This window comes from Kitasatospora sp. NPDC048545, assembly GCF_040651155.1.
Taxonomy (GTDB): domain Bacteria; phylum Actinomycetota; class Actinomycetes; order Streptomycetales; family Streptomycetaceae; genus Kitasatospora.
This window is the reverse complement of the sequence record NZ_JBEZIQ010000076.1, coordinates 1-41,022: the sequence shown is the minus strand read 5'-3', so window position 1 is coordinate 41,022 and position 41,022 is coordinate 1. Positions and strand designations below refer to the sequence as shown.

Sequence of the window (41,022 nt, the reverse complement as noted above, 5' to 3'; positions counted from 1 at the left end):
TCGTTCGGCGTCTTCTGCCGGGCGGCGCCCTCGACCAGGGCGATCATCCGGTCGATGAAGGACTTGCCGGGCTCCGAGGCGATCTTCACCACGATGCGGTCGGACAGCACCTTGGTACCGCCGGTGACGGCGGAGCGGTCGCCGCCGGACTCGCGGATGACCGGCGCGGACTCGCCGGTGATCGCCGACTCGTCGACGCTCGCGACGCCCTCGACGACGTCGCCGTCGCCGGGGATGATCTGGCCGGCCTCGACCACCACGTGGTTGCCGAGCTGGAGGGCGGTGCCCGGGACCTCCTCCTCGTCCTGGGTGGCCGGCCAGTTGGTGAGGCGACGCGCGACGCTCTCGGTCTTGGTCTTGCGCAGGGTGTCGGCCTGGGCCTTGCCGCGGCCCTCGGCCACGGCCTCGGCCAGGTTGGCGAAGATCGTGGTCAGCCAGAGCCACACGGTGATCGACCAGGCGAACACGGACGGGCCCGCGATCGCGGAGATCGTGGTGACGACCGAGCCGACCTCGACCACGAACATGACCGGGTTCTTGACCATCACCCGGGGGTCGAGCTTCTTCACCGCGTCGGGGAGCGACGTGAGGATGAGCTTGGGGTCGAGAAGGCCGCTCTGGACTCGGTGCGGGGTCGTGCTGTGGTCGACCGGTGCGGGGTTGTGGGTGGTGGACATCAGTGGAGACCTTCTGCGAGCGGCCCGAGGGCCAGGGCCGGGAAGTAGGTGAGGCCGACGACGATCAGCACGACACCGGAGAGCAGCCCGACGAACAGCGGCTTGTGGGTGGGCAGGGTGCCCGGGGTGGCCGGGACCGGCTGCTGCTGGGCGAGCGAACCGGCCAGCGCCAGGACGAACACCATGGGCAGGAAACGGCCGAACACCATGCACAGGCCCAGCGCGGTGTCGTACCAGTCGGTGTTGACGGTGATTCCGGCGAACGCCGAACCGTTGTTGTTGCTCGCGGAGGTGAAGGCGTACAGCACCTCGGAGAAGCCGTGCGCACCGTTGTTGAGCATCCCGGCCCGCTCGCCCGGCAGGGCCATCGCCACACCGGTGCCGACCAGCACCAGGATCGGGGTGGTGAGGATGTAGAGGGACGCGAACTTCATCTCCCGGCCGCCGAGCTTCTTGCCCAGGTACTCCGGCGTGCGCCCGACCATCAGGCCGGCGACGAACACCGCGACGACGGCGAGGATCAGCATGCCGTACAGGCCGGAGCCCACACCGCCGGGCGCGATCTCGCCGAGCATCATGTTGAAGATCGTGATCCCGCCGCCGAACGGCGTGAACGAGTCGTGGAAGGAGTTCACCGCACCGGTCGAGGTCAGCGTCGTAGAGGCGGCGAACAGCGAGCTGGCGGCGATGCCGAACCGCTGCTCCTTGCCCTCCATCGAGGCGCCCGCGGCCTGCAGGGCGGTGCCGTGGTGCTGCGACTCGGCGAAGGTGATCAGGGCGACCGAGGCGACCCAGAACAGGCCCATCACGGCGACGATCGCGTAGCCCTGGCGGTTGTCGCCGACCATCTTGCCGAAGGTGCGGGGCAGCGCGAATGGGATCACCAGCAGCAGGAAGATCTCCAGCCAGTTCGTGAACCCGGTCGGGTTCTCGAACGGGTGCGCCGAGTTGGCGTTGAAGAAACCGCCACCGTTGGTGCCCAGTTCCTTGATGACCTCCTGCGAGGCCACCGGACCGCCCGGGATCTTCTGCGGGTCGCCGGCCAGCGTCGCGATCTCGTGGAAGCCGTGGAAGTTCTGGATCACACCGTTCGCCACCAGCACGAGGGCGAACACGACCGACAGCGGCAGCAGCAGCCGCAGCGTGATCCGGACCAGGTCCACCCAGAAATTGCCGACCCTGTCGGTCCTGTTCCGCATGAAGCCGCGGATCAGCGTGGCCATGACGGCGATGCCGACAGCCGCGGAGACGAAGTTCTGCACCGCCAGGCCCGCCATCTGCACCAGGTGGCCCATCGCGGACTCACCCGAGTACGACTGCCAGTTGGTGTTGGTGACGAACGAGATCGCCGTGTTCCAGGCTTGGTGGCCCTCCATCTGCTGGACACCCAGGTTCAGCAGCAGGTAGCCCTGCAGGCGGATCAGGCCGTAGAGGAAGAGGACGGAGACGGCCGAGAAGGCCAGCACCGAACGCAGGTACACCGGCCAACGCTGATCGGCGTCGCCGTCGACGCCGATCAGCTTGTAGATGCCGCGCTCGACTCTGAGGTGCTTGGCGGAGGTGAGGAGCTTGGCGATGTAGTCGCCGAGCGGCCGGTAGCACAGGGCCAGCGCGCCGACGAGGGCGAGGGCCTGCAGCCAGCCCGCGAGAGTGGAGCTCATGATCAGAACTTCTCCGGGAAGATCAGCGCGACGACGAGGTAGCCGACGAGCGCGACGGCGACGATGAGACCTGCGAGGTTCTCGGCGCTCACAGCTTCTCGACCCCCTTCGCGACCAAGGCGATGACGGCGAACACGGCAACCGTGAGGCCGACGAACACAAGATCGAGCATGGGTTCCACCAGGTGGGGATGTGGGGGACGCCGCAGGCACTGCCCGGAGACGTGCGCGGCACCGGCAGACGAACCGGCAGAGGGCAGCAAACCAGCCAGACGGAACGCGTCATCGTTTCCTGACGCGTTCCATACGGGTGGTTCGGAACTTTGACGCGGCTTTGACGGCCGCGTCACGCGCACGAGACCAGCGGTTGTCCGAAACGTTTCCTGCCGGTGGCCCGTCTCGGCCGGAAAGGTCGTGGTCAACGCTTTTCGCTTGACCGGCGGCTGGGCAGGAACCGGCCATGCGCGGCTTCGGAGTGGGTGACGACGTAGACGTCGATGTCGTCGCCGGAGCCCTCGATGATCGCCTCGCCGGTGCCGCGGCCGAAGAGGTTTTTGAGGCGGCTACGGCGGGTGGCGCCGATGACGATCTGGGTGGCGTTGACCTGCCGGGCGAAGGCCAGCACCGCCTGTGCCGGGTCGTCTCCGTTCACCGCCTGCCAGCTGCCGCCGAGGCTCTCCACGAGGGCGCGCTGGCTGGCCAGCAGTTGCGGGGACGCGCCGGCCAGCCCGTCGTCGCGGGCGACGTGGACGGCCAGGAACTCGCCGCCGGCGCCGCGGGAGGCTGTGCGCTTGGCCCGGCGGATCAGCGTGTCGCCCTCGGGGCCGCCGGAGAGGGCGACCAGGACGCGCTCGCGGGTGCTCCACGGCTGCTGGATGCCGTGGTCGTGGCGGTAGCGCAGCAGTGCCTCCTCGACCCGGTCGGCCGCCCAGAGCAAGGCGATCTCGCGCAGGGCGGTCAGGTTGCCGGCGCGAAAGAAGTTCGCCAGCGCCGTGTCGATCTTCTCGGGTGGGTAGATGTTGCCGTGGACCATGCGCCGGCGCAGGGCCTCGGCGGACATGTCGACCAGCTCGATCTGGTCGGCGCGGCGCACCACGTCGTCGGGGACGGTCTCGTGCTGCCGGACGCCGGTGATCTGTGCCACGATGTCGTTGAGTGACTCCAGGTGCTGGATGTTGACCGTGGAGATGACGTCGATCCCGGCCTCCAGCAGTTCCTCGACGTCCTGCCATCGCTTCTCGTTCCGGCAGCCGGGGACGTTGGTGTGCGCCAGCTCGTCGACCAGGGCGACCCGGGGGTGACGGGTCAGCACCGCGTCCAGGTCCATCTCGGTGAAGGTGCAGGACCGGTACGCCACGGTCCGGCGGGGCACGGTCGCCAGGCCCTCGGCCATCCGGCGGGTCAGAGGTCGGCCGTAGTCCTCGACGTAGGCAATCACCACGTCCGTGCCGCGCGAGGCGCGGCGGTGGCCCTCGGCGAGCATGGCGTAGGTCTTGCCGACTCCGGGGGCGGCCCCGAGGTAGACCCGCAACCGACCACGAGGCATCACTGCCGTCCTTCCCCGCCGCCCGGTGAGACCTGGCGCGGCTCCGAGGCCTCCGTCACGGGTGGCCGCGGGCAGCGGACCACCGTCCTCTCCATGGTCGTCCTCGCAGGTACCGAGCCGCATCGGGGGACAGGCTGCGGTGCTCGCGCCCGGTGTGCGTCGACCGTGCTCCCGGTGACGTGTGCGCATGCCCTGCACTCCCGAATCCCTGCGGGAGATCACGGCTGACGAGTCCCTGCTGTTCGGGGAGGACCCCAGGAACTCCGTGGACTCCCGGACCTCCTGGGGGCGCGTCCGTGGCTGCTGTCGGGAACCGCCGCTGGCGTCGGCTGGTCCTGCCTCCGGCGGTTGCCGGGCCTGGTGCCCGCTCGCCCCTCGCCGTACGGGATGCGTTCACTCCCATCTCATTGCAACATCAGGCTCGACCGGCCATTGCGTTTGGCGTCACGGCCATTGCAACGAAAGCCAACATGCCGCTTCTGGCTTGGTATTTGGCGCCGGTATCGCGTTGACACATATCTGAACGCAATGTAGCTTCATCATTGTTCAGTGATTCGCGAACGATTTCACAGGGGGAGATCCATGATGGGACAGAGCAGCGGCGGCTTCTCCGAAGCAGGGCTGCGCAAGGTGCGCGACGTGCTGGCGCGCCACGTCGATTCCGGGCGGATCCCCGGACTCGTCGCGCTGGTCGGCCGGGGCGACGAGACGTATGTCGAAGCGATCGGGACGATGAGCCACGACGGTGGTTCGCCGATGCGCCGGGACACGATCTTCCGGATGGCCTCGACCTCCAAGCCGGTCACGATGGCTGCGGCGATGGTCCTGCTGGACGAGTGCGGGTTGCGGCTGGACGACCTGGTGGAGCAGTGGCTGCCGGAGCTCGCCGACCGTCGGGTGCTGAAGCGGATCGACGGCCCGCTGGACGACACCGTGCCGGCGCGCCGTCCGATCACCGTACGGGACGTGCTGACCTCGACGTTCGGACTCGGCATGGACATGACCTCGCTGGGCACCCCGATCATGAACGCCATCTTCGAGCAGGGGCTCACGCCCGATCTGCCGACGCCGATGCCCGAACCGGACGAGTGGATGCGCCGCCTCGGAACGCTTCCGCTGATGCACCAGCCCGGAGAGCAGTGGCAGTACCACATCGCCAGCGACCTGCTCGGTGTGCTCGTCGCCAGGGTTACGGGCCAGTCCTTCGAGACGTTCCTGCGCGAGCGCGTCTTCGGCCCGCTGGGCATGGAGGACACCGGTTTCCACGTGCCCGCCGACCGGATCGACCGACTGCCGCCCCTCTACGCCCCAGACCCGCAGACGGGGGAGTTCACCGTGTGGGACGAGCCGGCGAACGGACGCTGGAGCCGGCCGCCGGCGTTCCCGGGCGGCGGTGGCGGGCTGGTCTCCACCGTCGACGACTACCACGCCTACTTCCGCATGCTGCTGAACCGGGGCATGCACGGGAGTGAGCGGATCCTGTCCCGGCCCGCCGTCGAGCTGATGACCACCAACCGCCTCACTCCGGAACAGACCGCGGCCCGCGCGGCAATGGCCCGTGACAACGTTCACGTGTCGTACGGCCAGGGACAGCACGGCGGTTGGGGCTTCGGGACGGCGGTGCGCACCTACCGCGGCGACTATGCGCCCGTCGGTCAGTTCGGCTGGGACGGCGGAAGCGGCACCACGACCTACGCTGACCCGGAGAACCGGCTCGTCGGCATCCTGCTCACCCAGGTCGGGATGTCCGTCCCGCACGCGGCGCGGCTTGCTCAGGACTTCTGGACCACGGTCTACCAGGAGATCGTCGACTGACACGGACCCGCTGTCCGGGCAACGGCTGACGGCCTCGCAGCGGCGGTCGGACCTCGGTGCGCTCTCCCGACGGACGGCGGAAGACGCGCCTACACCTCGATGTGCGCGCCCATGATGACCGTGCGGTCGCGGGGGAGACCGAAGTACTCGGCGGCGTCGGCCGTGATGTACGAGGTCGCGATGAACAGCCGCTTGCGCCAGGGCGCCATGGTCGGGGTCTTTCCGCGTCGCAGCTCGATCTTGGACAGGAAGTAGGACGCCTGGTCGAGCTGCAGTGGCCCCTCGGTCCGGGCGGGGTCGAGCATCGAGAGCGCGCCCGGCACGTCCGGTGTCTCCATGTAGCCGAACCGGGCGGTGACGTGGATGATCCCGTCCTCGGCGTACCCGAGGTCGTCGACGGCGAGCCGCCGGTCGTCGGGGAGACGCGGCAGCGGCTCGGTCTCGATGGACAGGATGACGACGTGGTCGTGCCGGACGTGGTTGTGCTCGACGTTGGCCCGCATGGCCAGCGGCGCCGTCTGCTTTCCGCGGTTGAGGAAGACGGCGGTGCCGGGCACTCGCAGCGCCGGCACCGCTCCGCTGTGCAGGCGGTCGACGAACTCGCGCAAGGGGCCCTCGTGCCGTGCCCGCTCGGCAGTGACGACCTCGCGCCCGTGCTGCCAGGTCGTCATGACGGTGAACACGGTGACGCCGATCAGCAGCGGCAGCCACGCGCCGTGGACGAGCTTGGTCACGTTGGCCGCGACGAACAGGAGGTCCACGGTGAGCAGCACCGCCGCGCCGGAGACGAGCAGCCAGACCGGGGCGGTCCACCTCGCCCGCGCGACGTAGAAGAAGAGCAGGGTGGTGATGGTGATGGTTCCGGTGACCGCCATGCCGAACGCGAAGGCCAGCGCCGTGGAGCTGCGGAAGGCGAAGACCAGGGTGAGCACCGAGACCATCAACAGCCAGTTGACCCATGGGACGTAGATCTGGCCCACGGTGGACTCGGAGGTGTGTGCGATGCGCAGCCTCGGCAGGTAACCGAGCTGGGCGGCCTGGGAGGTGACCGAGTAGGCGCCGGTGATCACCGCCTGGGAGGCGATCACCGTCGCGGCCGTGGCCAGAACGACCATCGGCAGCCGTCCCCAGTGGGGAACGAGCAGGAAGAACGGGCTGCTGATGTTCTTCGGGTCGTCGAGGATCAGGGCGCCCTGGCCGAGGTAGCTCAGCACGCAGGCGGGGAAGACGAGGACCAGCCAGGCTCGGGTGATCGACCGGCGGCCGAAATGCCCCATGTCCGCGTAGAGCGCCTCGGCGCCGGTGACCGCGAGCACGACGGCGGCCAGCGCGAAGAACGCGGTGCCGAAGTGGCCGAACAGGAAGCCCAGGGCGTAACCCGGTGACAGCGCCCTGAGGATCTGCGGGTGGTCGGCGATGCCGGTCACGCCGCAGGCCCCGATGGTCACGAACCAGGCGATCATCACTGGTCCGAACAGCCGGCCCACCGCCGCGGACCCCCTGCGCTGCACCAGGAACAGCAGCACGATGATCACCGCGGTGAGTGGCACGACGGCGCTCTCCAGCGACGGCTCGACGACCTTGAGCCCCTCGATCGCCGACAGCACCGAGATCGCGGGGGTGATCATGCTGTCGCCGAAGAACAGCGAGGCGCCGAAGATGCCCAGCGCGGCCAGTACGGCCGTGGTCCGCCGGCCGCGCGGCGAACCGGACCGCCGCAGCAGGGTGATCAGGGCCATGATGCCGCCCTCGCCGTCGTTGTCGGCGCGCATCGCCAGGAACACGTAGGTGACCAGGACGATGATCACCACCGACCAGAACACCAACGACACCACCCCGTACACGTTCTCCGCCGTGACCGGGACCGGGTGCGGGTCGCTCGGGTTGAAGACGGTCTGGAGGGTGTAGATCGGGCTGGTCCCGATGTCGCCGAAGACCACCCCGAGCGCGGCGATCACCACCGCCGGACGCACGGAGTCGTGCACGCTCGGACCGGGAACGTCAGGCTGCCGCGCAGGGGAGCCGCTGTCGGCCATGGTGGACCTCCTCCGTGCGGGGCTGCCGGCTCGCAGACCAGGGGCATCCCGGCGGACGATACCGATCCGGCCGTCCGATCGCGGGGAGGTGCGCGCCGCCTGGCGGCGCATGTCGATGCCCTCGGCGTCAGCGGCCGAGGGCATCGGTGTCGGTGGCGGGAGCGCCTGCGTCGTCGGCCTGCCGTGCGCAGTCGGCCGATCGTCAGCGCGGACCGGCGGTCGGCGCGTACCGGCCGCCCGTGACGAGGTGGAGCGGCTCTCCGTCACGGGCGGCGACGTCCAGCTGCTGGAGCAGCTCTTCCGGGGAGACGGCGATGACCGGGCAGGTCGCGTAGGTACGGCAGTGGTGCAGGACGGAGCCGTGCAGCAGGTGGTCGAGGCGGCCGTGCCTCCCGGTGCCGACGACGAGCAGATCGGTCGGAGCGGTGACGGCGCGGACCAGGGCCGCCCCGGCGTGGCCCCTGACCACCAGCGGGTGGATGACCAGGTCGGCCGGGTAACCGCCGAACGCCTGCTCGAAGGCGGTGTCGACGCGCTTGCGGGCGGCGTGCTCCAGCTCGGACAGCGGGCGCAGGTGGTCGCGGTCGGTGCCGCCGGAAGGAACCCACGCGACGACCGGCACCAGCGTGGCCCCGCCTCGGGCCGCCTCGTCCACGGCACGTCCCAACGCGGCGAGACTGCTCAACGAGTCACTCAGCCCGACGATCACACGGGTAGTGCCGGTCATGGCCGTACGCCTCCGTCAGAGGACGGTTCACTGCGTCCAGTGAACGCGCCACGTGGGTCGGGCGGAGAGCCGCTGACGACATCATGACGCCCGGCCGCGGGTTCCTGACGGACCTCTGACGTGCGCGGTTCCCGGTGACGGCCGGCTCCCTCGCGGGGCGAGGGCGGGGCCGGCCCAGTACGCGCCGTGGCCGCCCCGGCGGGTGGTGGTGCTCACCGGCGGGCCCGAGGGTGAGACGCTGATCCGCCGGGGCCCGGATCGCTGTCCGGACCGGGGGAAGGGGGCCTCCTCGCCGTGCATGTGGTCACCCGCGAAGCCTCCGGCCGGCGGCAACCGCCGTGCCCGTTGGGCGGGTTCGGGCCGTCATGGGGGGCCGGGCCTCTTGCGTCCGGTGTCCGACCGCGTACATTCGGTAGCGGTGTGCCGGGAAGTCTGGTCGGCGTGAAGGTCGCGCGCGCCTCCGTGCGGTCGGGTGGCGCTGCCGACGTGGTCCCGATCACTGGAGCGCCCATGGACGTCGTCGTTCCGCTCGTGTTCTTCCTCGCCCTGGTCTCCCTGGTGCTCGTCGCGCCGCGCCTTGACGCGTTCCGCGGGCGACGCCGGGCCGGGGCGCTCGCCGGTGACCTGATGGCACATCACGGATTCAGTACCAGGCCGGAGTTCACGGTTTCCCGGCTCCCGGTGGCCGGTCCGCCCTGCCACTACGGCGCCGCGCAGCGGCTCGTCGACCAGGTCGGCGGCGTGGTCGACGGCCTGCCGCTCACCGCGGCCGGGTACAGCTGCCGGTACAACGGCGCGACCCATGTCTACGGGATCGCGGTGGTGTCGCTGCCGACCCCGGTCGACGGCATCGAGGTGCGGCACGAACGCGCCTTCCACTCCGTTCTCGTCGTCGAGCCGGTGCCCGAGGGCCGGATCAGCAGTGGGGAGACGGAGTTCGACCGCCGGCACCAGAGCTACGCGGCCGATCCGGAGCAGGCCAGGCGGGTGCTCTCGGCCCCGGGCGTGCGCGAACTGTCGTCCGCGCCGGAGCCGTTCAGCTGGCGCGTGGACGGGACGGACCTGTTGCTCTGGCGCTCCGGCGGGTGGGACTCGGCGGACACGCTGCTCGGCTGCGTACGCGCAGTGACCTCCGTGCTCCGGCCCGAGAACGGGTGACGGAGCCCGGAGCGCTCGGCCGGCCCCGTCCGCCCGCCGAGCGGGCGGGAAGTCTCGCAAATTCCTTAGCCGCGTCAGTGGTTCGCTGGCTGTGCCGAGAGCGGTCCGCGAACAGTGGCTGAAGGGGAACGGATGTCCAAACGTGCACTCATCACCGGGGTGACCGGCCAGGACGGGTCATACCTGGCCGAGCACCTGATCTCCATGGGGTACCAGGTGTGGGGCCTCACCAGGGGACAGGCGAATCCGCGGAAGGACCGGGTCAGCCGGCTGATCCCGGAGCTGCGCTTCGTCGACGGCGACCTGATGGACCAGAGCAGTCTGGTGTCGGCGGTCGACACGATCCAGCCCGACGAGGTGTACAACCTCGGGGCGATCTCCTTCGTGCCGATGTCCTGGCGTCAGCCGGAGCTGGTCACCGAGGTCAACGGCACCGGCGTGCTGCGGGTGCTGGAGGCGATTCGGATGGTCAGCGGGATCAACAAGCCCGCGGTGACGAACGGCGGAGCCGGCCAGATCCGGTTCTACCAGGCCTCCAGCTCCGAGATGTTCGGCATGGTCGCGGAGACCCCGCAGCACGAGGACACCCGGTTCCACCCGCGCAGTCCGTACGGCGTGGTGAAGACCTACGGGCACTACATCACCCGCAACTACCGCGAGTCGTACGGCATGTACGGCGTATCCGGGATCCTGTTCAACCACGAGTCCCCGCGCCGCGGCGCGGAGTTCGTGACCAGGAAGATCTCCCTCGCGGTCGCGCAGATCAAGCTCGGCCTGCAGGACCGGCTGCTGCTCGGCAACCTCGACGCCGTCCGCGACTGGGGCTTCGCCGGGGACTACGTCCGGGCGATGCACCTGATGCTCCAGCAGGACGAGCCGGGCGACTACGTCATCGGCACCGGCCGGATGCACTCGGTCCGCGACGCGGCCCGGATCGCCTTCGAGTCCGTGGGGCTGAACTGGGAGGAGCACGTCACCGTAGACCCCACGCTGGTGCGTCCCGCGGAAGTGGAGACGCTCTGCGCCGACGCGGACAACGCGCGCCGCACACTGGGCTGGGAGCCCACGGTGGACTTCCCCGAACTCATGCGGATGATGGTCGAGTCCGACCTCGAACAGGCCCGGATCGCCCGCGACTACGGAGAGGTGCTGGCGGGCGCGCGCTGGTGACGGCGCTCCCGGGGCGACGGGGCGGTGGGGGGCCGGGGTGACCCCGGCCCCCACCGCCCTACGGCTGTTCGGCGGTCGGTGCGGACGGCGGTCGGGAGAGTTCCAGGATCGCCAGTGCGATCCCGGCGCCCGGATCGCCGAGTCGGGCGACGTACTGGCGCAGCATCGCGTTCTCCTGGGCCAGGCTGGTCGTCGGCAGACCGGCGGCACGTCGGCTCAGCTGATGGCCGCGTCCCAGGCGGATCCGCCGGACCAGCTGGGCGATCAGCTGCTCGTCGAGTGCGCTGAGCTTCTCCGCCGCCTCGTCCGCGGCGCCCGCGGTGGGCCGCAGGGGTCTCGGCAGGTCGCCGTGCGGGACGGATTGGGGCATGGCGGTGATCCTCGTCGACGTCGGTGGCCCGTTGGCTCGCCCGACGGACCGCACCCAGGGCTCGCGCATCCGACGATCCCGCCTGGGCGCCCGGCAAATCCCTAGAGTCCGCGCGCCGCCCCCCGGCCGCCCCGAAGACCCTAGGGATTTCCCGTGCCGGACCGATCGAGACTGATCGCCGAAGTGCGGGAATGCGAGCGCCGCGCGTGCGGAGCACGCGGGCCGTCCACAGCGGACCCCTGCCGTTCGCCGGTCCTCCAGATGGGTTGCGTCGATGATGGACAAGGAACAGAAGCTCCGGGACTACCTCAAGCGGGCCAGCGCGGACCTCCAGCGCTCCCGGCAGCGGGTGGACGAGCTGGAGGCGGCCGCCCGCGAGCCGATCGCCATCGTGGGCATGAGCTGCCGCTTCCCCGGCGGGGTGGCGAGCCCGGAGGACCTCTGGGCGATGCTGGTCGCCGGCGAGGACGGCATCACCGGCCTGCCGGCCGACCGCGGTTGGGAACTCGACCCGGTCGACGGTCCCACTGATGTCCGGGGCGGCTTCCTCCGCGGCGCCGCCGACTTCGACCCCGGCTTCTTCGGCATCTCGCCCCGCGAGGCGCTGTCCATGGACCCGCAGCAGCGCGTCCTGCTGGAAACCTCCTGGGAGGCCTTCGAACGGGCCGGCATCGATCCCACGACCCTCCGCGGCACCCGCACCGGGGTCTTCGTCGGCGCGATGCCGCAGGACTACCGCACCGGCCCGGACGACGACGTCCAGGGCTTCGTACTGACCGGCAACGCCACCAGCGTGATCTCCGGTCGGCTCTCGTACGTGTTCGGCGCCGTCGGTCCGGCCGTCACCGTCGACACTGCCTGCTCCTCCTCGCTGGTCGCCCTGCACCTGGCCGCCCAGTCGCTGCGGGCCGGGGAATGCGGGCTGGCGCTCGCCGCGGGCGTCACCGTGATGTCCACCCCCACCACCTTCGTGGAGTTCGCCCGCCAAGGCGGGCTGGCCGCCGACGGCCACTGCCGCTCCTTCGCCGACTCCGCGGACGGCACCGGCTGGTCCGAGGGCGTCGGCGTGCTCGTCCTGGAGCGGCTGTCGGTGGCCCGGCGCAACGGCCACCGGGTGCTGGCCGTGGTGCGCGGCAGCGCGGTCAACCAGGACGGCGCCTCCAACGGCCTGACCGCCCCCAACGGCCCCTCCCAGCAGCGCGTGATCGAGCAGGCGCTGCGCAGCGCCCGGCTCTCGGCCGACCAGGTCGACGTGGTCGAGGCCCACGGCACCGGTACCGTGCTCGGTGACCCGGTGGAGGCCCAGGCACTCCTGGCCGCGTACGGACAGAACCGCGAGACGCCGCTGCTGCTCGGCTCGGTCAAGTCGAACCTCAGCCACACCCAGGCCGCGGCCGGTATGGCCGGGGTGATCAAGACGGTGCTGGCGCTGCGGCACGAGCTGCTGCCGCGCACCCTGCACGTGGATGAGCCGTCCTCGCACGTCGACTGGGAGTCCGGCGCCGTCCGGCTGCTCACCGAGGCCACGCCGTGGCCGCAGGGCGCCGAGCCGCGCCGGGCAGGCGTCTCCTCCTTCGGCCTCAGCGGCACCAACGCGCACGCCATCATCGAGGAGGCTCCGGCGCCCGAGGAGATCCCCGCGGCCGAGGCGGCCGAGCCGGGCGCGCTGCCGTGGCTGGTCTCCGGCCGCACCCCTGAGGCACTGCGCGCCCAGGCGCAGCGGCTGGTCGCCTTCCTGGGGACGGACGCCGAGGGCACCGACGCCGACCTCGCCCACGCGCTCGCCACCACCCGGGCGGCCCTGGAGCACCGCGCCGTGGTCACCGCCGCCGGCCGCGCCGAGGCCGCCGCCGCGCTGACCGCGCTCGCGGACGGGCAGGGCGACGGCCGGGCGGTGCTGGGCAGCACCCAGGGCCGGGGCAAGCTCGCCTTCCTGTTCGCCGGGCAGGGCTCGCAGCGCTTGGGCATGGGCCGTCAACTGGCCGCCCGCTTCCCGGTGTTCGCCACCGCGCTGGACGAGGTGCTCGGCGAGCTCGACGGGCGGCCGGACTCGCCGCTGCGCGGAGTGCTGTGGGGCGCCGACGAGGAACTGCTGAACCGCACCGGCCACGCCCAGCCCGCGCTGTTCGCCGTCGAGGTCGCCCTGTACCGGCTGCTGGAGTCCTGGGGCGTGCGGCCGGACTACCTGGCCGGCCACTCGGTCGGTGAGATCGCCGCCGCGCACGTCGCCGGGGTGTTCTCACTCGCCGACGCGTGCGCGCTGGTCGCCGCCCGGGCCCGGCTGATGCAGGCGCTGCCGACCGGTGGCGCCATGGTCGCGCTGCAGGCGAGCGAGGCCGAGGTCGTCCCGCTGCTCGGCGACCGCGTGTCGCTGGCCGCCGTCAACGGGCCGCAGGCCGTGGTCGTCGCGGGTGAGACCACGGCGGCCGAGGCCGTCGCCGCGCACTTCGCCGAACTCGGTCGCAAGGTGCGGTGGTTGCGAGTCTCGCACGCCTTCCACTCGCCCCTCATGGACCCGATGCTCGACGAGTTCCGCGCCGTCGTCGCCGGATTGAACCCGCAGGCGCCCACGATCCCGGTCGTCTCGACGCTCACCGGCACGCTCGCCACCGTCGAGCAGCTGACCTCCGCCGACTACTGGGCCGACCAGGCCCGCCGCGCCGTCCGCTTCGCCGACGCCGTCGCCTGGCTCGGCGGCCACGGCACCGGGCTGTTCCTCGAACTCGGCCCGGACGGCGCCCTCGCCGCACTCGCCCAGGGCAGCCCGGACGAGCCGGCCGGCGACGGCCGCAGCGCCCTCGCCGCGCTGCGCCCCGGCCGCGACGAGACCGAGGTGCTGACCGAGGCCCTGGCCGGCCTGCACGTGCGGGGCGTCCCGGTGCGCTGGGACGCCTACTTCGCGGGCACCGGTGCCCGCCCCGTCGACCTGCCCACCTACGCGTTCCAGCACCGGCGCTACTGGCCGAAGACCGCGCTGGCCCGCACCGGCGACGTCCGCGCCGCCGGGCTCGGCTCGGCCAACCACCCGCTGCTCGCCGCCGCAGTCTCGCTCGCCAACACCGACGGCCTGCTGCTGACCGGCCGGCTCTCGCTGCGCACCCACCCGTGGCTGGCCGACCACACCGTCGACGGCACCGTGCTGTTGCCCGGTACGGCCTTCCTGGAGCTCGCCGTGCGCGCGGGCGACGAGGTCGGCTGCGACCGCGTAGAGGAACTGACGCTCACCGCGCCGCTGGCGCTGCCCGAGCAAGGCGGCGTGCAGGTGCAGGTCTGGGCCGGGCAGGCCGACGCGAGCGGACGGCGCACCGTGGGCGTCTACGCCCGCCCCGAGGGCGACGAGGACGCCCCGTGGACGCAGCACGCCGACGGTGTCCTCACGGCAGGTGAACACCCGGACACCACCGAGGAGTTCACGGCGTGGCCGCCGGCCGGTGCCGAACCGCTGGACCTGGACGGCCTGGACGAGCGGCTGGCCGGGGCGGGCTTCCGCTACGGCCCGGCCTTCCGCGGGCTGCGCGCGGCCTGGCGGCGCGGCGAGGACGTGTTCGCCGAGGTCGCGCTGGACGAGGGCGTGAGCGGCGAGGCGGGCGCGTTCGGGATCCACCCGGCGCTCCTGGACGCCGCGCTGCACGCCACCGCGTTCCTGGGGCTCGGTGGGGTGCCGTTCTCCTGGCAGGACGTCAGCCTGCACGCCACCGGGGCGTCGGTGGTGCGGGTGCGGCTCTCCGTGACCGGTGACGACGCGGTGGCGGTCGAGGTCGCCGACGCGGCGGGCGGTCCGGTCGCCTCGGTCGGCTCGCTGTTGCTGCGGGCGCTCCCGGGCCTCCCTGCTACCACCCGGGGGCCGGTGCGGGACGCGATGTTCGAGCTGCGCTGGTCCCGGCCGCGCGGCGGCACATCGGCGCCCGCCTCGGTGACCGTCCAGGGCGAGGACCCGCTCGGCCTCGGCGCGCTGCCGACGGGCGAGGGACCTGCCGAGGTGGTGCTTGTGCCGCTCGCGGGCGACCCGGCCGACCCGGTCGGCTCGGCCCACGCCTTGACGGCCCGGGCCCTGGCCCGGCTCCAGGAGTGGCTCGCCGACGACACGCGCGACGGCAGGCTGGTCTTCGTGACCCGCGGCGCCGTCGCCACCGGCGCGGACGACGAGGTCACCGACCCGGCGGCGGCCGCCGTCTGGGGCCTGGTGCGCTCCGCACAGGCCGAGCACCCGGGCCGCTTCGGGCTCGTCGACCTGGACCCGGCCGGCGGCCCGCTGCCCGAGCGGGCGCTCGGCGGCGACGAGCCGCAGCTGGCCGTGCGCGGAGGCAACGTCCTCGCGGCCCGGCTGGCCCGGGCGGCTGCGGTGGAAGCCACCGACAGCGTGTGGGGCCGGGACGGGACCGTCCTGATCACCGGCGGCACCGGTGGGCTCGGCGCCGTCCTCGCCCGACACCTGGTCGCCGAACACGGCGTCCGGCGTCTGCTGCTCGCGAGCCGCCGGGGCGCCGAAGCCGAGGGCGCCGCCGACCTGGCGGCGCAGCTCTCCGGGTTGGGAGCCGCCGTCGCCGTCGAGGCCTGCGACCTCACCGACCGCGCCGCCGTGGAGCGCCTGATCGCGGGCGTGCCGGCCGAGCACCCCCTGACCGCCGTGGTGCACGCCGCCGGTGTGCTCGACGACGGCGTGATCGCGTCACTCACCCCCGAACGGCTCGCCGCCGTGCTGCGGCCCAAGGCCGACGGCCTGTGGCACCTGCACCAGGCCACCCGCGCGCTCGACCTCGCCGCCTTCGTCGTCTTCTCGTCCTTCTCCGGCACGGTCGGCGCGGCCGGCCAGGGCAACTACGCCGCCGGCAACGCCTTCGCGGACGCGCTCGTGCGCACCCGCCGCGCCGCCGGACTCCCCGGGCAGTCGCTCGGCTGGGGCCCGTGGGCACCGGTCGGCGGTATGACCGACGGTCTGACGGACGCGGACCTCGACCGGCTGGCCCGACTCGGCACTCCGGCGCTCTCCGAGGCCGCCGGCACCGCGCTGTTCGACGCCGCCCTCGCCCGCCCCGAGGCGGTCCTCCTCCCCGTCCGGCTCGACCTCCCGGCGCTGCGCGCCCGGGGCGAGGTGCCGCCACTGCTGCGCGGCCTGATCCGCACCCCCGCCCGGCGCGCCGCCGTGACGGCATCCGAGGCGTCGGGCGCCCTCGCCCGCCGACTGGCCGGGCTGGACGACCGCGGCCGCACCGAGGCCGTCGTCGAGCTGGTCCGCGGCCAGGTGGCCGCCGTGCTGCGGCACGCCGACCCGTCCGAGGTCGACACCCACCGCCCGTTCCAGGACCTCGGCTTCGATTCGCTCACCGCCGTCGAGCTGCGCAACCGGCTGAGCGCCGCCACCGGCCTGCGCACCTCGGCCACCGTCGTGTTCGACTACCCGACCGTCACCGCCCTGGCCGGGCACGTCCTGGAGGGGCTCACGGGCGCCCCGGCGCCCGCCGCCGCGGCCCCCGTGCGGGCCGCGGCCGACGACGACCCGATCGTCATCGTCGGCATGAGCTGCCGCTACCCCGGCGGCGTCGCCTCGCCCGAGGACCTGTGGCGCCTGGTGCGCGAGGGCACCGACGCGATCTCCGGCCTGCCCACCGACCGCGGCTGGGACGTCGACGCGCTCTACCACCCGGACCCGGACCACCTCGGCACCAGCTACACCCGCTTCGGTGGCTTCCTGCACGAGGCCGCCGACTTCGACCCGGGCTTCTTCGGCATGAGCCCGCGCGAGGCGCTGGCCACCGACGCCCAGCAGCGCCTGCTGCTGGAGGCCTGCTGGGAGGCGGTCGAGCGGGCCGGGATCGACCCGGTGTCGCTGCGCGGCAGCCGCACCGGCGTGTTCGCCGGCGTGATGTACAACGACTACTCCGCGCTGCTCGCCGGGGGCCGGTTCGAGGGCCACCAGGGCAGCGGGACCTCGCCCAGCATCGCCTCCGGCCGCGTGTCCTACACCCTCGGCCTGGAAGGCCCGGCCGTCACCGTCGACACCGCGTGCTCGTCGTCGCTCGTCGCCATGCACTGGGCCATGCAGGCGCTGCGCGCCGGCGAGTGCACGCTCGCGCTGGCCGGCGGTGTCACGGTGATGTCCACCCCGACCTCGCTGATCGAGTTCTCCCGCCAGCGCGGCCTCGCCCCGGACGGGCGGTGCAAGGCGTTCTCCGACCGGGCCGACGGGGTCGGCTGGTCCGAGGGCGTCGGCGTGATCGCCCTGGAGCGCCTGTCCGACGCACGTCGCAACGGGCACCCGGTGCTGGCCGTCGTGCGCGGCTCCGCCGTCAACCAGGACGGCGCCTCCAACGGGCTCACCGCCCCGAACGGGCCGTCCCAGCAGCGCGTCATTCGTCAGGCCCTGGCGACCGCCGGGCTCGCGACGGCCGACGTCGACGTGGTCGAGGCGCACGGCACCGGCACCTCCCTGGGCGACCCGATCGAGGCCCAGGCCCTGCTCGCCACCTACGGCCAGGACCGCGAACTCCCTCTGCTGCTCGGCTCGGTGAAGTCGAACCTCGGCCACACCCAGGCCGCCGCGGGCGTCGCGGGCGTGATCAAGACGGTGCTGGCGATGCGGCATGGCATCGTGCCCCGCACCCTGCACGCCGCCGAGCCCTCCTCCCACGTGGACTGGGACGCGGGCGCGGTGGAACTGCTGACCGAGGAGGCGGACTGGCCGGACACCGGCCGGCCGCGCCGGGCCGGCGTGTCGTCGTTCGGTTTCAGCGGCACCAACGCCCACGTCATCCTCGAACAGGCCCCCACAGCGGCGGTGCACGTCCGGACTCCGGCCGTAGCGGAGCCCGTCCTGCTCTGGCCGCTGGCCGGCCGCAGCCAGGCCGCCCTGCGCCACCAGGCCGCCCGCCTGCGCGCCTTCGCCACCGCGGACCCGGCCGCGAGCCCGGCCGACCTTGGCATATCGCTCGCCACGACCCGCTCCGGCTTCGATCACCGCGCCGTGGCCGTCGGCGGCGACCGTGACGAACTGCTCACGGCCCTGACCGCCCTCGCCGCGGGCGAGCCCGCTGCCGGCCTGGTCGCGGGCGAGACCGGCGCCGGCAAACTCGCCCTGCTGTTCGCCGGCCAGGGCGCCCAACGCCTCGGCGCCGGACGCGAACTCGCCGAGCGCTTCCCGGTGTTCGCCGAGGCTCTGGAGGAGGTGCTGCGCGAGTTCGGCACCCGTCTGGACCGCCCGCTGCGCGACGTGCTGTGGGGCGAGGACGAGGAGCTGCTGAACCGCACCGGCTGGGCGCAGCCCGCGATCTTCGCCGTCGAGGTCGCGCTGTTCCGCCTGGTCACCTCGCTCGGCGTGCGACCCGACGTGCTGCTCGGCCACTCCGTCGGCGAGATCGCCGCCGCGCACTGCGCCGGGGTGCTCTCGCTCGCCGACGCGTGCGCGCTCGTCGCCGCGCGGGCCCGGCTGATGGACGCGCTTCCCGAGGGCGGCGCCATGGTCTCCGTCGAGGCCACCGAGGACGAGGTGCTGCCACGCCTGGCGCCCGGCGTCTCCGTCGCGGCCGTCAACGGGCCCCGGGCCGTGGTCGTTTCCGGCCTGGAGGACGAAGTCCTGCGCATCGCCGGGGAGTTCGCGGCCGAGGGCCGCCGGACCAAGCGGCTGCGCGTCTCGCACGCCTTCCACTCGCCGCTGATGGACCCGATGCTGGAGGAGTTCCGGCGCACCGTCGCCGAGCTGGAGTTCCGCGCGCCGGCCGTCCCGATCGTCTCCGACACCACCGGCGAGCTCGCCACCGAGGCCGAGCTGTGCTCCCCGGACCACTGGGTCGAACACGTCCGCCGGGCCGTGCGCTTCGCCGACGGCGTCCGGACCGCCCGCGCGGCCGGCGCCGCCACCTTCCTCGAACTCGGCCCCGACAGCGTGCTGTCCGCGCTGACCGAGGAGATCCTCGCCGAGGACGTCCTGGCGGACGCCGCCGCCGTGACGGCCGTCCCGCTGCTGCGCGCCGCGCGTCCCGAGGAGCGGACCGCCACCCTGGCCCTGGCCGCGCTGCACGTGCGCGGCCACGCCCTCGACTGGGCCGCGCTGTACGCGGGCACCGGCGCCCGCCGCACCGACCTGCCCACCTACGCGTTCCAGCACGAGCGCTACTGGCCCGAGGCCGAGGCCGGCACCGCCCACCCGTCGCCCGCCGCCCCCGGCGACTCCGCCCTGTGGGGCGCCGTCGAGCGCGGCAGCGCCGCCGAACTCGCCGACCTGCTCGGCCTGCGCGACGAACAGCACGCCGGCCTCTACGCCCTCCTGCCCGCCCTCGCCGACTGGCGCCGCACCCGGCAAGAGAAGGCGCAGCTCGACGCGGCCCGCTACCGCGTCCACTGGCGGCCCGTCCGCCCGGCGGCCGCGCCCGTGCTGGACGGCACCTGGCTGGTCGTCACCACCGACGCCGTCGACGACAGCGAGCTCCTCGACGCCCTGCGCGGCCATGGCGCCCGCCTGGAGCGGCTGGCGCTCGACGAGGCCTGCCGGGACCGCGCCGAACTCGCCGCCCGCATCGCCGGGTTCGGCGACCTGAGGGGCATCCTGTCGCTGCTCCCGCTCGCCGACCGGCCGACCCCCGGGCCCGGCCTGCCGGAGGGGATCGCACACGGCGCCGTCCTCGCCCAGGCCCTCGGCGACCTGCGCGCCGCCGCGCCGCTGTGGACGGTCACCCGCGGCGCCGTCTCCACCGGGCCCGCCGACCCGCTCACCAACCCCGTCCAGGCCGCCGCGTGGGGCCTCGGCCGGGTCGCCGCCCTGGAGCGCCCGCAGGCGCCGGGCGGGCTGGTCGACCTTCCGCCGGTACTGGACGCGCCGACCGTGCAGGGCCTGGTCGGCCTCCTCGCAGGCAGTCAAGAGGTGCAGCGCGAAGCGCTTCCCGAGAAGGGTGGTGGCGGGCGAGGGGCAGGCCGCGGCAGCGAGGACCAGGTCGCGCTGCGCGGCACCGCCGCGTACGGCCGCCGCCTGGTGCGGCACGCCGTCGACGAGCTGCCCCGTGCCGAGGAGTTCACCGCCGACGGCACCGTCCTCGTCACCGGCGGCACCGGTGCGCTCGGCGCCGAGGTAGCCCGCTGGCTGGCCCGCAGCGGCGCCCCGCACCTCGTGCTCACCGGCCGCCGTGGCCCGGACGCCCCCGGCGCCGCCGAGCTCGTCGCCGAACTCGCCGAACACGGCGCCTCCGCGACCGTCGTCGCCTGCGACGTCGCCGACTGCGACGCGCTCGCCGCCGTCCTCGCCGCGATTCCCGCCGAGCACCCGCTGACCGGCGTCGTGCACGCCGCCGGCGTCGGCCAGGCCGCCCCGCTCACCGACACACCCCTGGAGGACCTGTACGGCCTCACCGCCGCCAAGCTCCACGGCGCCGCCCACCTCGACGCCCTGCTCGCCGACCACGACCTGGACTTCTTCGTCCTGTTCTCCTCCGTCGCCGGTATCTGGGGCAGCGCCGGCCAGAGCGCCTACGCCGCTGCCAACGCCTACCTCGACGCCCTCGCCGAGAACCGCCGCGCCCGCGGCCTGACCGCCACCTCGATCGCCTGGGGGCCGTGGGCCGGCGCCGGCATGGCCGCCCACGAGGCCGTCTCGGACGGGCTGCGCCGCCAGGGCCTGCGCTTCCTCGCCCCGGAGACCGCGCTCACCGAGCTGCGCCGCGCGATCGTCCACGAGGACGTCGCCGTGACCGTCGCGGACGTCGACTGGGAGCGCTACGCCCCCGTCTTCACCGCTGCCCGGCCGAGCGTCCTGTTCGACGAGTTGCCCGAGGTCCGTGCCCTCGCCCGCGGCGCCAAGGCCGACACGGGCGCCGCCTCCGACCTCGTCCGCCGGCTGCGCGGCCTGCCCGAGGCCGAGCGGGACCGGTTGCTCGTCGACCTGGTGCGCCGCGAGGCGGCCGCCGTCCTCGGCCACGCCTCCGTCGACGGGGTGCCCGACAAGCGTGCCTTCCGTGACGCCGGCTTCGACTCGCTCACCGCCGTCGAGCTGCGCAAGCGGCTCGCCGTGCTGACCGGCCTGTCGCTGCCCAGCACGATGGCCTTCGACCACCCGACGCCGGTCGCGCTGGCCGCCTTCCTGCGTGGCGAACTGCTCGAAGGACCACAGGAGGTGACGGCACACCCGGTCGCCGCCGCCGACCCGGACGAGCCGATCGCCATCGTCGGCATGGGCTGCCGCTTCCCCGGCGGCGCGGCCACCCCCGAGCAGCTGTGGCGGCTGGTCGCCGAGGGCACCGACGCCATCTCCGAGTTCCCGGACAACCGCGGCTGGGACACCGGACTCCACGACCCCGACCCGGACACGCCCGGCCGCACCTACTCCACCCGGGGCGGCTTCCTGCACGGGGCCGGGGAGTTCGACGCCGCGTTCTTCGGCATCTCCCCGCGCGAGGCCCTCGCCATGGACCCGCAGCAGCGCCTGCTGCTGGAGACCACCTGGGAGGCCCTCGAATCCGCGGGCATCGACCCGACCTCCGTGCACGGCAGCGCCACCGGTACCTTCATCGGGTCCACGTACCAGGAGTACGGGCTCGGCATGGACGACAGCTCCGCCGGGCACGCCGTCACCGGCACCAGCCCGAGCGTGCTCTCCGGCCGCCTCGCCTACCTGTTCGGACTGGAGGGCCCGGCCGTCACCGTCGACACGGCGTGCTCCTCGTCGCTCGTCGCGCTGCACCTGGCCTGCCAGTCGCTGCGCGGCGGCGAGAGCTCCCTCGCGCTCGCCGGCGGCGCCACCGTCATGACCAACCCGAACGCCTTCATCGCCTTCAGCCGCCAGCGTGCGCTCGCCGTCGACGGCCGCTGCAAGGCCTTCTCCGAGGCCGCCGACGGCATGACCCTCGCCGAGGGCGTCGGCGTCGTCGTCCTGGAGCGGCTCTCCGACGCCGAGCGCAACGGCCACCCGGTGCTCGCCGTCATCCGCGGCTCCGCGATCAACCAGGACGGCGCCTCCAACGGGCTCACCGCGCCCAACGGGCCGTCCCAGCAGCGCGTCATCCGCCAGGCCCTCGCCAACGCGGGCCTGACGCCGGACGACGTCGACGCCATCGAGGCGCACGGCACCGGCACCGCCCTCGGCGACCCGATCGAGGCCCAGGCCCTCCAGGCCGCGTACGGCCGCGACCGCGACCCGCGGCGCCCGCTGCTGCTCGGATCCGTCAAGTCCAACATCGGCCACACCCAGTCGGCGGCCGGCGTCGCAGGCGTGATCAAGATGGTCCAGGCGCTGCGCCACGGCGTGCTGCCGGCCACCCTGCACGCGGACGAGCCGTCCTCGCACATCGACTGGACCCCGGGCACCGTCGGCCTGCTGAACGAGCCCACACCCTGGCCGGCCGGCGAGCGGACCCGCCGCTGCGCGGTGTCCTCCTTCGGCATCAGCGGCACCAACGCGCACGTCGTGCTGGAAGAGGCACCCGCCGCCGTCGAGGCTCCGGTCGCCGAGGCACCGCACGGCGTCGTGCCGTGGGTGCTCTCCGCCCGCACGCCGGGCGCCCTGCGCGCCCAGGCCGCACGCCTGGTCGACCACCTCGACGCCGAGCCGGACCTGCGCCCGCGCGACGTCGGGCACACCCTGCTGACCACCCGCGCCCTGTTCGAGCACCGGGCCGTCGTGCTCGGCACCGACACCGCCGAACTGCGCGAGGGCCTCGCCGCGCTCGCCACCGGCGCCACCGGCGCCTCCGCGCCGACCGCCGTCCACGGCCTCGCAGAGGACGGCGGTCGGACGGTCTTCGTGTTCCCCGGCCAGGGCGCGCAGTGGGCCGGCATGGGCGCCCGCCTGCTCGACGAGTCGCCGGTGTTCGCCGAGCGCATCGCCGAGTGCGCGGCGGCCCTGTCCGCGCACGTCGACTGGTCGCTGCTCGACGTGCTGCGCCAGGCCGAGGGCGCGCCCGCGCTGGACCGCGTCGACGTCGTCCAGCCCGCGACCTTCGCCGTCATGGTGGCCCTCGCCGAGCTGTGGCGCGCCCACGGGATCCACCCGGACGCTGTGGTGGGCCACTCCCAGGGCGAGATCGCCGCGGCCGTCGTCGCCGGGGCGCTCTCCCTGGAGGACGGCGCCCGTGTGGCCGCGCTGCGCAGCCGGCTGATCGGCCGGGTCCTGGCGGGCTCCGGCGGGATGATCTCCGTGCCGCTGTCGGCCGACAAGGTCGAGGAGCGGCTGCGCTTGCGCGGCGGCGGGCTGACCGTCGCCGCCGTGAATGGCCCGCGGACCGTCGTCGTCGCCGGTCCGGCCGGTGAACTCGACGAGCTGATGGCCGAGTTCGAGGCCGAGGGGCTGCGGGCCCGGCGGATCAGCGTGGACTACGGCTCGCACTCCGCCCAGGTCGAACTCCTCAGGGACGACCTGCTCACAGCCCTCGCCCCCGTGCGGCCTCGCGCCGCCCAGGTGCCGTTCTTCTCCACCGTCACCGGCGACTGGCTCGACACCACCGCCATGGACGCCGGCTACTGGTACCGCAACCTGCGGCGGCCCGTGCGCTTCGACCCGGCCGTGCGGGAGCTGCTGGCCCAGGGCCACGGCCTGTTCGTCGAGGTCAGCCCGCACACCGTGCTCACCATGGCGATCGAGGCCACCGCCGAGGACCGCGGCGACCGCGCCACCGCCGTCGGCACCCTGCGCCGCGACAAGGGCGGCACCGACCGCTTCCTCGCCTCACTCGCCGAGGCCTTCGTCCGCGGCGGACGGGCCGACTGGTCCGCCCTGGTGGCTGGCGGGCGCCGCGTCCCGTTGCCCACCTACGCCTTCCAGCACGAGCACCTGTGGGCCGTCGCGCCGCGCCCCGGCGGGGCACCGGAGGACGGCGAGTTCTGGAGCGCCGTCGAGGAGGCCGACATCGAGGCGCTGGCCGCCCGGCTGCGCATCGACAGCGATGCGCTCGCGCCGGTGCTGCCCGCACTGTCCGACTGGCACCGCCGCCGGCGAGAGCGCTCGACGCTCGACTCCTGGCGCTACCGAGTGACCTGGAAGCCGCTCTCCGTCGCCCCCGCCCGCCTGGACGGCACCTGGCTGCTCGTCACCGCGGAGGACCGCGAGGGCGAAGACGTCACCGAGGCCCTGACCGCGCACGGCGCCCGGGTCGAACGGCTCGTCCTGGACGACACCTGCACCGACCGGCAGCGGCTCGCCGGCCTCCTCGACTCCGCCTCCGGGGACCTGGCCGGGATCGTCTCCCTGCTCGCCACCGCCGGGCGGCCGAGCGAGCGCCACCCCGCCCTGCCCGAGGGCGTCGCGCTCACCCTCGCGCTGATCCAGGCCCTCGGCGACACCGGCCAGGATGCCCCGCTGTGGTGCCTCACCCGCGGCGCCGTCGCCGCCGGGCGCACCGACCGGGTCGCCAACCCGGTCCAGGCACAGGTCCACGGCCTCGGCTGGACGGCCGCCCTGGAGCACCCGCAGCGCTTCGGCGGCATCGTCGACCTGCCGGACGTGCTCGACCGGCGCGGCGGCGAGCGGCTGGCCGCCGTGCTGGCCGCCCGCGACGAGGACCAGGTGGCGATCCGCCCCTCCGGCGCCTTCGCCCGCCGCATCGTGCGTGCCAATGCCGTCACCCGTGCTGAGACCCGGCCGCTGCGCGGCACCGTCCTGATCACCGGCGGCACCGGCACCCTGGCCCCGCACCTGGCCCGCCGGCTCGCCGCCGAGGGCGCCGAGCGGATCGTGCTCACCAGCCGCCGCGGCCCCGCCGCGCCCGGCGCCGCCGACCTCCTCGCCGAACTCGCCGCCGCGGGCTGCGAGGCCGCGATGCTGGCCTGCGACCTCACCGACCGCGACGCCGTCGAGCGGATGCTCGCCGAACTCGCCGCCGCCGGCCACCAGGTGCGCACGGTCGTGCACACCGCCGCCGTCATCGAGCTGCTGTCCGTCGAGGAGACCACCCCCGAGGCGTTCGCCAAGGTCCTGCACGCCAAGACCGTAGGCGCCCGCCACCTCGACGAGCTCCTGCCCGACGACCAGCTCGACGCCTTCGTGCTGTACTCCTCCACCGCCGGCCTGTGGGGCAGCGGTCGGCACGCGGCCTACGTCGCGGGCAACGCCTACCTCAACGCGCTCGCCGAGCACCGCCGCGCCCGCGGCGGCCGGGCGACCGCGATCTCCTGGGGCATCTGGGCCGACGACCTGAAGCTCGGCCGGGTCGACCCCGGCCAGATCCGCCGCAGCGGCCTGGTCTTCATGGACCCGTCGCTCGCGCTGGACGGGCTGCGCCAGGCCCTGGACGCCGACGAGCAGGTGCTCGCGATCGCCGACGTCGACTGGGAGCGCTACCACCCGGTCTTCACCTCCGGCCGCCCGACCGCGCTGTTCGAGGACGTCCCCGAGGTGCGCCGGCTCGCCGAGACCGCCGAACGCCCGGCCGGGGACGGCGAGTTCGCGGCCCGGCTGCGCGCCCTGCCGGCCGCCGAGCAGGAGCGCCGGCTGCTGGACCTGGTCCGCGCCGAGGCGGCCACCACGCTCGGCCACGCCTCGCCCGAGGTCCTGTCCGAGCAGCGGGCCTTCCGCGACGTCGGCTTCGACTCGCTGACCGCAGTCGACCTGCGCAACCGGCTGACCGCCGCGACCGGTCTCACGCTGCCCAGCACCCTCGTGTTCGACCACCCGAACCCGCTCGCCCTGGTGCGCCACCTGCGCGAGAAGATCGCGGGTGCCGTCGGCGGCCCCGCCGCCACGATGGTGAGCGTCGCACCGGACGAGCCGATCGCGATCATCGGAATGAGCTGCCGCTACCCCGGCGGGATCGCCTCGCCCGAGGACCTGTGGCGGCTCGTCACCTCGGGCGGCGACGCAATCACCGAGTTCCCGGCGGACCGCGGCTGGGACACCGAGGGGCTGTACGACCCGGACCCGGACGCGCCCGGCCGCACGTACTCGGTGCGCGGCGGCTTCCTGCAGGGCGTCGCCGACTTCGACGCCGCGTTCTTCGGCATCTCCCCGCGCGAGGCCCTCGCCATGGACCCGCAGCAGCGCCTCCTCCTGGAGACGGCCTGGGAGGCGATGGAGCGCGCCGGCCTCGACCCGTCCGCCCTGCGCGGCAGCCTCACCGGTACCTTCATCGGCGCCAGCTACCAGGACTACAGCCCCGGCGACTCCGCCCAGGACGGCGCCGAGGGGCACCTCGTCACCGGCACCATCCCCAGCGTCCTGTCCGGCCGGCTCTCCTACACCTTCGGCTTCGAGGGCCCGGCCGTCACGCTCGACACCGCGTGCTCGTCCTCGCTCGTCGCCCTGCACCTGGCCTGCCAGTCGCTGCGCAACGGGGAGAGCTCCCTCGCCCTGGCCGGCGGTGTCAGCGTGATGGCCACGCCCAACGCGTTCGTCGGCTTCAGCCGCCAGCGCGCGATGGCCGTCGACGGCCGCTGCAAGGCCTACGCCGAGGCCGCCGACGGCATGAGCCTCGCCGAGGGCGTCGGCCTCGTCCTGGTCGAGCGGCTCTCCGACGCCGAGCGGCTCGGCCACCCGGTGCTCGCCGTCCTGCGTGGCTCCGCCGTCAACCAGGACGGCGCCTCCAACGGGCTCACCGCCCCCAACGGGCCCGCGCAGCAGCGCGTGATCCGCGCCGCACTCGCCGGCGCCCGGCTCGCCCCGGGCGAGGTCGACGCCGTCGAGGGCCACGGCACCGGCACCAAGCTCGGCGACCCGATCGAGGCGCAGGCGCTGCTCGCGACCTACGGCCGGGAGCGCGAGCTGCCGCTGCTGCTCGGCTCGGTGAAGTCCAACATCGGCCACACCCAGATGGCCTCCGGCGTGGCCGGCGTCATCAAGACCGTGCTCGCCATGCAGAACGGGGTTCTCCCGGCCAGCCTGCACATCGACCGGCCGTCCACGCACGTCGACTGGACGGAGGGCGCCATCGAGCTCCTCGCCGAGGCGCGCGACTGGCCCGAGACCGGGCGTCCTCGCCGGGCCGCCGTCTCCTCCTTCGGGCTCAGCGGCACCAACGCACACGTGATCCTGGAACAGGCGCCGGCCGCTGTCGTGGCCGCTGCGCCGACGGACGGCGACACCGTGCCGTTCACGCTGTCCGCCCGTACCGACGAGGCCCTGCGCGCCCAGGCCGAGCGGCTGCTGACCGCGCTCGACGAGCGGCCCGAACTGCCGCTCGCCGACCTGGCGTTCTCCCTCGCCACCACCCGCACCGCCCTCGACCGGCGCGCCGCCGTCACCACCGGCGGCCGCGCCGAGCTGCGGCGCGCCCTCGCCGCCCTGCGGGACGGCCAGCCGGATGCAGCCCTCGTCACCGGCCGGGCGGCTGGCGGCGGCCTGGCCTTCCTGTTCACCGGCCAGGGCAGCCAGTACCCGGCCATGGGCAGGGAGCTGTACGACCGGTACCCGGTGTACGCGGAGGCGCTCGACGCCGTCCTGGCCCGATTCGACCTGGCAGACGAACGGCCCGTCCGGGACGTCCTGTTCGCGGAGGAGGGTTCGGCTCAGGCGGCTCTGCTGGACGACACGGGTTATGCGCAGCCGGCGTTGTTCGCGCTGGAGGTGGCGCTGTTCCGGTTGGTGGAGTCGTGGGGTCTGCGCCCGGATGTCGTGGTCGGGCATTCGATCGGTGAGATCGCGGCGGCGCACGTGGCGGGGGTGTTCTCGCTGGAGGACGCGTGCACGCTGGTTGCGGCTCGGGCCCGGCTGATGTCCGAACTCCCCGGTGGGGGAGCGATGGTGTCCGTCGAGGCGACGGAGGCGGAGGTGCTGCCGCTGCTGACGGACGGCGTCTCGATCGCCGCCGTCAACGGGCCCACTTCGGTGGTCCTCGCGGGCGACGAGAGCGAAGTCCTGTGCATCGCCGGGCAGTTCGAAGCCCAGGGGCGGCGCACCAAGCGGCTGCGCGTGTCGCACGCCTTCCACTCGCCGCTCATGGAGCCGATGCTCGACGCCTACACCCGCGTCGCCGCCACGCTCACTTACGACGCCCCGGCGATCCCGCTGATCTCCACGGTCACCGGCGCGCCTGCCACCGCCGACGAGCTCGCCGCGCCCGCGTACTGGGCCCGGCAGGTGCGCGACACCGTCCGCTTCGCCGACGCCGTCCGCGCCCTCGCCGGCCACGGCGCCGCCGCCTTCCTCGAACTCGGCCCGGACGGCGTCCTGACCGCCGCCGCCCGCAGCACCCTCGGAGACGGCGCCCGCGTGGCCGGCGTGCCCGCACTGCGGCGCGGCCGGCCCGGCGTCCCGACCCTGACGGCCGCGCTGGCCCGGCTGTTCGTTCAGGGCGTGCGTCCCGACTGGACGGCCGTCTTCGCCGGCACCGGCGCCCGCCGCGCCGACCTGCCCACGTACCCGTTCCAGCGGGAGCGTTACTGGCCGGAGGGGCGGTCCGTCCCGTCGGTGGGATCCGACCCCGTGGATGCCGAGTTCTGGGCCGCCGTCGACCGCGGCGACCTCGGCACGCTCGGCAGCGGGCTCGACCTCGACCGGGACGCCGTGGCCGCCCTGTCCACCTGGCGCCGCGCCCGGCGTGAACGCTCGACCGTGGACGCCTGGCGCTACCGCGCCGCCTGGACGCCGCTCGACGCGAGGGGCGCTGTTGCGGCCCGGCCGTCCGGCCGCTGGCTGGTGCTCGCCTCGGACGACGCGAGCTGGGCGGACGGGCTCGTCGACGCGGTGACCCTCCGAGTCGTCGGCGACCGGGCCGCACTCGCTTCACAGCTCCGTGAGGTGACCGCGGAAGAAAGTGAGTTCACCGGCGTCCTGTCCCTGCTCGCGCTCGGCGACGAGCCGCTCGCGGCCACCGTCGCCGCCGTCCAGGCTCTCGGCGACGCGGACATCACCGCCCCGCTGTGGTGCCTCACCCGCGGGGCCGTCGCCACCGGCCGCTCCGACCGGCCCGCCGACCCCCGGCAGGCCGCCGTCTGGGGCCTCGGCCGCTCCGCCGCCCTCGAACTGCCCACCCGCTGGGGCGGGCTGATCGACCTGCCGGAGCAGCTGGACGACGCCGCGCTGCGCCGCCTGGCCGCCGCGCTCGCCCCCACCGACGGCGAGGACCAGCTTGCCGTCCGCGCCTCCGGCACCTTCGCCCGGCGCCTCGTGCGGCACCCGCTGGATCACCCGCTGGATCACCCGCTGGGCGAGCGCCCGGCCGCCCGGCCGTACTCGCCCACCGGCACCGTCCTGATCACCGGCGGCACCGGCGGACTCGGTGGGCAGCTCGCCCGCCGCCTCGCCGCCCAGGGCGCCGCGCACCTGCTGCTGGTCAGCCGCAGCGGCGCGGACGCCCCTGGCGCCGAGCAGCTGCGCGCGGACCTCGCCGCCCTGGGCGCCGACGTCACCCTGGCCGCCTGCGACGTCGCAGACCGGGACGCCCTCGCGGCCGTCCTCGCCACGGTGCCCGCCGATCAGCCGCTCACCGCCGTGTTCCACACCGCCGGCGTCGTCGCCGACGGCACCCTCGACACCCTGACCGCCGAGCGGTTCGCCGAGGTGCTCCGCCCCAAGGTCGATGCCGCGCTCCACCTCGACGAGCTGACCCGCGACGCCGACCTCGCCGCCTTCGTCCTGTTCACCTCCACCGCCGGCACCATCGGCGCGGCCGGACAGGCCAACTACGCGGCCGCCAACGCCTTCCTCGACGCCCTCGCCGAACGGCGGCGCGCCGACGGCCGCCCGGCCACCGCGATCGCCTGGGGCCCATGGGCCGGCGACGGCATGGCCGGGGCCGGCAGCGGCGTCGAGCAGCGGGTGCGTCGGGGTGGCTACACCCCGATGGTGCCGCAGCGCGCCCTGGCCGCCCTCGGGCACGCGCTCGACCACGACGACACCGCGCTCACCGTCGCCGACATCGACTGGCAGCGCTTCGCCGCCGTGTTCACCGCGCAGCGGCCCGTCCCGCTGATCGCCCAGCTGGCCGGACCGGTCGGCCGGCCGGTGGCGTCCGCCCCGGAGTCCGGACTGCGTCAGCGCCTGGCCGAGCTCTCCGAGCGGGCCCGGGAGCGGTTCGTACTCGACTTCGTGCGCACCCGCGTCGCGGCCGTCCTGGGCCACCCGGGCGGCGAGCGCGTCGGCGCCGACCAGGCTTTCACCGACCTCGGCATGGACTCCCTCACCACCGTCGAACTGCGCAACGCCCTCACCGCCGCCACCGGCCTGACCCTGCCCGCCACCCTGGTCTACGACCACCCGACCCCGGCCGACCTGGCCGCCCACCTCCTCGGTGAACTCCTCGGCACCCTGCCCGAACCCGACCGGGGCCCGGCCCTGCGGGACGTCGCGGACGACCCAATCGTGATCGTCGGCATGGCCTGCCGCTTTCCCGGTGGCATCGAGTCGCCGGAGGACCTCTGGCAGCTGCTCGGCGACGGCGCCGACGCCATCCGCCCGTTCCCCGCCGACCGCGGCTGGGACCTCGACACCCTCGGCCGCGGCGGCTCCGCCACCCTCCACGGCGGCTTCCTCGACGGCGTCGGCCGCTTCGACGCCCGCTTCTTCGGCATCTCGCCCCGCGAAGCCCTCGCCATGGACCCCCAGCAGCGCCTCCTCCTGGAGACCTCCTGGGAGGCCCTGGAGCGCTCCGGCATCGCCCCCGACCGCCTGCGCGGCAGCGACACCGGCGTCTTCGTCGGCACCAACGGCCAGGACTACCTGACCGTGCTGCGCCGCGGCACCGCCGACGTCCGCGGCCACGCCGCCACCGGCAACACGGCGAGCGTCCTGTCCGGCCGCCTCTCCTACACCCTCGGCCTGGAGGGACCCGCCGTCACCGTCGACACCGCCTGCTCCTCCGCCCTCGTCTCGCTCCACCTGGCCGCCCGCGCGCTGCGCGCCGGGGAGTGCTCGCTGGCCCTGGCCGGCGGCGCCTCGGTGATGTCCAGCCCGGACGCCTTCGTCGAGTTCACCGCGCAGGGCGGCCTCGCCGCCGACGGCCGCTGCAAGCCCTTCGCCGACGCCGCCGACGGCACCGCGTGGTCCGAGGGCGCGGGCGTGCTCGTCCTGGAGCGGCTCTCGGACGCCCGCCGGCTCGGGCACCCGGTGCTCGCGGTCGTGCGCGGCAGCGCCGTCAACCAGGACGGCGCCTCGAACGGGCTGACGGCCCCCAACGGCCGGGCCCAGCAGCGGGTGATCCGCGCGGCGCTGGCCGACGCGGGCCTGACCGCCGCCGAGGTCGACGCCGTCGAGGCGCACGGCACCGGCACCGCCCTCGGCGACCCGATCGAGGCGCACGCCCTGCTGGCCGCGTACGGGCGGGAGCGCGAACGGCCGCTGCTACTCGGCTCGGTGAAGTCCAACCTCGGCCACACCCAGGCCGCCGCGGGCGCCGCCGGTGTGATCAAGACGGTGCTCGCGATGCGGCACGGGGAACTGCCGAAGTCGCTGCACGTCGACGCGCCCTCCCGGCACGTCGACTGGACGGCCGGCGCCGTGGAGCTCCTGACGGAGGCCCGCGACTGGCCGGAGACCGGCCGCCCGCGCCGGGCGGGCGTCTCCGCCTTCGGCGTCAGCGGCACCAACGCGCACGTCCTGCTGGAGCAGGCGCCTTCGGCCGTGGAGCCGGCCGGTCCGGTGCTGCGCGCAGACGCGGCGCCGTGGGTGGTCTCCGCCAGGTCGGAGGCCGCGCTGGACGCTTCGCTCGCGCGCCTGGCCGAGGTGGACGGGCCGTCCGCGCTGGACGTCGCCCACTCGCTGGCAGTCGGCCGGGCCTCGCTCGGGCACCGGGCGGTGCTGCTGGACGGCGCCGAGGTCGCGCGCGGCGTCGCCGCCGAGCGCTCGACGGCGTTCCTGTTCTCCGGGCAGGGCTCGCAACGACTCGGCATGGGCCAGGAGTTGTACGACCGCTTCCCGGTGTTCGCCGAGGCCTTCGACGGCGTCTGCGCGCGACTGGACCAGCTGCTGGACCGACCACTGCGGGACGTCGTGTGGGGCACGGACGAGGAACTGCTGAACCGGACGGAGTACGCCCAGGCGGGGTTGTTCGCCGTCGAGGTGGCGCTGTTCCGGCTCGTCGAATCGCTCGGCGTGCGGCCCGAGTTCGTGGCCGGGCACTCGATCGGCGAGGTGGCGGCGGCTCATCTGGCGGGAGTGTTCTCGCTGGAGGACGCGTGCACGCTGGTCGCCGCCCGTGGCCGGCTGATGCAGGCGCTGCCGGAGGGCGGCGCGATGCTCGCCGTGGAGGCGACGGAGGACGAAGTCCTGCCGCAGCTGGGCGGGGCGGTGTCGATCGCGGCGGTGAACGGGCCCACGTCCGTGGTGGTTTCGGGTGACGCCGAAGCCGTCGCGGCGATCGAGGCGCACTTCGCCGACCGGCGCACCACGCGCCTGCGCGTCTCCCACGCCTTCCACTCGCCGCTGATGGACCCGATGCTGGACGACTTCCGGGCCGTCCTCGACGGGCTCGTGTACGGGGCGCCGTCGATCCCGCTGATCTCCAACCTGACCGGAACCCTGGCCGACGGTGTCGAGTCGCCCGACTACTGGGTGCGCCACGTCCGCGAGACCGTCCGCTTCGCCGACGGCGTCCGGGCACTGGCGGACGCGGGTGCCACCGCCTTCCTGGAGCTGGGCCCCGACGGCGTCCTCGCCGCGCTCGCCCAGCGCTCCACCGGCGACCGCGACCTCGTCGCCGAACCGGCCTGCCGCCGCGACCGGCCCGAGGAGCGGACGCTCGTCACCGCCCTCGCCCGGCTTCACGTCGCCGGCGTGCCGGTCGACTGGACCGCACTGCTCGCCGACACCGGCGCCGCGGGCGTCGACCTGCCCACCTACCCGTTCCAGCGCGAGCTGTACTGGCCCGAGCGCGCACCCGAGACCGTCGCCGTCGGCGACCCGGCGGACGCCGCGTTCTGGTCCGCCGTCGAGCGCGCCGACACCGCCGCCCTCGGCACGACCCTGGGCCTCGACGACGACACGTCGCTGACTGCGCTGCTCCCCGCCCTGTCCGCGTGGCGCCGCCGCCGGACCGAGCGCAGCGACGCCGACCGGCTGCGCTACCGCGCCGTCTGGAAGCCGTACGCCGCCCCCACCGGCCCGGACACCCTGCCGGGCACCTGGCTCGCCCTCGTCCCGGCCGAGCGGGACGACGACGCCTGGACGTCCGCAGTGCTCGCGGCCCTCGGCGCGAACGTCGTGCGCGTGGCGGTCGACGGGGACGATGCTGTGGACCCGGCCCCGTTCGCCGCGCCGGTCACCGGCGTGGTGTCCCTGCTCGCCGCCTCCGAGGGCCTGCCCACCGGGCTCGCCCGGCCGGACCTCCTGCTCGCCGCCCTGGGCGAGGCAGGCGTCGAGGCCCCACTGTGGTGCCTCACCCGCGGTGCCGTCGCCGTCGGCGACACCGAGGCCCCGCAGGACGCCGTGCAGGCGGCCGTCTGGGGCATCGGCCGGGTGGCCGCCCTCGAACACCCGCAGCGCTGGGGCGGGTTGATCGACCTGCCCGAGGCACCCGACGCCCGCACGTCGGCCCGTCTGCGCGCCCTGCTGACGGCCGGGGACGGCGAGGACCAGCTGGCGCTGCGCCCCGCCGGAGCCTTCGCCCGCCGCCTCGTGCGCGCCACGACGGCCGACACCGCACGCCCGTGGACCCCGCGCGGAACGGTCCTGGTGGTCGGCGACGCGCAGGGCCACGCGGCCCCCACCGCCCGCTGGCTGGCCCACGCGGGCGCCCGGCAGGTGGTGCTGCTCACCGGCGTCGACGGCCAGGTCGTCGACCGCCTGCGCGCCGAGCTCGCCGAGCACGGCGCCGAGCTGACGCTCGTCATCGGCACGCCCGGCGACCCGGAGGCCGTCGCCTCCGTCCTCGGGCTCCCCGAGCTCTCCGCCGTCCTCTACACGGGCCGGGCCGGCAAGCCTGCCGACCACCTCGCCGGGCTGCTCGCCGACCTCAGGGCGCTCGACGAGGCGATCGCGGACCGGCAGCTCGATGCCTACGTGCTGTTCGGGTCGATCACCGGCACCTGGGGCGTGAAGGGGCGGGCCGACGAGGCCGCCGCCAGTGCGCTCCTCGACGCCCTCGCCCAGGGCCGTCGTGCCGCCGGGCGGGCCGGTACCGCCGTCTCGTGGGGTGCCTGGGCGGGTAGTACGCCCGACTCGCTGGCCGCGCACCTGCGGGCCAACGGGCTGCCGCCGATGTCGCCCGACCGCGCCCTGACGGCCCTCGCCGCCGCCCTCGACGGCCCCGCCGTCACGGTCACCGACGTGGCATGGGAGCGCTTCGCGCCCGCCTTCGCCGAGGCCCGGCCCAGCCGGCTCTTCGCCGACCTGCCCGAGGCCCGCCCGGCCGTCAGCGAGACCGCCGCGAGTGTCGGCGGCTCCGACCGGGCCGACGCGCTGCGCGCCGGCCTGCGCGAGCGGTCGGCCACCGAGCGCACCGATGCTCTGCTGGCGATCGTCCGGGCCGAGTCGGCCGCCGTGCTCGGCCACGCCGACGCCGACGACGTGCCGTCCGGGCACCCGTTCAAGGACCTCGGCTTCGACTCGCTGACCGCCGTCGACCTGCGCAACCGGCTCGACACCGCGACCGGCCTGCGCCTGCCCGCGACCCTCGTGTTCGACTACCCGACCCCGGCCGCCCTCGCCGCCCACCTGCGCGTCGAACTCTTCGACGAGGCCCAGGAGGTGGAGCGTTCGGGCGCCGTGGCCGACACCGACGACCCGATCGTGATCGTTGGCATGGGCTGCCGCTACCCGGGTGGCGTCCGCTCGCCCGAGGACCTGTGGCGGCTCCTGCGGGAGGGCGCCGACGCGATCGGCCCGTTCCCGGCGGACCGCGGCTGGGACCTCGACCGGCTCGCCCACGGCGACCGCGACGGGCGCGGGCGCAGCGTCACCCAGCAGGGCGGGTTCCTGTACGACGCGGGCGAGTTCGACGCCGCCTTCTTCGGGGTCTCCCCGCGCGAGGCGATGGTCGTCGACCCGCAGCAGCGCCTGCTGCTGGAGACCGCGTGGGAAGCGCTGGAACGAGCCGGGATCGACCCGGCGGGCCTGCGCGGCGGCGACACCGGCGTGTTCGTCGGCGGCGGCAGCGGCGACTACCGGCCGGCCATCGGCCAGCTCGGTCACGTCGAGACCGCGCAGTCCGCGAGCCTGCTCTCCGGCCGGCTCTCCTACACCCTCGGGCTGGAGGGCCCCTCGGTCAGCGTGGACACCGCGTGCTCGTCCTCCCTGGTGGCCCTGCACCTGGCCGCCCAGGCGCTGCGCGCCGGCGAGTGCTCGCTGGCCCTGGCGGGCGGCGTGACGGTGATGTCGAGCCCGGTGGGGTTCGTCGAGTTCGGCGAGATGGGGGCGCTGTCCCCGGGCGGCTGCTGCCGCACCTTCTCCGACGCCGCCGACGGCACCGCGTGGTCCGAGGGCGTCGGCGTCCTGGTGGTCGAGCGGCTGTCGGACGCCGAGCGCCGCGGCCACCGGGTGCTCGCCGTCCTGCGCGGCTCCGCGACCAACCAGGACGGCGCGTCGAACGGCATCACCGCGCCCAACGGCCCGTCCCAGCAGCGCGTCATCCGGCGCGCCCTTGCCAACGCGGGCCTGGCACCCGCGGAGGTCGACGCCGTCGAGGCGCACGGCACGGGCACGACGCTCGGTGACCCGATCGAGGCCCAGGCGCTCCTCGCCACCTACGGCCAGGACCGTGAACGGCCTGTCCTCATCGGCGCGCTGAAGTCCAACCTGGGCCACACCCAGGCCGCCTCCGGCGTGGCCGGCGTGATCAAGATGGTCCTCGCCATGCGGCACGGCCTGCTGCCGCGCACCCTCCACCTCGACGCGCCCTCCCGGCACGTCGACTGGGCGGCCGGCGCCGTCGAGCTCCTCACCGAGGAGACCGCCTGGCCTGCCACCGGCCGCCCCCGCCGGGCGGGCGTCTCCGCCTTCGGCGCGAGCGGGACCAACGCCCACGTGATCGTCGAGGCGCCGCCCGCGGCCGAGCCCGTCGAAGCGCGTCCGGACGACCGGCCGCTGCCCGTCCCGCTCTCCGCCGCGACGCCGGGAGCGCTGCGCGAGCAGGCCGACCTGATGCTCGGCCGCCTCGCCGCGGACACGGAGCTGACGGTCCGCGATCTCGGCCACTCGCTGGCCACCACCCGCACGCTGCTCGACCACCGCGCCGCCGTGCTCGCCGCCGACCGCGACGAGCTGGCACAGGGCCTGCGCGCCCTCGCCGACGGGCAGGCCGCGCCCAACCTGGTCCAGGGCGCGGCCCTGGGCGGGAAGACCGCCTTCCTCTTCCCCGGCCAGGGCTCGCAGCGCCCCGGCGCCGGGCGGGAGCTGTACGCGGCGTACCCCGTCTTCGCCGATGCGCTGGACGCCGTCCTCGCTGGCTTCGAGGGACGGCTGGCCGGGCCGCTGCGCCCGGTGCTGTTCGCGGAGGAGGGTTCGGCTCAGGCGGCTCTGCTGGACGACACGGGGTATGCGCAGCCGGCGTTGTTCGCGCTGGAGGTGGCACTGTTCCGGCTGGTGGAGTCGTGGGGCCTGAGCCCGGACTTCGTCATGGGCCACTCGATCGGTGAGATCGCGGCGGCGCACGTGGCGGGGGTGTTCTCGCTGGAGGACGCCTGCACGCTGGTCGCGGCCCGGGCCCGGCTGATGTCCGAACTCCCCGGTGGGGGAGCGATGGTGTCCGTCGAGGCGACGGAGGCGGAGGTGCTGCCGCTGCTGACGGACGGCGTCTCGATCGCCGCCGTCAACGGCCCGCGCGCCGTCGTCCTGTCCGGAGACGCCGACGCCGTCGAACGCATCGCCGCCGGATTCGCCGCCGACGGACGCAGGACTAGGCGTTTGCGGGTGAGCCATGCGTTTCACTCCGTACACATGGACGCCATGCTCGACGACTTCGAGCGGACCGCCCGGGGCATCGCCTACGCCGCCCCGCGCATCCCGCTCGTGTCCAACCTGACCGGCGACGTCGTCACCGGTGACACCGGGGCGGCGTACTGGGTGCGCCACGTCCGCGAGGCCGTCCGCTTCGCCGACGGCGTCGCTGCCCTCACCGCCCGCGGTGTGCGCCGCCACCTCGAACTCGGCCCGGACGGCGTGCTGTCCGCCCTCGTCCAGGCCGACACCAGGGAGGACGCCGACCCGGCCCGACCCGTGGTCACCGCCACGGCGTTGCGCCACGGCCGCGACGAGCGCACGACCCTGCTCGTCGCCGTCGCCCGCCTGCACACCGACGGGCTCGCGCCGGACTGGTCCGCGGTCTTCGCCGGCACCGGCGCCCAGCGGGTCGACCTGCCCACCTACCCGTTCCAGCGGCAGCGCTACTGGCCCGAACAGTCGTTCGCCTCGGCCGCGTCCCCGGACGAGGAGTTCTGGACGGCGCTGCGCACCGCGTCCTTCGACGCGCTCGCCGGCACCCTGGACGTCGACGGCGACGCCCTCGGCCAGGTGCTCCCGGCGCTGCGAGACTGGCACGACCGGCGCGAGGAGCAGACTGCCGTGGACGCCCGTCGCCGGCGGATCGTCTGGAAGCCGCTCGACCGGGCGCGCTCCGGCGCCCCGGCCGGCACGTGGCTCGCCGTCCTGCCGTCCGGACACGTCGACGCGGCCTGGACGGACGCCGTCCTCGCCGTGCTCGGCCCGGACGCCGTCCGGCTGACCGTCGAGGCCGACACCGACCGCGCCGGCCTCGCCAAGCAGCTCGCCGAACTCCCCTGCCCGGCCGAGGAGATCACCGGTGTGGTGTCCCTCCTGGCGCTCGACGAGTCGGCGGACGGCAGCGTCCCCGCCGGGCTCGTCCGCACCGCCGTCCTGGTACAGGCCCTCGGCGACGCCCGGATCGGCGCACCCCTGTGGGGCCTCACCCGCGACGCCGTCGCGGCCGCCCCCGGCGACCGCGTCACCGGCCTGCCCCAGGCAGCCGTCTGGGGCCTCGGCCGAGTGGCGGCGCTCGAACTCCCACAGCGCTGGGGCGGCCTGATCGACCTGCCCGCCACCGTCGACCGGCGCGCGGGCACCCTCCTGGCCGCCGTCCTCGCCGACCCGGACGGGGAGGACCAACTGGCCGTCCGGCCCACCGGCGTCCTCGTCCGCCGCCTGGCCGCCACACCGGGCGGGTCCGCGAGCGACCCGACGAGCTGGGACCCGACCGGCACCGTCCTGATCACCGGCGGCACCGGGGCACTCGGTGGCGAGGTCGCCCGCAGCCTCGCCGCCGCCGGGGCCCGGCACCTCGTGCTGCTGAGTCGCCGCGGCCCGGACGCCTCCGGAGCGACCGAGCTCCGCCGGGAACTCACCGCGGCCGGAGCGACCGTCACCCTCGCGGCCTGCGACGCGGCCGACCGGGAGGCGCTGGCCGCCGTCCTGGCCGCCGTGCCCGCCGAGCACCCGCTGACGGCCGTCGTCCACGCCGCCGGCGTGCTCGACGACGGCGTCATCGACGGCCTCACCCCCGACCGCTTCGAGGACGTCTACCGCGCCAAGGCCACCTCGGCCCTCCTGCTCGACGAGCTGACCAGGGACCACGACCTCGCCGTGTTCGCCCTGTTCTCCTCCGCCTCCGCGGCCGTCGGCAACCCCGGCCAGGGCAACTACGCGGCCGCCAACGCCGTCCTCGACGCCCTCGCCGAACGCCGCCGCGCCGACGGACTCGTTGCCACGTCCCTCTCGTGGGGCGCCTGGGCCGGCGGCGGGATGGCCGCCGACGCCCGGGCCGGAGAGGCCGCCCGCCGCACCGGCATCCGGCCGCTCGACCCGGCCGTCGCGGTCGCCGCGCTGCGCCGTGCCGTCCTCGACACCGCGCCGACCACGCTGGTCGCCGACGTCGACCCGGACCGCTTCGTCCGGGCCTTCACCGCCGTCCGCCCGAGCCGACTGCTCGCCGACCTCCCCGGCTACGCCGACCCGCAGGGTCCGGGTGGGGACAACGCCAACGGCCGCGAGCTGCGGGCCGAACTGGCCGCGCTCAGTCCGGCCCGCCGCTCCGCCGCCCTCCTCGGGCTGGTGCGCGGCCGCGCGGCCGAGGTGCTCGGACTGCCCGGCACCGAGGCCGTCGGCCCCGAGAAGGCCTTCCGCGACCTCGGGTTCGACTCGCTCGGCGCGATCGAGCTGCGCAACCGGCTCGGCGCCGCCACCGGCCTCGACCTGTCCCCGACGCTGGTCTTCGACCACCCGAGCCCGACCGAGCTCGCCGAGCACCTGCTCGGCCTGCTGTTCGAGGGCGACGGCGGGGCCGGAACGGACGGCTCGGACCCCGAGCGCGCCCGCCTGCGGGCGCTCGTCGAGTCCGTTCCGCTGGACCGCCTGCGGCGCAGCGGCGTGCTGGACGCGCTGCTGAGGCTCGCCGACGGTTCGCCCGCCCAGGAACCCGACGGCACCGACGCGATCGACGCGATGGACCTGGACGACCTGGTGCAGGCCGCCCTGCGCAACGACCCCGACCACGCCCAGGACTGACGGAGCACCCATGACCACGCCCCACGACAAGGTAGTCGCCGCTCTCCGGTCCTCGATGAAGGAGACCGAACGGCTGCGCACGCAGAACCGTCGACTCCTGGCCGCGGCCGCCGAACCCGTCGCCGTCATCGGCATGGGCTGCCGTTACCCCGGCGGCGTTGCCTCGCCCGAGGACCTCTGGGACCTCGTGGCAGGCGGCACCGACGCCACCGGCGGCTACCCGGCCGACCGCGGCTGGGACCTCGGCGCCCTGGCGGACGCCGGCGTCGACGAGCGCGGCACCCGCGTCTCGCGGCGTGGCGGCTTCCTCGACTCGGTGTCCGGCTTCGATGCCGACTTCTTCGGCATCTCGCCCCGCGAGGCCGTCTCCACCGACCCGCAGCAGCGCCTGCTGCTGGAGACCTCGTGGGAGGCGTTCGAGCGGGCGGGCCTCGACCCGACGGCGCTGCGCGGCAGCCGTACCGGTGTCTTCCTCGGCACCAACGGCCAGGACTACGCGTACCTGCTGGTGCGCTCCCTGGCCGATGCCACCGGCGACATCGGCACCGGCATCGCCGCCTCGGCCCTGTCCGGCCGCCTCTCCTACACCCTCGGGCTGGAGGGCCCGGCGGTCACGGTCGACACCGCCTGCTCGTCCTCTCTGGTCGCCCTGCACTGGGCGGTCCAGGCGCTGCGGGCGGGCGAGTGCACACTGGCGGTTGCGGGCGGCGTCAACGTGATGGCGACGCCCGGCGCGTTGCTGGAGTTCAGCCGCCAGGGCGGGCTCGCCTCGGACGGGCGCTGCAAGGCGTTCGCGGACGGCGCCGACGGGACGGGCTGGTCGGAGGGCGTCGGCGTCCTGGTGTTGGAGCGGCTCTCGGACGCCCGCCGCAACGGGCACCGCGTCCTCGCGGTCGTCCGGGGCTCGGCGGTGAACCAGGACGGCGCGTCCAACGGTTTCACGGCACCCAACGGCCCTTCCCAGCAGCGGGTGATCCGTCAGGCCCTGGCCGCCGGCGGACTGTCGGCCTCTGAGGTCGACGCCGTCGAGGGCCACGGGACGGGGACGCCGCTCGGCGACCCGATCGAGGCCCAGGCCCTGCTCGCCACCTACGGGCAGGGGCGGGAGGACGGCCGGCCGCTCTGGTTGGGCTCGATCAAGTCCAACCTCGGCCACTCCCAGGCGGCGGCCGGCGTCGCGGGCGTGATCAAGATGGTGCAGGCGATGCGGGCGGGCGTGTTGCCGAAGACGCTCCACGCAGATGCGCCGTCCTCGCGCGTGGACTGGTCGGCGGGCTCGGTGCGGCTGCTGACGGAGGCGCGAGAGTGGCCGGGGGCCGAGCGGCCCCGCCGGGCGGGGGTGTCCTCGTTCGGGATCAGCGGCACGAACGCGCACGTGATCGTCGAGGAGGCTCCGGCGGAGGACGCTTCCGGGGCGGATCCCTCGGTCGTGCCGGGCGTGGTGCCCTGGGTGGTCTCGGCGAAGTCGGAGGCTGCGCTGGACGCGCAGGTGGAGCGGCTGGCCGACCTCGACGGCTCGGTCGGCTCGCCCGTGGACGTCGGGCTGTCGCTGGCGGGGCGGTCGCGGTT

Annotated in this window: 11 protein-coding genes and 1 pseudogene; 5 read left to right on the top strand and 7 right to left on the bottom strand. The window is 74.6% G+C overall.

Annotation, left to right across the window (positions count from 1 at the left end):
* From AB0D10_RS41270 to AB0D10_RS41255, 4 genes and pseudogenes are all read right to left on the bottom strand, one after another.
* Positions 1–677, bottom strand: a pseudogene (locus AB0D10_RS41270) (potassium-transporting ATPase subunit B); the annotation flags it as partial.
* A complete protein-coding gene (kdpA, locus tag AB0D10_RS41265) occupies positions 677–2,338 on the bottom strand; it encodes a potassium-transporting ATPase subunit KdpA (RefSeq protein WP_360266595.1) in 1,662 nt (553 codons plus the stop codon). The gene kdpA and the pseudogene AB0D10_RS41270, both read right to left, overlap by 1 nt.
* Before the next feature lie 2 nt (positions 2,339–2,340).
* The gene (gene kdpF, locus AB0D10_RS41260) at positions 2,341–2,430 is read right to left on the bottom strand and encodes a K(+)-transporting ATPase subunit F (protein ID WP_037830997.1); all 90 of its coding nucleotides are present in this window, start codon (positions 2,428–2,430) and stop codon (positions 2,341–2,343) included.
* 325 nt (positions 2,431–2,755) lie between these two features.
* Positions 2,756–3,883, bottom strand: coding sequence for a universal stress protein (locus AB0D10_RS41255; protein WP_360266592.1), 1,128 nt, complete (start codon positions 3,881–3,883; stop codon positions 2,756–2,758).
* A 585-nt stretch (positions 3,884–4,468) separates the two neighbouring features.
* Between AB0D10_RS41255 and AB0D10_RS41250 the strand changes: the two genes are divergently transcribed.
* On the top strand, positions 4,469–5,698 hold the full coding sequence (locus AB0D10_RS41250) for a serine hydrolase domain-containing protein (protein WP_360266601.1): 1,230 nt from the start codon (positions 4,469–4,471) through the stop codon (positions 5,696–5,698).
* Between the two features lie 89 nt (positions 5,699–5,787).
* Here the strand turns inward: AB0D10_RS41250 and AB0D10_RS41245 are convergent, their stop codons facing one another.
* Together AB0D10_RS41245 and AB0D10_RS41240 are read right to left on the bottom strand one after the other, a co-directional pair.
* Positions 5,788–7,734 carry a potassium transporter Kup gene (locus AB0D10_RS41245; RefSeq protein WP_360266589.1) on the bottom strand — a complete coding sequence of 649 codons (1,947 nt, stop codon included), beginning with the start codon at positions 7,732–7,734 and terminating at the stop codon, positions 5,788–5,790.
* Positions 7,735–7,936: 202 nt separating this feature from the next.
* Positions 7,937–8,461, bottom strand: a complete 525-nt coding sequence (locus AB0D10_RS41240) for a universal stress protein (RefSeq protein WP_360266586.1) — start codon at positions 8,459–8,461, stop codon at positions 7,937–7,939.
* Between the two features lie 510 nt (positions 8,462–8,971).
* On the opposite strand from AB0D10_RS41240, the gene AB0D10_RS41235 reads away from it, so the two are divergent.
* Positions 8,972–9,619 (top strand): hypothetical protein, encoded by a 648-nt coding sequence (locus AB0D10_RS41235; protein ID WP_360266583.1) that lies wholly within the window; start codon positions 8,972–8,974, stop codon positions 9,617–9,619.
* Positions 9,620–9,751: 132 nt separating this feature from the next.
* Positions 9,752–10,789 carry a GDP-mannose 4,6-dehydratase gene (locus AB0D10_RS41230; RefSeq protein ID WP_360266580.1) on the top strand — a complete coding sequence of 346 codons (1,038 nt, stop codon included), beginning with the start codon at positions 9,752–9,754 and terminating at the stop codon, positions 10,787–10,789.
* A 58-nt stretch (positions 10,790–10,847) separates the two neighbouring features.
* On the opposite strand, the gene AB0D10_RS41225 is transcribed toward AB0D10_RS41230, so the two are convergent.
* A complete protein-coding gene (locus tag AB0D10_RS41225) occupies positions 10,848–11,159 on the bottom strand; it encodes a hypothetical protein (protein WP_360266577.1) in 312 nt (103 codons plus the stop codon).
* A gap of 277 nt (positions 11,160–11,436) precedes the next feature.
* On the opposite strand from AB0D10_RS41225, the gene AB0D10_RS41220 reads away from it, so the two are divergent.
* Together AB0D10_RS41220 and AB0D10_RS41215 are read left to right on the top strand one after the other, a co-directional pair.
* Positions 11,437–39,453, top strand: coding sequence for a type I polyketide synthase (locus AB0D10_RS41220; protein WP_360266598.1), 28,017 nt, complete (start codon positions 11,437–11,439; stop codon positions 39,451–39,453).
* Between the two features lie 10 nt (positions 39,454–39,463).
* A partial coding sequence (locus AB0D10_RS41215) for a beta-ketoacyl synthase N-terminal-like domain-containing protein (protein WP_360266574.1) occupies positions 39,464–41,022 on the top strand: 1,559 nt, incomplete at its 3' end.

Bases quoted from the DNA above. Each gene is read 5' to 3' on its own strand.
- AB0D10_RS41255 (WP_360266592.1), bottom strand. From the start codon at position 3,883: ATGCCTCGTGGTCGGTTGCGGGTCTACCTCGGGGCCGCCCCCGGAGTC.
- kdpA (WP_360266595.1), bottom strand. From the start codon at position 2,338: ATGAGCTCCACTCTCGCGGGCTGGCTGCAGGCCCTCGCCCTCGTCGGC.
- AB0D10_RS41250 (WP_360266601.1), top strand. From the start codon at position 4,469: ATGGGACAGAGCAGCGGCGGCTTCTCCGAAGCAGGGCTGCGCAAGGTG.
- AB0D10_RS41220 (WP_360266598.1), top strand. From the start codon at position 11,437: ATGGACAAGGAACAGAAGCTCCGGGACTACCTCAAGCGGGCCAGCGCG.
- AB0D10_RS41235 (WP_360266583.1), top strand. From the start codon at position 8,972: ATGGACGTCGTCGTTCCGCTCGTGTTCTTCCTCGCCCTGGTCTCCCTG.
- AB0D10_RS41240 (WP_360266586.1), bottom strand. From the start codon at position 8,461: ATGACCGGCACTACCCGTGTGATCGTCGGGCTGAGTGACTCGTTGAGC.
- AB0D10_RS41230 (WP_360266580.1), top strand. From the start codon at position 9,752: ATGTCCAAACGTGCACTCATCACCGGGGTGACCGGCCAGGACGGGTCA.
- AB0D10_RS41225 (WP_360266577.1), bottom strand. From the start codon at position 11,159: ATGCCCCAATCCGTCCCGCACGGCGACCTGCCGAGACCCCTGCGGCCC.
- AB0D10_RS41245 (WP_360266589.1), bottom strand. From the start codon at position 7,734: ATGGCCGACAGCGGCTCCCCTGCGCGGCAGCCTGACGTTCCCGGTCCG.